The sequence below is a fragment of the Streptomyces flavochromogenes genome, from assembly GCF_000717595.1.
Lineage (GTDB): Bacteria > Actinomycetota > Actinomycetes > Streptomycetales > Streptomycetaceae > Streptomyces > Streptomyces flavochromogenes.
Genome location: NZ_JNZO01000046.1, coordinates 1 through 42295 on the forward strand (window position 1 = coordinate 1; position 42295 = coordinate 42295).

39 protein-coding genes and 5 pseudogenes are annotated in these 42295 nt (G+C 70.7%); 26 read left to right on the forward strand and 18 right to left on the reverse strand.

Annotated elements, in window-relative coordinates; genetic code table 11:
• Window positions 1-717 (forward strand): annotated as a pseudogene (locus IF00_RS44370) (DUF2252 family protein); the annotation flags it as partial.
• Window positions 718-1177: 460 nt separating this feature from the next.
• Here the strand turns inward: IF00_RS44370 and IF00_RS43005 are convergent.
• The gene (locus IF00_RS43005) at window positions 1178-1507 is read right to left on the reverse strand and encodes a hypothetical protein (RefSeq protein WP_051820830.1); all 330 of its coding nucleotides are present in this window, start codon (window positions 1505-1507) and stop codon (window positions 1178-1180) included.
• Between the two features lie 380 nt (window positions 1508-1887).
• On the opposite strand from IF00_RS43005, the gene IF00_RS46560 reads away from it, so the two are divergent.
• On the forward strand, window positions 1888-2484 hold the full coding sequence (locus IF00_RS46560) for a hypothetical protein (protein ID WP_030326178.1): 597 nt from the start codon (window positions 1888-1890) through the stop codon (window positions 2482-2484).
• 33 nt (window positions 2485-2517) lie between these two features.
• Window positions 2518-2895, forward strand: coding sequence for a hypothetical protein (locus IF00_RS46565; RefSeq protein WP_209439840.1), 378 nt, complete (start codon window positions 2518-2520; stop codon window positions 2893-2895).
• A gap of 402 nt (window positions 2896-3297) precedes the next feature.
• Here IF00_RS46565 and gad read toward each other — a convergent pair whose 3' ends face one another.
• Complete coding sequence (gene gad, locus IF00_RS0137750; protein WP_030326180.1) at window positions 3298-4662, reverse strand: glutamate decarboxylase; 1365 nt, start codon at window positions 4660-4662, stop codon at window positions 3298-3300.
• Between the two features lie 1169 nt (window positions 4663-5831).
• Here gad and IF00_RS44380 point away from each other — a divergent pair.
• Window positions 5832-6493: pseudogene (locus tag IF00_RS44380) on the forward strand (hypothetical protein); the annotation flags it as partial.
• A 35-nt stretch (window positions 6494-6528) separates the two neighbouring features.
• Here IF00_RS44380 and IF00_RS44385 read toward each other — a convergent pair.
• Window positions 6529-7275, reverse strand: a complete 747-nt coding sequence (locus IF00_RS44385) for an archease (protein WP_037640091.1) — start codon at window positions 7273-7275, stop codon at window positions 6529-6531.
• A gap of 459 nt (window positions 7276-7734) precedes the next feature.
• On the opposite strand from IF00_RS44385, the gene IF00_RS0137760 reads away from it, so the two are divergent.
• A complete protein-coding gene (locus IF00_RS0137760; protein ID WP_030326184.1) occupies window positions 7735-8133 on the forward strand; it encodes a DUF302 domain-containing protein in 399 nt (132 codons plus the stop codon).
• A 62-nt stretch (window positions 8134-8195) separates the two neighbouring features.
• Here the strand turns inward: IF00_RS0137760 and IF00_RS0137765 are convergent, their stop codons facing one another.
• From IF00_RS0137765 to IF00_RS0137790, 5 genes are all read right to left on the reverse strand, one after another.
• A complete protein-coding gene (locus tag IF00_RS0137765) occupies window positions 8196-8732 on the reverse strand; it encodes a flavodoxin domain-containing protein (protein ID WP_030326186.1) in 537 nt (178 codons plus the stop codon).
• A gap of 144 nt (window positions 8733-8876) precedes the next feature.
• A complete protein-coding gene (locus IF00_RS43020) occupies window positions 8877-9152 on the reverse strand; it encodes an adenine nucleotide alpha hydrolase family protein (RefSeq protein WP_030326188.1) in 276 nt (91 codons plus the stop codon).
• 111 nt (window positions 9153-9263) lie between these two features.
• A complete protein-coding gene (locus IF00_RS0137775) occupies window positions 9264-9959 on the reverse strand; it encodes a helix-turn-helix domain-containing protein (protein ID WP_030326190.1) in 696 nt (231 codons plus the stop codon).
• Complete coding sequence (locus IF00_RS0137780) at window positions 9959-10858, reverse strand: universal stress protein (protein WP_030326192.1); 900 nt, start codon at window positions 10856-10858, stop codon at window positions 9959-9961. Before IF00_RS0137780 ends, IF00_RS0137775 begins: the two co-directional genes overlap by 1 nt.
• Window positions 10859-11393: 535 nt before the next feature.
• Window positions 11394-11684, reverse strand: a complete 291-nt coding sequence (locus IF00_RS0137790) for a DUF1540 domain-containing protein (protein ID WP_030326195.1) — start codon at window positions 11682-11684, stop codon at window positions 11394-11396.
• Window positions 11685-12379: 695 nt separating this feature from the next.
• Between IF00_RS0137790 and IF00_RS0137795 the strand changes: the two genes are divergently transcribed.
• From IF00_RS0137795 to IF00_RS47335, 3 genes and pseudogenes are all read left to right on the forward strand, one after another.
• Window positions 12380-13324 (forward strand): 1-phosphofructokinase family hexose kinase, encoded by a 945-nt coding sequence (locus IF00_RS0137795; RefSeq protein ID WP_051820831.1) that lies wholly within the window; start codon window positions 12380-12382, stop codon window positions 13322-13324.
• A gap of 531 nt (window positions 13325-13855) precedes the next feature.
• Window positions 13856-14315: pseudogene (locus IF00_RS41920) on the forward strand (Crp/Fnr family transcriptional regulator).
• 59 nt (window positions 14316-14374) lie between these two features.
• Window positions 14375-14663 (forward strand): annotated as a pseudogene (locus tag IF00_RS47335) (CBS domain-containing protein); the annotation flags it as partial.
• Window positions 14664-14804: 141 nt separating this feature from the next.
• Here the strand turns inward: IF00_RS47335 and IF00_RS47340 are convergent.
• Both IF00_RS47340 and IF00_RS47345 read right to left on the reverse strand, forming a co-directional pair.
• A complete protein-coding gene (locus tag IF00_RS47340; RefSeq protein WP_245234739.1) occupies window positions 14805-14981 on the reverse strand; it encodes a hypothetical protein in 177 nt (58 codons plus the stop codon).
• Window positions 14982-14996: 15 nt separating this feature from the next.
• A complete protein-coding gene (locus IF00_RS47345) occupies window positions 14997-15284 on the reverse strand; it encodes a flavodoxin domain-containing protein (RefSeq protein WP_342451068.1) in 288 nt (95 codons plus the stop codon).
• A gap of 75 nt (window positions 15285-15359) precedes the next feature.
• Here IF00_RS47345 and IF00_RS0137810 point away from each other — a divergent pair, with 75 nt between their 5' ends.
• The 9 genes from IF00_RS0137810 to IF00_RS0137850 all read left to right on the forward strand — a co-directional run bounded on the left by IF00_RS0137810 (window position 15360) and on the right by IF00_RS0137850 (window position 21938).
• A complete protein-coding gene (locus tag IF00_RS0137810; protein WP_030326200.1) occupies window positions 15360-16004 on the forward strand; it encodes a hypothetical protein in 645 nt (214 codons plus the stop codon).
• A 6-nt stretch (window positions 16005-16010) separates the two neighbouring features.
• Complete coding sequence (locus IF00_RS0137815; RefSeq protein ID WP_030326202.1) at window positions 16011-16556, forward strand: flavodoxin family protein; 546 nt, start codon at window positions 16011-16013, stop codon at window positions 16554-16556.
• 353 nt (window positions 16557-16909) lie between these two features.
• Window positions 16910-17623 (forward strand): adenine nucleotide alpha hydrolase family protein, encoded by a 714-nt coding sequence (locus tag IF00_RS0137820; RefSeq protein WP_051820832.1) that lies wholly within the window; start codon window positions 16910-16912, stop codon window positions 17621-17623.
• A gap of 106 nt (window positions 17624-17729) precedes the next feature.
• The gene (locus IF00_RS0137825; RefSeq protein WP_030326206.1) at window positions 17730-19199 is read left to right on the forward strand and encodes a bifunctional aminoglycoside phosphotransferase/ATP-binding protein; all 1470 of its coding nucleotides are present in this window, start codon (window positions 17730-17732) and stop codon (window positions 19197-19199) included.
• A gap of 103 nt (window positions 19200-19302) precedes the next feature.
• Window positions 19303-19497 carry a hypothetical protein gene (locus tag IF00_RS41930; RefSeq protein ID WP_037640097.1) on the forward strand — a complete coding sequence of 65 codons (195 nt, stop codon included), beginning with the start codon at window positions 19303-19305 and terminating at the stop codon, window positions 19495-19497.
• 10 nt (window positions 19498-19507) lie between these two features.
• Complete coding sequence (locus tag IF00_RS0137835) at window positions 19508-19954, forward strand: CBS domain-containing protein (protein ID WP_030326208.1); 447 nt, start codon at window positions 19508-19510, stop codon at window positions 19952-19954.
• A 122-nt stretch (window positions 19955-20076) separates the two neighbouring features.
• A complete protein-coding gene (locus IF00_RS0137840) occupies window positions 20077-20535 on the forward strand; it encodes a Crp/Fnr family transcriptional regulator (protein WP_030326209.1) in 459 nt (152 codons plus the stop codon).
• A gap of 27 nt (window positions 20536-20562) precedes the next feature.
• A complete protein-coding gene (locus IF00_RS0137845; RefSeq protein ID WP_030326210.1) occupies window positions 20563-21201 on the forward strand; it encodes a CBS domain-containing protein in 639 nt (212 codons plus the stop codon).
• Between the two features lie 50 nt (window positions 21202-21251).
• Entirely contained in the window at window positions 21252-21938 is a 687-nt protein-coding gene (locus IF00_RS0137850; protein ID WP_030326211.1) for a response regulator, read from the forward strand.
• 6 nt (window positions 21939-21944) lie between these two features.
• Here IF00_RS0137850 and IF00_RS0137855 read toward each other — a convergent pair whose 3' ends face one another.
• Genes IF00_RS0137855 through IF00_RS0137870 form a run of 4 tightly spaced genes read right to left on the reverse strand, consistent with a single transcriptional unit; the run spans window position 21945 to window position 28121 of the window.
• A complete protein-coding gene (locus IF00_RS0137855) occupies window positions 21945-23678 on the reverse strand; it encodes a sensor histidine kinase (protein ID WP_030326214.1) in 1734 nt (577 codons plus the stop codon).
• 51 nt (window positions 23679-23729) lie between these two features.
• The gene (locus tag IF00_RS0137860) at window positions 23730-26354 is read right to left on the reverse strand and encodes a cation-translocating P-type ATPase (RefSeq protein WP_051820833.1); all 2625 of its coding nucleotides are present in this window, start codon (window positions 26352-26354) and stop codon (window positions 23730-23732) included.
• A 7-nt stretch (window positions 26355-26361) separates the two neighbouring features.
• Window positions 26362-27222, reverse strand: a complete 861-nt coding sequence (locus IF00_RS0137865) for a universal stress protein (protein ID WP_030326218.1) — start codon at window positions 27220-27222, stop codon at window positions 26362-26364.
• A complete protein-coding gene (locus tag IF00_RS0137870; protein WP_030326220.1) occupies window positions 27219-28121 on the reverse strand; it encodes a universal stress protein in 903 nt (300 codons plus the stop codon). Before IF00_RS0137870 ends, IF00_RS0137865 begins: the two co-directional genes overlap by 4 nt.
• A gap of 246 nt (window positions 28122-28367) precedes the next feature.
• Here IF00_RS0137870 and IF00_RS0137875 point away from each other — a divergent pair, with 246 nt between their 5' ends.
• Both IF00_RS0137875 and IF00_RS0137880 read left to right on the forward strand, forming a co-directional pair.
• Window positions 28368-28991, forward strand: a complete 624-nt coding sequence (locus IF00_RS0137875) for a CBS domain-containing protein (RefSeq protein ID WP_030326222.1) — start codon at window positions 28368-28370, stop codon at window positions 28989-28991.
• 22 nt (window positions 28992-29013) lie between these two features.
• Window positions 29014-30003, forward strand: coding sequence for an Acg family FMN-binding oxidoreductase (locus IF00_RS0137880; protein ID WP_030326225.1), 990 nt, complete (start codon window positions 29014-29016; stop codon window positions 30001-30003).
• Window positions 30004-30011: 8 nt separating this feature from the next.
• Here IF00_RS0137880 and IF00_RS0137885 read toward each other — a convergent pair whose 3' ends face one another.
• Genes IF00_RS0137885 through IF00_RS0137895 form a run of 3 tightly spaced genes read right to left on the reverse strand, consistent with a single transcriptional unit; the run spans window position 30012 to window position 34254 of the window.
• Window positions 30012-32402, reverse strand: coding sequence for a glycoside hydrolase family 65 protein (locus IF00_RS0137885; protein ID WP_030326227.1), 2391 nt, complete (start codon window positions 32400-32402; stop codon window positions 30012-30014).
• On the reverse strand, window positions 32399-33175 hold the full coding sequence (locus tag IF00_RS0137890) for an HAD family hydrolase (RefSeq protein ID WP_051820834.1): 777 nt from the start codon (window positions 33173-33175) through the stop codon (window positions 32399-32401). The genes IF00_RS0137885 and IF00_RS0137890 overlap by 4 nt, the downstream gene beginning before the upstream one ends.
• The gene (locus IF00_RS0137895; RefSeq protein WP_030326231.1) at window positions 33175-34254 is read right to left on the reverse strand and encodes a zinc-dependent alcohol dehydrogenase family protein; all 1080 of its coding nucleotides are present in this window, start codon (window positions 34252-34254) and stop codon (window positions 33175-33177) included. Before IF00_RS0137895 ends, IF00_RS0137890 begins: the two co-directional genes overlap by 1 nt.
• 176 nt (window positions 34255-34430) lie before the next feature.
• On the opposite strand from IF00_RS0137895, the pseudogene IF00_RS47350 reads away from it, so the two are divergent.
• From IF00_RS47350 to IF00_RS0137925, 7 genes and pseudogenes are all read left to right on the forward strand, one after another.
• Window positions 34431-35039: pseudogene (locus tag IF00_RS47350) on the forward strand (MBL fold metallo-hydrolase); the annotation flags it as partial.
• A gap of 265 nt (window positions 35040-35304) precedes the next feature.
• A complete protein-coding gene (locus IF00_RS47355; protein WP_245234740.1) occupies window positions 35305-35862 on the forward strand; it encodes an MBL fold metallo-hydrolase RNA specificity domain-containing protein in 558 nt (185 codons plus the stop codon).
• 73 nt (window positions 35863-35935) lie between these two features.
• Window positions 35936-36589 carry a CBS domain-containing protein gene (locus tag IF00_RS0137905; protein ID WP_030326233.1) on the forward strand — a complete coding sequence of 218 codons (654 nt, stop codon included), beginning with the start codon at window positions 35936-35938 and terminating at the stop codon, window positions 36587-36589.
• A 53-nt stretch (window positions 36590-36642) separates the two neighbouring features.
• On the forward strand, window positions 36643-37977 hold the full coding sequence (locus IF00_RS0137910; protein WP_030326236.1) for a nicotinate phosphoribosyltransferase: 1335 nt from the start codon (window positions 36643-36645) through the stop codon (window positions 37975-37977).
• 113 nt (window positions 37978-38090) lie between these two features.
• The gene (locus tag IF00_RS0137915; RefSeq protein WP_030326237.1) at window positions 38091-39002 is read left to right on the forward strand and encodes a potassium channel family protein; all 912 of its coding nucleotides are present in this window, start codon (window positions 38091-38093) and stop codon (window positions 39000-39002) included.
• A gap of 42 nt (window positions 39003-39044) precedes the next feature.
• Window positions 39045-39650, forward strand: coding sequence for a CBS domain-containing protein (locus IF00_RS0137920; protein ID WP_030326239.1), 606 nt, complete (start codon window positions 39045-39047; stop codon window positions 39648-39650).
• Between the two features lie 5 nt (window positions 39651-39655).
• Window positions 39656-40315, forward strand: a complete 660-nt coding sequence (locus tag IF00_RS0137925; protein ID WP_030326241.1) for a DUF4389 domain-containing protein — start codon at window positions 39656-39658, stop codon at window positions 40313-40315.
• Here the strand turns inward: IF00_RS0137925 and IF00_RS0137930 are convergent.
• Window positions 40285-42295: cation-translocating P-type ATPase (locus IF00_RS0137930; protein WP_037640103.1), on the reverse strand; the 2011-nt coding region annotated here is incomplete at its 5' end. The genes IF00_RS0137925 and IF00_RS0137930 overlap by 31 nt on opposite strands.

A 42295-nucleotide genomic window follows, 5' to 3' on the forward strand; every position in this document is an offset into this window, starting at 1 on the left:
CGGCCTCGCGGGCAGAGAGACCGTCCGGGCCCGTGGCGAGTTCACGACGCAGCCGGGGCAGCGGTTCACTGGGGTCGAAGGGCAGCGCCTGGGGGGAGGCCGCGAGCTGATCGAACGGTACGCGGGCACGCTGCGGCCGGACCACCGGCCGCTGCTCTCGCAGTTCCGCCTGGTCGACATGGCGCGCAAGGTGGTCGGCGTGGGCAGTGTGGGAACTCGCTGCTGGATCGTCCTCATGCTCGGCAGGGACAAGGAGGATCCGCTGCCCGTCCAGGTCAAGGAGGCCGAGCGGTCGGTACTCGCCGAGTACACCGGAGAGAGCGAGTACGACAACCAGGGTCAGCGCGTGGTCGTCGACAGCAGCTGATGCATGCCGCCAGTGAATCGTCCTCGGCTGGGAGCGCGCCGCCGGCATCGACGGCCGCGAGCGGGACTTCTACGTACGGCAGTTGCGGGACTGGAAGGGCAGCGTCGACACCGCCGTGATGCTGCCCGAAGGCGTGCGGATTCTCGGCGAGCTGTGCGGATTCTCGCTGGCCCGGGCACATGCCCGGTCGGGTGACCGGATCGCCATCGCGGCATACCTGGGCGGCGGCGACTCCTTCGACCGGGCGTTGACCGACTTCGCGGAAACCTACGCGGACCAGAACGAGCGCGACCACATGGGCGCTGGTCGAGGCTGTCGACTCCGGTCGGCTTGTCACGGAAGCCCCGTGAAGCAGTTGTGCGTGGCGAAGAGTGTGAACGAGTCCTGCCTGGACAGATCCTGACGGTTGGTCGGGCATATGTGAACCCGGATGCCTTCGGCGGGTGCTGCTCCAGGAGCTCGACGATCGTGCGGTGGAGCCGCTGGCGCCTCACGCGTGAAGATCCCGGCCTGCAGGGATGCCTGTGGCGACCGCACCCCAGTCGAGCCGAACTGGCCCACCGCGATAAGCACCACGACAACGTCGCCACCCAGCCAACAAGCGGAGTTGCCGGAGATACTGCCGTGGTTCAGCGCGCCCCCTGGCGTGGAAGCCGAGTCGTGCGGATCCGCCTGCACGACACCTGCCTGCGGGCGCTGCGCATGCGTGTCACGGCAGAGCGCCGTGGCTGTCCGACCCGTATCCCGGCCACAGACGTCTCCGGCTGCGGAGTCTTTGACGGACACGCCGTCTCAGGCGCCCCAACACGGTCAGGAGTACCAGTCTGCCTCCGCCGGCCGCGCCCGCCGGGGCACCTCCCGGGCGACCATGGGACTGCGTTCGCCACCCGCGAGCAGGGTGCTCGTCGGGTCGCCACCGAGAGCGCCCGGGAGCGTCACCTCGACCGCGATGCCGCGAGGCGGGTCGGTCGGCAGGATCGTGGTCAGCACAGTCGTCTGGGCGTGGTGGCCATGTGCGCGGGCGGCGGCGACCTGCTTCCCGTCCACGAGGAGCTCCAGCTCCCGCCTCCCGCCCATCCGCAAGCCCACGGTGACCGAGCAGCCGGCGTGCTCGCAATGAAAGTGATACTCGCGGCCCATGATCGCCTCCCTGGAGCGCCTGGCAACAAGTCCCTTCCCTCCATCGTGACACCGGACGGCGGCTGCGCCAGCCCTGGACTCGCTCCCGCGGCCCTCACCGCTACGCCCCTCTCCCCACGACCGCACCACGGTCGCCACGCACCGGCGGGCGCTGGCTGTCGTTCCTCCCGGACACCGACAGCCACCGCGACCAGATCGCCGCGCCTCCCTGCTGAGCGCCCCACTCACAAGCTGCTCCCCCTGCACATGGGGATCAAGGGGCCACTCTCGCCGCGCGAGCAGTACGCACCCCGTCGGCGCGATGGGTGGGCACGGTCGACGGCAGCCAGTGACGATGGGGGAGGAAGATCCGCATCGCAGCCCGTGGAAGGTCGATGCGCATGACGCAGAAGTGGGAACCGACCCATGAATGGTCAGGCCGCTACAGCTCCACGGGCGGTGTGCACGGCGCGGGTGGCCAACCTGGCCTCGGACGGCCGCGCCGACACCGCCCATGTACTGAGCCTGCCCATCGCGACCACGACGGATGGCGCGCCGTATGCCCCTGGCCCGGCCCGTCCTTCACCGAGGCGCGCCAGCCGTTCGGCACCCCCATCAGTTCGGAGACCCTCTCCGAACTGGATGCCAACTCCTGGGAGCTGCACCACATCGACGAGGACTTCGCGGAGACCCGCGACCTCGCCGCCGAACACTGCGACAAGGCCATCGAGTTGATCTCCCTGTGGTACGTGGAGGCCGGCAAGTACGGCGTGCTGCCCATCGACGGGAGCGCCCTCGCGCAGATGACCGTCGAACGACCGACGATCGCCACGGCGCGGACCAGCTACACCTTCCGGCCCGGCACCCAGTCCCTGCCGCCGTCCCGTCGCTCCGAGGGTGCTCTCAACCGTCCGCACAGCGTCACCGCCGACGTGGAGATCTCCGCCGACGGCGCCGAGGGTGTCCTGATGAGTCAGGGCTCGATGGCCGGCGGCTGAAGCTTCTACATCAAGGACGGCAGACTGACATACGTGCACAACTACCTGCGGCGAGGCTTCTACACCGTCACCTCGACGGATGCGGTGCCCGCAGGCCGCCACGAGCTGCGTTTCGAATTCGAACCGACGGGCAAGCCCGATCTCTCCGCCGGCAAGGGCGCGCCGGGGCGCGCCCGGCTCTACGTCGACCGCCAACTGGTGGCAGAGGCGGACCTCCCGGTGACCACCCCCGTCATGTTCAACCCCGGCGGCCTGACATGCGGCGCCAATCCCGGCCAGCCGGTCACACCCCGACTATCAGGCACCGTTCCGTTTCAGCGCCACGATCCACACCGTGACCGTCGACCTGTCCGGCGAACTCATCGTCGACGCGGACAGCGAGATGCGCATGCACATGGCCCGGCAGTATAGGATCCGCTCGACACCCAGCAGGCTGCTCGGGCACATGAGAGGCGCCCGACCTGGGCTTTGCCCGCCAGGTGCCTCTCGCTCACTCCACCTGGGAACGGTTCGCGTCTGCGTCGAAACTGTCGGAGTGCAGCAGGACACCAGCCGCACCGGATGCGCCGTCGGAGCCGATCTCGCACGGGGCCTCACCGGAGTTCGCTCTCTCTGGTGAGGCTTCGTCGTCTCACGCGCCACTCTGATTACCAGGCCCGACTCTCCTGGGCCCGAGGGCCTGACCGCGAATGACACACACGTTATGGACCGGCAGGGCGCCTGGGACGGTACTTCCAGCCCGGGCCTGGTGATGCCCGCCGAGACAGCGTGTACGGAGGGCGTGCACAGGCGTGCACCTGGGGGCGGAGCGCATCAGTAGCCGGTGCCGCGCTTGACCTGGGCCCGCTCGGTCCTATGGGTCGCACCCTTTTCGTCCAACGTGCGACACGCGTCATCAATGTCCTGACCCAGGCGATCGATCTGCTCGCGGCTGAGGGTCTCCTTGACCAAAGCACGCATGATCTTCACCCGCTCCGCGTTGGGCGGGAGCGTGTACGCCGGCACCATCCAGCCGCGCTCGGCCGCAAGTTGCCAGGCGACGTCGGACTCGTCGTAGGCGTGCTGGCCGGCGAGGCGGAAGGCGACCAGCGGCAGCTGCTCGAGGTCGCTCCCGATCACCTCGAAGCGGCCGCCGCTGCGCAGGTTGTCCGCCAACGCGTGGGCGTTCTCCTGCATGATCTTCATGACGTAGGTGTAGCCCTGGCGACCGAGCCGAACGAAGTTGTAGTACTGCGCGAGCACCATCGACGCGCCGGTGGAGAAGTTCAGGGTGAACGTCGCGTCGGTCTTGCCCAAGTAGTTTTCCTCGAAAACGAGATCCTTGGCCAGGTCGGACTCCTCGCGGAAGACCAGCCAGCCGATACCGGGATAGACCAGGCCGTACTTGTGCCCCGAGACATTGATGGAGCGGACCTGCTCCAGCCGGAAGTCCCATTTCGAGTCCGGGTAGAGGAAGGGCCACACAAAAGCCCCGCTGGCTCCATCGACGTGGATCGGGATGTCGAGGTCTCGCTCCTTGCGGATGTCCCGCAGGAGCTTGTCGATCCCGACCACGTCGTCCTTGTGGCCGGTGAACGTGGTGCCGAGGACGGCGACGACGCCGATCGTGTTCTCGTCGAGGTGAGGTTCCACGTCCTCCGGGCCGATCGTGTACTTACCCTCGGCGAGCGGCACGATCCGCGGCTCGACGTCGAAGTAGCGGCAGAACTTCTCCCACACGACATGGACGTCCCCGCCGAAGACCAAGTTCGGTTGGTCGACCGACAGTTTGGCCGCCTGGCGGCGCTCCCGCCACTTCCACTTCAGCGACAGCGCACCGAGCATGATCGCCTCGGACGAACCCTGGGTCCGACATCCGGTCGTCCTGCCCGGCGCGTTGAAGAGATCGGCAAGCATGCGCACACAACGCTGCTCGATCTCGGCGGAAATCGGGTACTCCGCGTGGTCGATGAAATTGCGGTGGAGGTTCTCGGCGATCAGCCGTTGCGCCTCCGGCTCCATCCACGTGGTGACAAACGTGGCGAGGTTGCGCTGCGGGTCACCCTCCATGGCGAGATCCACATCCACGAGCCTCATCGCATCCGTCGCGGACATGCCCTCCGCGGGGAAAGCCTCCGAGGGAGCGGGAACGGTCAGGAATCGGTTGCCAAAAAGAGCCATGTCATCACGCTTGGTCATGCGCCGATTCAAACAGCGCCGGACACCGCTTCTACGACGGACACGCCGAGGCGGAACGGCGCAGGGCTCGGCCATGAACGAGCAGTGCCATCGCCGCTGCTTCGAACACAAATTCCAGCGAAAACGGCGACGTGAGGGCAGTAGGAAACGGCAGCTGTAGTGCGATGGCCACAACTTGGGGAGGCACTCCAGTAGTCACGTCGCATGCGCCTCTCCCCGTTCTTGCCTGTCGGCGCCCATGTCCCTCGGCGCTCCCGTCGGGACTCCGGCCAGGGACCGCGCCGGCGGGGCGGTCCCATGGGCGGCGTCGAACAGCCAGCAAGCAGCCCCGAAGTCCTCACCCGGGTCACCGACGTCCCGCCCCGGACGGCCGACGCAGGCACCTTCCCGCAGCAGAACCCTCGTGGAGCTGTGGCAGCCAGCCCCGCCTCCAGGCCACCTGTGGAGGTCCCGACCAAGATCCGGACCACACCCGGACCGTGACGCTGACCGACGGTACGACGGCGATCGCTTCTGCAGGTCAACACCGATGCTGCCGGTGTACCACCAGCAGGCCAAGAATCTTCTCGCGTCTTACTCGCCGAAGAGGCTCGGCTTCTTCTAGGGGCACAGAGAAGGGCGCTTGAACTGGGCTTATACCCAGGCAGGCGCGCCCATCAGTCACGTCAGCCAGCACGAGATGGTTATGCGGTGTGACTCCCATTTTCTCCCACTGCCATCCCACTCCTGACCAGCTCTTCCGGTCTATTTCCGGCCCAATTCCGGTCCGGCTGACGGGGTGGCACCCGACTGACGCGATCCCATTCCTCCATGGACTGCTCGATCAGACGGTTCGCCTGCCGTCGAACGCCGTCCAGGAACTTGGCGTAGAAGCGGAAGAGGACCTCGATGCTCTGACCGGCTCTGCGAGCGCATTCAGCCGGGTCCACACCGGAGTACAGCCAGAAGGAGATGCCGGCATGGCGAAGGTCGTAGGGCCGCTTGGCCAGGCCTGAGGCAAGTTCCATGCGCGTCAAGGCATGCTTCCTAGCCCGCGCCCACGTCAGACCGTAGGCCGATGCCTCCACGTAGTTCCCTTACCGGTTCCGGAACAGGCGACCATCCGGCTCCACGCCGAACCTCTCTGTGTGGGCGACAAGCATGCGGACGAACGGCGGCCGGACGCGTGAGGCGCCGCCCTGCAGTGCTTAACCGGCTCGAAGGCGCATACCATCCACACCCCCACGATCGCCGTCAACTCGGGGCTGAAGCTCTCCGAGTACGGCCTGTTCGAGACGGGGAATGGCAAGCGAATCGCCTCCCGCACCGAGGAGGAGGTGTACGCCCGGCTCGGCCCGCCGTGGATCCCGCCAACGCTGGGCGAGGATTGCGGCGAGATCGAAGCGGCTCTCCGCGGGGGAGCTGCCCGAGGTGGTTACGGAGGGCGACATCAAGGGCGACCTGCACACCCGTCGGCTCGTCCGCGCCTGCGAGGACCCCCAAGTCGACATCATCGACCATCCCACCACCCACCTCATCGGCAAGCGGCCGGGCATCGACGCATACCTCGACGAGGTGTTCGCCGCCTGCGCCCGCACCGGCACCGCCCCGGAGATCGTCGCCCAGCCCGACCGTGTCGACCTGGGCGACGAGGACATCCCCAGCGCAAGAAGTCACGGGGTGAAGTCCGCCATCGACACCGACGCCCACTCCATCCCCCAGCTCGCCTACCTCCGCTACGGCGTCGGCACGGCGCAACGGATGGCTCACCCCCGACGACGTCATCAACACCTGGCCGCTGCGGCGGCTGCGGCGATTCCTGCGCAGAGGCCGAACGGACCGAGTGAGCTGAGTGCGCACTCACACATCGAGCGTCACCGAGCAGGTTCAGCCGTCCGGACCACGGTTCAGCGCCAGTCCGTGCAGCGTGACGGCTTTCGGCGCGGCGCCGGTCACCGGAAGCGACCCGGCGTCGGCCATCTGGAATACGCCCTTCACGCCGCGGTCGACGGGGGCGAGTTCCACGTCGACCGGGACCTCGCCCACCATGTCCAGCCGGTAGACGACCTCGTCCAGGAGCGCGACGAGGACGTCCTCGTCCCGCTCCGCCCGTATTTCCACGTCCCGGCGGCGGACACCCGCCGCCCCCGTCAAGTTTAGGAACGACGCGCAGACGCCTCGTACGGCCTGTGCCAGGCACTCCTCCCGGGTGGGGGCCCATGCCTCCACCCGCAAATCCGCCGTATGCGGCACATCGCGAAACCCACTGCGGCCAGCCGCACGGTCCGGTCCCTTCACGCCCCTGTCCCCCCTCGCGCGTCGCGTCCGGCGGTCAGAGAAAAGCCGTGCCACGGTAGCCCCACCGGGGCGGCAGCCCGGGCAACACCGTGCCGGCCTGGGGACGCCGATCCGCCGGCTCCTCCCGCACCGGATGACCGGCCAGGGAGCAACGATGTCGACCGCCATCAGCACCCCGGCAAGACGCCCGTCCTCGGCAAGCGCCGGAAGGGCATCGGCGCCGGTGTACGTCATCATGTCGACCGCGTGGCGTACGGTCTGCTCCACGTGCACGAGCACCGGCCGATGCCACCAGGCCAGGGAGCTCGGTTCCAGCCACCAGCCCCCACTCGTCATCCAGTCTTCCTTCGATCCACGGGACTCGCAGCGGGCCGAACGGCCCTTCCCGGGGGCTGACAGGTCCGCCTATCGGATCGGCGCGACGACGACGCGCAGCATGAGCAGTCCTGAGAATCATCGTTCCGCGGAGGTGAACCGCGACCCGCACCTCGCTGGTCCGCCGGTGGGAAAGGCGTGCGGCGGCGGTCCGACACATCGGAAGCGGCAGCGCCGGATCACGCCGTACGCCACCGATGAACAGCGCCCCTTTCGAGTCCGCGTACAGGCAGGGGGCGAACAGAAGAGCCGGAGCGAACCGCATTGACACCGCCGGGGTGGTTCGCCTCCGGACGAGTGCGGTCAGGGCATCATGCTGTTGGTCGCGGCCCGGCCCGAACCGCCCGTACAGCAGCACGACGACCGGGGCCGGACACGTGCCGGCGAGGTCGTCATCATCGGATCAGTGAGGTGGAGAGCATGCCGTACGACCGCACCGTCAAGCCGGCGGGGACCTTCGAGGCGACCGTGGAGGCCGTTCGCCGTGCACTGGAGGAGCAGGGCTTCGGCATCCTGACCGAGATCGACGTCCAGGCCACGCTCAAGGCGAAGCTCGGCCACGACATGGAGCCCTATCTGATCCTCGGGGCATGCAATCCCCCGCTCGCCCGGCAGGCGCTGGACGCCGACCGCTCGGTCGGGCTGCTCCTGCCCTGCAATGTCGTGGTCCGCACCGACGGCGACCGGGTGATCGTCCAGGCGATCGACCCCTCGACCATGGTCGCTCTCACCGGCGTCGACGCCATGGCCCCGGTCGCGGAGGAGGCTACTCGCCGCCTCGACGCCGCACTCGCCTCCCTCGCGGAAGGCGGTTCGTGAGCGGGCCAACGCCGTGCCGGCCGACCTGCCCTCCGCGAGGGCCGGTCGGCCGTGGGAGGCCATCAGTCTGCGGGGCCGCGTGCGGGCAGGGCTGTGAGCTGCCTTGCGATGTCGTCCGCCCATGCCTCGACCGCCGCCCAGTCCCGGTGGTCTCCGTAGCGACAGCCGAGCAGACGGAAGAGCACAGCCCCCTTGCGGTCCAGGTGTTCGCGCCGGATCACGCCCGAGAAGCGTCGATGCTCCCGGGGACTGACGACGTCGACGAGCGCGGCGACACGCGGCTGCACGACGCGATCGGCCAGCAGGCGCAAGAGCCTGGGCAGGGCGGCGGACATCCCGACGCTGAACATCCACACCGGCTGCCCACGCAACCCCTCGGCGCCGACCCGGACGGCGGCTTCCGCCGTCGGCAGCCAGGCTCCGTCATGAACCGCGCTCCCCATGACGAACGCGTCAGCCCGCGGGAGCCCGCCGAGGGCCGAGGTCAGCGCCCGCACCTCGACGTGGTGGCCGTGAGTTCTCAGCCGAGTGCCGATCCGTGAGGCGATCTCCTGCGTGGAGTGATGCTCGGAGGCGTACAGGACGCGTACGAATACCATGGTTCTGCCTCCGTATGCGGGGGCCGCCGCGAAGGCGGCGGCACGAAGCGGAAGAAGTATCTCCGGGAAGTGATCGGCGTTGCCTGATGCATCGGCAGGACAGTGCACGCGTTCGCCGGACCTCTGCACGCCGACGTGGGGGCATCATGTACCCCGGCCTCCGCCGCCACCGCGCGGGACGCTCGTCATCAGCCACGTGACCGTACGGCTGACGTCACGCCCCGCCTCCCGTATCGCCCGAAGAGTCTCCGCCCGGACGAACACGGCGCGCCGGTCGGTGTCGGCGGCGTGTACGAGGTACAAGGACCGGCCGCGCCGCGCCGCCTCGGCGGCGACCCACAGGACGGCCGTGGACGGGGAACCGTCGACCCCCACGGCTACGGTGCCGAGCCCCGGGTGGACGGGGAAGTCACTGCTCATCGCTCCTCCTCGGCAGTACGTCTCGGGGCCGGTGATACGCCCGCCCCCAGGTGCGACACCTTCCACGCAGGCACCACTTCGGGATGCCCGGCGCCCCGCCGCGCCGGGCCGCTACGCCGGTCCGTCCGAATGACTCTCGACTCCGGGAGCGCCCTCCACGACGATGCGCCGGCCGGTGACACGACGCGGCGCCAGGGCCATGACCACGTCCCGCCCCTCCCCTGCCCACGGGCCGGTGGACATCGCATTCTGCAGCCGTCGGGTGGCGAACGCTTCGGTGACGCGGCGGACCTGGCCCACGACGAGCACGCTCCAGCCCTGGCTGAAGGCCTCGTCCACGTGGTCGGCCTCGAAGGCGATCTCCGTCCCGGTCGTACGGACCACCGCCGCGCCCGGCGCCGTCATGAAGACGATCTCCCCGTGCTCGATCTGGTAGTTGACGGGGAAGGCCGCTGGACCCTCCTCGGTGGTGAAGACGATCCGCCCGACCCCGTGGGTGCCCAGCAGGCGCCGGGACTCCGGCTCGTCCAGCTCGACGAGCCGCGCATCGCGCCCTGCTCGGCCGACGTCGTCCGGCAGTTCGGCCGTGTACCCGGTCAGGTCCTGGACGGTGCACTCCAGGGCGTTGGCGAGGCGGGCCATGAAGGCGACGCCAGGCGTGGCCCCCCGCTCCTCCACGTACTGGATGTAGCTCGGTGCCGAACCGGCGCGTTCGGCCACCTCCTCCCTGGTCAGGCCGAGAGCCTCACGCCGGGCGACGACCCGGCGTCCGATGTCGCCGCGAGCGTGCGGGGTGGCGCCGGTCATCACCGCTCACCCCGGATCGGAGCGCCGTGGCCCTGCGGGACGACGGCGACCGGGCAGGCGGCGTGGTGGAGGGCCCGATAGGCGACCCGGCCCAGCTCCATGCCGACGTGGACCTCGAGGCGCCGTGCTCCGACGACCAGCAGGTCCGCCGCCACCGACCGCTCGACGAGCGTCTTGTGCGCCGGGCCCTCGACCGTGGTGCGTCGCAGCCGCACCTCTGGATGGGCCCGGACAGCAGCCTCCACGGCCTTGTCGAGGAGCATGGTCGCCTGCTGCTCCTCGTAGTGCGAGGCACCCCCGGGGAGCAAGAGATGATCGACCGGTTCGTGGGCCGGGCGCCGCCAGGCGCGGACGACGTCGAGTTCGACCTGCCGGAAAGCGGCCTCACGGAAGGCGAAGCGGACGGCCGGCGAGTCCACGTCGTGCTCGCCGATACCGAGCAGGACTCTCCGATGGCGCGCTTCCAGGGCATGCCGATCGCCGCGCACGACGATGACAGGACCGTGGGAGCGGGCCGCCACGATGAGTCCGACCGAGCCGAGCAGGAGATCGGCGAGCTCACTGCGGCCCCGGGATCCGACGACGACCGCCGCGGCCGAGCGTCCTTCTTTCACCAGAGCGCTCGCCGCGTCTTCGATGAGGACGTCCGTCGTGACCTTCAGTCCCGGGGCGCGACGCCGGGCGCGTTCGGCCGCGGTGGCGGCGATGTTCTCGGCGAGCACCTGGCCGGAAGGGCGATTCAGACTCCAGGGCGGCACAGAGCCCTCGTACCACTCCCACCGCGAGGCGTTCACGATACGCAGCGGGCCTCTCAGACGGACGGCTTCGTCCGCGGCCCAGTCGGTCGCCGTGAGGCTGGCGTCGGAGCCGTCGGCTCCGACCACGAAGGGCGTCTCCATGGCCCCCACCGCCTTTCGGGATGTGAGATGCCTTGCTGCCACGCTCACACGGGAGAGGGGAGGCGGGGTAGGGCCGGTCGGTCCCGGCCGCGGTCCTCCCCGGACGTCCTTACGCGGGAACGAAGGGAGGAGGGGCCCATCCGCTTCTCGCGGATCCTGAATCATCGCCTTGCGCAGATCGCCGACAGGGCGCACCCTCTCTCGCTCCACCTGCTTGCGGTCGAAGGGATGGGAGCCCGGACCGTGCCGCACTTGTACTCGCCGACGGCGGGAGCCCCGCTCGCGTCGAGCCCGAGCGAGTCGAACCGGCCGGCGTGGACCGGTCCCGTGCTGTACTCGGACGCCGGGAACCGGACCCCCGGCAGCGCCTCCGTGTTCGCCTCGACGCGGCGCTGCACGTCAGTCTCCGCCTTGGCATGCGCGGGATCGAGCGATTGGCATGGCGTCAGGGAGGACACTGCCCGAGGAGAACGCCGGAAAGCTCGGGAGCCGTGCACGCGGGTACGGTGTCTTCCATGCGCCCACGGCCGTCGGCTCAGGCGGGTGCGTAGGTCAGGCAGTCGACATCGGTCTGCTGGTAGCCGACGATGATACCCGGGGCACGGCATTCGAGGTCGGTGTCGTGCCGGCAGTCGGACATCTTGCAGGCGCCGACACGGCCGGTGACGGTCGGGTCTCCGCCCTTGGACGGTGCGGTGAAGAAGGTGTCGCAGTGTGCGTGCCCGGGCCCGGGGTCTCCCAGGGTGATGGCCAGGGCGTGGCAGGCGTGATCCCGGTTGTAGGCGCAGTCCCCGACCGCGCACTCGTTGACGACAGGCATGTCCATGAGGGCGTCCTCCTGGTTCGCGTCTCGTCCCGCTCCTCGGCGGTAAGCTGCAGGTGGGCGGCTTCAACACTCACCTGCCCGTGTCGAGCGTGACCGCACGTGGCGCCGGCGGCGAGCGGGTTTCCACCGGTCGGCGCAATCCGCTGCCAGCCGCCGGGGCCCCGCGGTCGTGGGGAACACTTCGCAGGAAACACGACCTCCCGTTCGGACACCTGTGCGCCGTCCAGCCAAGGGCCATTCGCTCGGATGGGCCCGCGGGGGAGGGAGTGCACGGGCCCACGCGCTGCTCTGATTCCTCATCAACGACCGCATCAGACTGACCGCTACCGCTGCTCCGCCACCACCCCCGCACCAGCCCGGCCGAGGGTCTGAACGGGAACCGTCCGGACGACAGTCCGCTACGGTCCGCCTTCCCGGCGCCGGGGTCGGGGGCTCTCGGCACCGGATACGGGACGGTGCGGGCCGGGCCGGTATGCGGGTGACCTCGCGTTGCCCCAGCATGGGAAGCGAGTGGTCTCCCTGTCCGCGGAGGTGGGCGCGATGACCCAAGACCCTGTCCAGCAGACGGCACACCGAGCCCGGATGGGCGCGACCACCCGGGTGCCGCGATGAGCGCCCCTGCAACACCGACCCCCACCCCAGCCGGGAAGACCGGGAGTGCAAGAGGCTCGCGGAATACGGCCGCCGGGCCGTCCGTGCTCACCCTCACGATCAACCCGACCGTCGATCTCGCCTGGGAGGTCGGGCACCTGACGGGCATCGGCAAGAACCGTGCCCGGGTCAGGTCGGTGGCCGCCGGAGGCGGAGGGATCAACGTCGCACGTGGTGTCGTACGGCTCGGAGGACGGGCCACCGCCGTCCATACCTCCGGAGGCGAGGTCGGCCTGCGCCTGAACCGACTGCTGGACGAAGAGGGCGTCGACCACGTCGCCGTCGACATCGAGGACGAGACCCGCGAAGCACTCGTACTGTTCGACACCGCATCGCGCCACAGCTACCACATCGTGCCGGCCGGCCCAGGACTGCGCGAACACGAGGGACTGCGATGCCTCGACGCCCTGGAGCAGGCCGCCGGCAATCACCCGTACGTCGTGGCCAGCGGCAGCCTGCCCGGCGGCTTGCCCGCCGACTTCTACGCGGTCGTCGCCCGCCGCATCAAGGAAGCCGGCGCCCGGCTGATTCTGGACACCTCCGGGGCGGCCCTCAGCGGAGCACTCGCGGAAGGCGTCTTCCTCCTCAGGTGCAACCGGACAGAGGCCGCGAGCCTGACAGGCCGGGACGTCCTCAGCCTCGACGACGCCCGAGCCGTCAACGAGCACCTGCTGACCACAGGAGCCGCCGAAGTCGCCGTCACCACGGTGGGAGCGCTGGGCGCGGTGTGCTCGACCGGTCACGGCCATACCGAGCTGCACGCGCCACCGCTGCCCGGCGAGCCGTTGAGCGATGCCGGGGCGGGTGACGGCATGGTGGCCGCCATCGCCATACGGCTGACCGCCGGCGACGATCCCGTCAGCGCCAGCGCGCTGGGGGTGGCCGTGGCCGCCGCAGCGATGCTCACCCCCAGCACCGAGCCCTTCGACCCGGAAGTGGCTCGATCACTCCGCCCAGAGGTGAAGACCAAGTTCCAGACCCGTGCGTGAGAGCTGGTCGCGTGCCATGAGTGCCGTACCGGCCCGCAGTCGTCCCCGGCGCCCCGCGCGCCTTCCCGCACATGGGCTGGACAGCCGGCCACCGCCTTCGTCAGCACCCTGACCAGCCTCGCACCAGGGTGACGGGCAGTGCGACCAGCGTGCCCCAGGCGAACTTGTCGCCCTCGGGCCGACGGTACCGGTGCGGTAGTTCAGCGCCGAAGCGGCTGCAGAATGACCGCTCACAGCCGTACGACCTACGACGGCGTCTCGCCCGACTCCGCCCGCGACCGCCGAGCAGCCTCGGGCCACCGCTCCTCTCCGAAGCGACGGGCACCGGCCAGACGCCGCACGGCCAGAAGGTCATGCCGCGCAGTTGTCGGATCTGGCACCGGCTACAGCCGACCGCCACGGCGCGTGGAGGGTGGCGGGCTCGGCCGGCCTCGCACGGGCCGTGCGGTGCCCCAAGGGTCATCCGGCCCTCCTCTCCCCTCACAGAACGAGGCCAGACTGGGAGTGGTGACACCGATGAAAGGGCCCCCGATGAGTACTCCCCCTCACCCACGGCTCACTGCAGCTCTCTCCGCCGACCAGCGTGACCGACTGTTGCAATGCGCCAGCCCGGCCGACTTCCCCGAAGGGACCCGACTGTTCGAGGAGGGTGGATACGCCGATCCGTTCTGGATCATCCGTACCGGGAACCGTCACCCTGGACGTCCGCGTGCCCGGCAAGCGGGCTGCCGTGGTCGACAGCGTCAGCGCGGGCGAACTGCTCGGATGGTCGTGGCTGTTCGAGCCGTATCGCTGGCAGTTCGGGGCCGAGGCCATGACGCGGGTGCGAGCCCACGAGGTCGCCGCGTCTACCGTGCGCATGATGATGGACGCCGATCCGGGCTTCGGCCTCTCCCTGGACCACTTCGTCGGACAGATGCTCGCCCACCGTCTCTACTCCGCCCGTGTACGGCTGCTGGATCTGTACGCCCCGCACGGAAGCGGCCTGTAGATCCTCACCCCTCTGGGAGAACGTGACGCCCGCCTCGCGCTACACCGCCCCGCCACGCCATGACCCACCCCGCCATCGCCGTCGGGCGGACGCGTGCTGCAAGGAGATCGTCGCGCTCATGGAGCAGTGGAAGGTGAGCGCCCTGCCCGTCCTGGACGGAGATTGACGGGTGATCGGGGTCGTGTCGGAAGCCGATCTGCTGCCGAAGGAGGGTTCCGCGCGGACGATCCACGCCCTGACGAGTTCGCCGCGGCATCCAAGGCCGGAGCCCTCAGGACCGGGGGACTCATGTCCAGCCCGGCCGTGACCGTCCACCCGGACGCCACCCTCGCCGAAGCGGCACGGATCACAGGCGGCAAGCACTGAGGCTGTCCGCTTCACAGCTCCGTCGTACGAGGAAGAGGACGCCGACCCATCAGGGCGTGACCCTCCGGCGTCCGCGGAGGACCGTGAACGGTGCAGGACCGCCGGACGTACCAGCGGCACCGCTCATGAGGTGGCGCCGAGTTCGATTCCGATCTGATGCGCCCACGCCAGGATCCGTTCCGGGTTGCGGAAGTCCCCGCCCTTGCCCCGGCTGACCATGTGCCGGACGACCGGATCCGACGTCTCGGCGGTCACGGCGCCACCGAAGGTGACGTGCTCACGGGCACCGAGCTTCTTCATCCGCCGGGCGACTCCTCATACGGGCGGGATGTCGTGCTGCTCCGCGGAACTGTCGACCGGACCACTGCTGAAGAGCCAGACAGGCCGCTGCCTCAGTTCTTCGGCGTTGCGCCGGGCGCACCGTCGTGCCTTGCCGGTCCAGTGCCCGGCGTAGAGGGCTCCGCCGAGGACGACTCCGTCGTAGCCGCTGAGGTCGTGCTTACCGAGCGCTTGTTCGCAGGCGGTGCTCGCCGACCATCTTACGGCCGGGTCAGGCAGGGCCAAGCCGTCGCCGCCGTGGAGGTGGCGACGATCGCGATGCAAGGGGGGACCGTTCGACCCCAGCCAGATACTCGGCCTGTGGATCAGACTGGTGGTGTCGGATTCCGGGAGGTACTCATGAATGCCGACCTGAGCGTCGCCGAGCCCCTCTTGCTCGACGCGGTTCTACCCGATTTCCGGTTCTCCCGCCTGGAGTGCGCGGTGATCGCCGCCGCGCCGGACGTCGTGTACGGCGCAACCCGTGATCTGGACATGCTGTCCATCCACTCGCCGCTGTTCGACGCGGTCATGTGGGCGCGTGGGGTGCCGGACCGGATACGCCGTCGGCCCGTGGTCACACCGCCTTCGATGCGGGTGTCCGATCTGTTCGACACCGCCGCGGGTGGGGATCAGGGGGACCCCGAGGCCCAGCCCTGGGTACCCCTCGGCGAGCGCGCGGGCCGCGAGATCGTCTTCGGGGCGGTCGGCAAGGTGTGGAAGCCCACCATCGAGTGGCGCCGCGTCGAACCCGGCGACTACCCGGGCTTCGACGAGCCCGGCTGGGCGAAGATGGCGGCCGCCTTCGTCGTCCACCCCTACGGGGCTCGGCAGTCCCTCCTGACCTATGAGGCACGCACAGCCTGCACCGACCCGGATTCCACCGCACGGTTCGGCCGCTACTGGACGCTGGTCTCCCCGGGCGTCGGCATCGTGCTGCGCGGGGCACTGCGGACGATCGAGAAGGCCGCCGGGGCCGGAGAAGGAAGCACTCGAAGGAGATGACGCGTGATGCGTGCTGTGATCGTGTACGAGAGCCTGTTCGGCAACACGCGCGAGATCGCTGACGCGATCGGAGAGGGAGTGAAGGAGGCGCACCCGGATGCCGAGGTCGAGTGCGTGGCAGTCGCCGACGCGCTGCCCGAACGCATCGGTCCCACCGACCTCCTGGTCGTCGGCGGACCGACCCATATGCGGGGCATGACCACCGGGATGAGCCGGAAGATGGGGCTGAAGTCCGAGGAGAAGGATGCCGAGAAGGAGGAGCGTGCATTCGTCCCCGAGGAGGGCGCCGAGGGCCCTGGCGTCCGCGACTGGTTCCACGACACGCTCCCGAAGGCCCACACCGGTACCCATGCTGCCGCGGCCTTCGACACCCGGGCGGACATGCGTCTGGCCGGCGCCGCCGCCGGCGGCATAGCGCGCCGGCTGCGCGGCCATGGCTATGAACTCGTCGCGGAACCTGAAGGGTTCATCATCGAGGACACCGAAGGGCCGCTGCGCGAGGGCGAAAGGGATCGCGCGAGGGCGTGGGGAGCGGCCCTCCAGGTCGCCTGACCGGTCCCCCCTCAGGGACGCCACCGACCTTCGTGATCACACATCGACCAGACACCTTTGGCCCGTGCCGGAGTCCTCCGTCCCGTGGAGGGTGCCCGGGCGTCAGCGACGCTGCCGGCGAGGGTGATGCCAGGGCTGCTGGGCCAAAAGCAGTGCGTACCGCCGTGACCTGGCCGTCAGTACACGATCGGGATGGCGTGCCGGCCGAAATCCGTGCCTCGCAGAGGCAAGCGGGAAAGGTCGCCGAACACGGGCGGCGCACGGGACCGGGCCCACCCCGGTTCCGAGGCGGTCACCACGCCGCCCGCGTGCGCCGCACGATGATCTGCGGTACTCCTCGGAGGAGAGGAACGGTGAGCTTCGGCCGTCAGCTGCCGACGTCCGCCCGTCCGTCCTACCCGGAGTCGTACGAGACGGAGACAATCGCCATGGAGCCAGTCTTCACGGTCGGCCTCGACGGCTGGGCGAAACGCCTCGTGCTCCAAGAGCAGACGATGCTCGGTACGCTCGGCCGGGCTCCCGCCGTGACCTTCCTGGGCTCCGTGAGTTCCTTCCTGGGCTCCGTGAGCCCGGCCGTCGTGGCACGTGCCGCACGGCCCGCGGTGCCGGGCGGCCGCGAGGCCCGCGAAGCCGCGCCGTCGTCCGCTCGGGCCGGCCTCGTGGTCGCGTTGCAACGGTACGGCTCGTGCGACGACCTGCTCGCCATCGTCGCCGCCTCGGCACACGGCATTCCCTTCCAGGCCGTCCACGGCCGGAGCCGGCCGATTCGTGCGCACACGCCGTCGGGCCCGGGCCACGACATCACCGACGACGTCACGGATGACGCGCAGAGGCAGCCGGGGCAGGGCCTTCGTCCCTGGCACGAGAGGTTCCCGAACGCGGAGCCGACCGATGCCGTGCGGCTGAAAGGCCCGGCCGAGGCTGTCGTGAGTGCCGCAGAGGGAGCCGAGCCACAGGTCGTCGGCCGACGCGAGCGCCGTCCCGCCCTCGCGACGCCCCTCGGCTCGGTGCCCCAGGCGTCCCCTCACCACGCCGGCCGCCCTGTCGCCGTCGTTCACCATGACTGAGTCCAACCGCCTCGGGGAGGCGATCTCGTCAGTGCGCCAAGACGACGCGTCCGTGCTCCGGACCGCCGCCTCCGGCACCGGCGCCGGCTCTCTCCCGCGGGCGGAGGTGTACGAGACCCACACCGCGGTGGTGTTCTTCGTCGGCGAGCGGGCCTACAAGCTCAAGAAGCCGGTGGACCTGACGTTCCTGGATTACACCACCGTCGAGGCGCGGCGAGCGGCATGCGAGCGGGAGGTCGCCCTCAACTGTCGCTTCGCCCCCGACGTCTACATCGGCGTGGGCGAGTTGAGCGTCCCGCACTCGTCACCCGAACCTCTCGTCGTGATGCGTCGTATGCCGGCGGAGCGCCGCCTGTCCCGGCTCGTACGGGAGGGCGCGGTCGTCGACGACGATCTGCGGGCCGTCGCCCGACTGCTCGCCACACACCACGCCAAGGCGGTCCGCACGCCGGACGTGGACGCGCAGGGCACGCGGGACGCGCTGTCATCCCGTTGGGAGGCGAGCTTCGCGCAGGTTCGTGCGCTCGATGCCGACGGCCAGGCGCCCGAGGGCGTGGAGGAGATCGAGGAGCTGGTCCGCCGGTACCTCGCCGGCCGCGAGGCGTTGTTCGACATGCGCATCGACGAGGGCCGTGTCGCCGACGGACACGGCGACCTGCTCGCCGAGGACATCTTCTGCCTCGACGACGGCCCTCGGGTGCTGGACTGCCTGGAGTTCGACGACCACCTCCGCTACGTCGACGCCCTCGACGACGCCGCCTTCCTCGCCATGGACCTCGAACAGCTCGACGCACCGGAAGCCGCGGCATTCTTCCTCGCCCGCTACATCGAGTACTCCGGCGACCCCTCACCCCCCTCACTGCGCCATCACTACGTCGCCTACCGCGCCTTCGTCCGCGCCAAGGTGGCCTTGATCCAAGCACGCCAGGGCGCGCCCGGCGCCGCCCCCGCCGCACGGCACCTCATCACGACGACTCTGCGTCACCTACGCTCCTCCGTCATCGGCCTCACGCTCGTGGGAGGACTCCCCGGCAGCGGGAAATCCACGCTCTCCGGCGCGCTGGCCGACCGCTTGGGTGTCACCCTGCTCAGCAGCGACCGTCTCCGCAAGGAACTCGCGGGCTTCCCTGCCGACCACCCCGCTCCCGCCCCCTTCGGCGAGGGCCTCTACACACCCGAACGGAGCGAGAACACGTACACGGCCCTGCTCGAGCGCGCGTCCGCCCTGCTCGCCCGTGGCGAATCCGTCGTCCTCGATGCCAGCTGGTCGGACGGGAGGCAGCGCGAAGCCGCCCGGCTCGTGGCCGAGCGAACGAGCGCCGACCTCGTGGCCCTGCACTGCCAGGTCCCGTACGACATGACGGCGGCCCGCCTCGGCACCCGGGCCGCCGGACCGTCCGACGCCGATCTCGGCGTAGCCACCGCCATGGCCGAGCAGGAGCCGCCCTGGGCAGAGGCTGTCGCGGTCGACACCAGCGGCCCCTTGGAGGCCGCTGTCGCCCAAGCGCTGTCGGCGGTACGCCCGTACGGCTCCAGCCCCCTGGTCTTCCGGCGGCCTTACATGACGGCGGACTAGCGGACGACGCGGATGCGGCCATCCACTACCAGGCCCGCGCCACCACTCACCCCGTCGTCCTCCGCTCCTCTCATCCCCCACCCTCGTAGGGAGTCGAACCGTGATGACCGAGAACATCGTCCCGAACGATCACGAGAAGCTGCGCACCCTGGAGGCCCAGGTGCAGGTCCTGGCGCAGGCTGTCAGAGCTCTGGCCGAAGGGCTTGAGGACATCCCCTCCCAGGACTCCGACAGGGAGAAGCAGGCGGCTCGCGGAGCCCGGCTGGCGCACGAACTCCTGCTGTCCGAGGGATTGTAGGAGGCGGCCGATGACCGTGTCCGAGGCGATGAGCCATCCGGCGGTGTCCGTATCGACAGGAACACCGCTGCGCCAGGTCGCCCGTGAGATGGCCGAGTACGGAGTCGGCTCCGTACTGGTGACCGAGGGCGGGACGCTCCGCGGCATCGTCACCGACCGCGACCTCGCGCTCGGTGCCCTCGCCGGGGGCCTCGACGCGAACGACGCGGTGGATTCGGTGATGACCTCGCCCGTCGTCACCGTGAGCGTCACGGACGACATCCACACCGCCTACCGGACCTTCCGTGGATCCGGGTTCCGGCGCCTGCCCGTACTCGACGGTCACCGGGTCGTGGGCGTGCTGACCGTGGACGACATGCTCATCGACGTCTTCCAGCGGCTGGCCGATCTGTTGGGCCCGGTCGCCTGGAGCGTCCTTGAGGAATCCCCCGGACCACCCTCCGCGGAAACCCGTTGACGTGAACGGCCGGTCGATAGGGGGAGAGGCGACCGAGAGGTACGAAGAGGGGCCATCCGGCCCTCCCTCTCCCCGTGACGCGGAGCAGAGACTGGAGGCGGACACCGACGAGGAGGTCCCCGATGAGCTCTCTCTCTTCCCCTCGGCTCACGACAGCTCTGTCCGCCGACCAGCATGACCGGCTGATGGCGTGCGCCCGCCCGGTGGACCTCCCCGAAGGCACCCGGCTGTTCGAGGAGGGCGATCCCGCCCAGCGCTTCTGGATCCTCCGGACGGGCACGGTCACCTTGGACTTCGCCGTGCCCGGCGCACAGCCGGCAGTGATCGGCACCGTGAATGCGGGTGAGCTGCTCGGATGGTCTTGGCTGTTCGCTCCGTATCGCTGGCACCTCGGTGCGGAGGCCATGACGCGTGTGCGGGCATACGAGTTCGACGCACTGACCGTGCGCATGATGATGGACGCCGATCCTGCCCTCGGCTCCGCCCTCGGGCATTTCGTCGGCCAGACACTCGCTCGTCGCCTGGTCTCCGCCCGAGTACGACTGCTCGATCTGTACGCCCCGCACGGCAGCGGCCTGTAGACCCTCGTCCACCTCCCGGAGAACGTCATGCCTGCCTCGCACTACGTCGTCAGCGACGTCATGACCCACACCGCCATCGCTATCGGCCGTGACGCGCCCTACAAGGAGATCGTCGCCCTCATGGACCAGTGGAGAGTGAGCGCCGTCCCCGTCCTGGAGGGGGAGGGCCGTGTCGTCGGAGTCGTGTCGGAGGCGGATCTCCTGCCGAAGGAGGAGTTCCGGCTCGACGAGCCCCGTCCGGACGAGTTCGCCGAGGCGGCCAAGGCCGGAGCCCTGCGGGCCGGGGAACTCATGTCGAGTCCGGCCATCACCGTCCACCCGGACGCCACGCTCGCCGAGGCGGCACGCATCATGGCCACCCGGAAGGTGAAGCGGCTGCCGGTGGTGAACGGGATCGGGATGCTGGAGGGGGTCGTCAGCCGGAGCGACCTGCTCAAGGTGTTCCTCCGTACGGACGGCGAGATCGAGGCGGAGATCCGCCGCTCCGTCCTCGGCGAGTCGGTTGCCCCGGCAGGGCTTGAGGTGTCCGTAGTGGAGGGTGTGGCCACCCTGCACGGTGCGCTCGCCGAACGGTCGCTGGTTCCGCTGCTCGCCCGCGCTGTCCGGGCGGTGGAGGGCGTCGTCGACGTGCGGATGGATCTCGGTGCCCACGAAGACGCCGCATGACGGACAATCCTTGTGGGGGCGGAACGAACCCACCGACCGCAGGGGTCGCCATGTCAGATCTGCCGACAGCCGCCACACCCACGCGGGTGTTCCTCGTCGACGACCACGAGGTCGTCCGCCGGGGCCTTCGTGACCTGATCGACGACGAACCCGACATGGAAGTGGTCGGCGAGGCGGCGAGTGCGGAGCAGGCACTGACCAGGGGCCCCGCTCTACGCCCGGACGTGGCGGTCCTCGACGTGCGACTGCCCGACGGGGACGGCATCTCCGTGTGCCGGGAGCTGCGGTCCCGGATGCCTGACGTGGCGTGCCTGATGCTGACGTCGTTCGACGACGAGGACGCTCTCCTCGACGCGATCATGGCTGGGGCGGCCGGGTACGTCCTGAAGCAGATCAAGGGGTCGGATCTGGTGGCGGCGGTACGGACCGTGGCCACCGGGCAGTCGATGCTCGACCCGGCCACCACCGCCCGGCTGATGCACTCGCTGCGCGACCCCGAGGGGGCGAAGCCGCCGGAGGACGAGCGGCTCGCGGTGCTGTCCGACAGGGAGCGGTCGGTGCTCGAACTCATCGGCGAGGGTCTCACCAACCGGCAGATCGCCAAGCGGCTCTATCTGTCGGAGAAGACCGTCAAGAACCACATCTCCCGGCTGCTCGCCAAACTCGGCGTGGAACGCCGCGTACAAGCGGCCGTCATCGCCGCGCAGGTCCACGAGCACGACGCCGAGGGGACGTAGGAGCCCTCATTCCCGCTCGGTCGGGAGTGGGATCCTCCAGTCGAGGACCGTGCCGCTGCCCGGGGCCGCTCGCGCATGGACCGATAGCGTGCCGCCCAGCCGCTCGGCCCGCTCGGACAGGTTCCTCAGTCCGCTGCGGCTTCCGCCGTGCGGTATGCCGACGCCGTCGTCACTCACCGTCACCGCCAGCACGCCGTCGTCGACCACGACCGACACCTCCGCCTTTCGGGCCCGGGCGTGCCGTGCCACATTGGTGAAGGCCTCCCCTAGGACGGCGAGCACTTCCTCGGCCGCTTCCGTCGGTACGTCGGTGTCGATCAGGCCCTCCATACGCAGCGCCGGAGTGAATCCGAGCGTCGTCGCCGCCGAATCCACGGCCTTGACCAGGCGCTTTCGCAGTTTCGGGGCGGTTCCCGGGGTGTCGTGGTCCCGGAGGCCGAAGATGGTCGATCGGATGATCTTGATGGTGGCGTCGAGGTCGTCGATGGCCCGGGTCAATCGGTCCACGGCCTCCGGGTGCTCGACGAAGCGCCGGGCGCTCTGCAGCGTCATCCCCGTGGCGAACAAGCGCTGGATCGCCAGATCGTGGAGGTCTCGGGCGATCCGGTCGCGGTCCTCCAGAAGGCTCACCTGCTCGGCGTCACGACGGCGGTCGGCCAGTTCGAGGGCCAGTGCCGCCTGGCCCGCGAATCCGGGAAGCGCGGTGACCTCGGCCGTCGTGAAGGCCGGCCGCCCGTGACACCGCGCGAGGATCAGCACCCCTCTGAGTTGCTCCTTGGTGCCGACCGCGACGGCCACCGCCGGTCCGTACCCCTTCCACCGTTCGGTCTGCATCGCGATGGTCGGTTCGTTCTCGACATCGGCGACCGTGACCAGACCGTCCTGCGCGAGGGCGGCCTCGATCAGGGTCCCTTCGGTGTTCGGGAGGACGACGCCCCGGTGCGTTTCTGCGCCCTCGCCGCTGGCCAGCGAGCCCCGCAGCTCGCCGCCCGGTCCGACCAGGTAGAAGACCCCCATGTCGGCCCCTGCTATGTCCACCGCCTGCTCCAGCATCCCGCCGAGGACCTCGGTCTCCTCCGCACCGGACAGGAGGGCACTGGTGAAGTCGGAGCTGGCGGCCAGCCAACGCTGGCGCAGGCGGCCCTCCTCGTAGAGGCGGGCGTTCTCGATCGCGATGCCGGCCGCGATGGCCAGGGTCGTGACGACGGCCTCGTCCTCGGCGTCGAAGTCGGCTCCTCCGCGCTTCTCCGTGAGGTAGAGGTTGCCGAACACTTCGTCGCGGACCCGGATGGGGACGCCCAGGAACGTGTGCATCGGCGGATGATGGGCCGGGAAGCCGTATGAGGCCGGATGCTCGGACAGCTCGGCGAGGCGCAGCGCCTTCGGGTTGCGGATCAGCTCGCCGAGGATGCCGTGTCCGGACGGTAGCGCGCCGATCCGCTCACGGAGTTCGTCGTCGATGCCGATGGGGAGGAACGCGGAGAGCCTCCGGTCGTCACCGATGACGCCCAGGGCTCCGTACTCGGCGTCCACCAGAGTCACGGCGGACTCCACGATGCCGCGCAGCACCTGCGGCAGCTCCAGTTCACGGCCCACGGACATGACAGCCTCAAGGAGCCCGTTGAGCCGGTCCCTGGTGCCACGCACCTCGTCGATGCGCACCTGGACCTCGTCGAGCAGCTCGTCCAGTCGCAGCCGTGGCAGCCGTGTACCTGCGGGCTTGGTGTCCTCCCGGCCCATCGAGACCTCCGGCTGCGTCGAGCGCACGGGCGACACCCGAAGCGCGCACTCTCACCGTAGTCCGGAGGAGCCACCCGTTCCTGTCGGGCCCCCCGGGTGGAAGGCGGTCCGTACGACGCGGGCCGCGACGAATCCGGCGGGCGCGCACGCGAGAGCGATCCCGGCGCCCGCCCAGCCGAGTGGCTCGGTCTCCAGGATCGAGTTCAGGAAGGGCACGTACAGCGCCGCCGCCGCCAGAAGGGCGGAGGCGAGGACGGACAGAGGCAGGAACGGGTTCTCCTTGGTCAGAAGTCGGGTGCGCAGTCCCAGGGCGACGCCGAGCTGCGCGGCGAGCAGGGCGAGGAAGAGCACGCTCTGCCAGGCCAGGTCCAGTCCCTGGGCGGCGAGGCCTGCGCCGAGGGAGGCCGCCGTGACGACCGCCGCGAGAAGGAGCAGCCTCTGCCAGGCGCCACCGCCGAGAATGTGCTGGTCGGGTGGGCGCGGCGGGCGGTGCATCGCTCCCGGGGACGCGGGTTCGGCGCCCATGGCGACGCCCGTGAGGCCATGTGTGAGCAGGTTGATCCACAGGATCTGGCCGGCGCGAAGGGGCAGCGGCAGCCCGAGCAGCGGGCCGATGAGCATCACGAGGATCTCTGCCGCGCCGCCGGCCATCCCGTAGACGAGGAAACGGCGGATGTTGTCGTAAACACGCCTTCCCTCCTCGACGGCCGCCACGACCGTCGAGAGCTCGTCGTCGGTGAGGACGAGGTCGGCGGCCTGCCGGGCGACCTCCGTACCCCGTGCGCCCATGGCGACGCCGATGTCGGCGCGGTGCAGGGCGGGACCGTCGTTGACCCCGTCGCCGGTCATCGCTGTCACCGCTCCCCCGGCACGCCATGCCTCCACGATGTCGAGCTTCTGCTGGGGGTCCGTCCGGGCGAAGACCCGCACGGAAGTGAGGTCGGCGACTCGGCCTGCGGCCACCTCCGCCCCGGTGACGACGTGGCCTTCCGTCTCGACGCCGTCACCCAGGAGTGCGACGTGGGACGCCACCGCCCGGGCCGTCGCCGGATGGTCCCCGGTGATGAGGACGGGAGTGATGCCGGCCGCCCGACAGGAGGCGAGGGTCGCCGCGGCGTGCGGTTTGGGCGGGTCGCTGAGCGCGACGAGGCCGAGGAGCGCGAGCCCCGACTCCGCCTCGGTGAGCGGGCTCGGGAGGTCGTTCCGCACGCCCGAGGCCACCGCGAGCACGCGGTGTCCGCGGGCGGCCAGGCGTGCGGCCTCCTGGCGAGCCGCCGCGAGTGACTCCGGGGGATCGAGCAGGACGGCCGGATCGAGCACGGCCTCGGGTGCGCCCTTCATGCAGACGAGCACCTCGTCTCCGCCGGTCTCGTGGAGCGTTGTCATGCGTCTGCGGAGGCTGTCGAACGGCACTTCTCCGATCCGGGGGCGGGTCACCGACAGTTCCGCCGGCTCCGGGCAGCCCGTCTTGGCAGCGGCCGCCAGCAGGGCGGCCTCCATGGGGTCGCCCAAGGCCGTCCAGCGGCCGTCGGGCCTCCGGTCGTCCGCCGGGCGCAGCATGGCGTCATTGCACAGGGCGGACACGGTCAGGAGCTCCGTCAGCGGTTCGAGCTCGTCCGCTTCCGCCGGTCTCCCGGCGACGAGGACCTCACCCTCGGGTTCGTACCCCACGCCCGTGAGCTCGGCGCTCACCCGCGGTGACCAGACGTGCTGGACGACCATACGGCCCTCGGTCAGGGTGCCGGTCTTGTCGGTGGCGAGGACGGACACCGAGCCGAGCGTCTCCACCGCGGGCAGCCGCCGCACCAGAGCGTGCCGGGCGGCCATGCGCCGGGCTCCGAGCGCCAGGGCCAGGGTGACGACGGCGGGAAGGGATTCGGGGACCGCCGCCACGGCCAGGCTGATGGCGGTGACGGCCATCGTGCCCAGCGGGAGCCCCCGGACCAGGCCGAGGGCGAAGACCAGGACGCACAGGGCGAGCGTCACGGCCGCGAGGACGCGCCCGAGGGCGGCGAGTCGGCGCTGCAGCGGGGTCGGCTCGCGGCGTTCGTCGAGAAGAGCCGCGATGCGGCCGAGCGCGCTCGATGGCCCGGTCGCCTCGACCACGGCCACGCCCCGGCCGCGGACGACGACCGTGCCCGCGCTCAGGGCAGCACCGGGGTCCTTGTCCACGGACACGGACTCCCCCGTGAGCATGGACTCGTCCACCAGGACGGCGGAGGCCTCGGCGAGCTCGGCGTCGGCGGCGACGATGTCGCCCTCACCGACCAGGAGGACGTCGCCTGGGACGATCGCCGCCGCCGGAAGGTCGCGGACCACGCCGTCGCGCCGCACGCGCGCGTGCGGGGCGGTGAGGGCCGAGAGCGCGGCGACGGCGTTGTCCGCCCGGATCTCCTGCACCACACCGACGGTCGTGTTCACGAGGACGACCAGTCCGATGACGATCGCGTCGGGATGGTCACCGATCGCGAGGGTCAGTACGACGGCCCCGAGCAGCACCATGATCAGCGGGTCGGTCAGTTGGGCCAGGACCCTGCTGTGGAGCCGTACGGCGGGCCTTCTCGCGGTGACCTCGTTGGGGCCGGTGTCGGCCAGCCGACGGGCGGCCTCCTCCTCGGTGAGCCCCGTGGCGTCCCGAAGCGAGGCGAGTGCCCGGTCCGCTGCCGACGCGGTCATGGTCCGATCACCCCACGGGGATGGTGATCACCGGGCAGTGGGCGCGGTGGAGCAGCCCGTGGACGACGGAGCCGACGCGCATCCCGGAGTACCCGCCCCGGCCCCGGCGGCCGACGACGACGGCCAGGGCGTGTTCGGCGGCGTCCGCGAGCGTCTCGACGGGCGAACCGATGCGCACCTCGTGGGTGAGCCGGACGTCGGGGTACTTCTCCGTCCAGCCGGCGGTGGTCTCCGAGAGCAGGCGGCGTTCGGCGGAGAACAGCGTGTCACCTCTGTGCAGGGTGAAGACGGGGGGCTGCCAGACGGCGACGGCCCGCAGGGCGCAGCGCCGGAGGTCCGCCTCCTCGAAGGACCAGGCAAGGGCGGCCCGTGAGGACTCGCTGCCGTCGACGCCGACCACGAGGTAGCGCGTCTCCTGCGTGACGTGCTCCGCGTCGCCCACGACGACCACCGGGCAGTGCGCCTTCGCGGTGACCGGGACGACCAGGGAGCCGGCGCTCAGGAACTCCTCGGGGCGGCTGAGGTGCCGTGATCCGAGCACGATCAGGCCGGCCCGGTTCGACAGAGCGGCCAGGGATGCCGCCGGAAACCCGTCGAGAAGGGAGGAGGTGGTTCCGACGTCCGGCTGCCGGGCGTGCGCCCAGGCGAGTCCCGTACGCAGAGCCTCCTCGCCGGCCTGCCGCTGGGCCAGGTGACGAGGGGTGTCGTCGACGTGTTGGGTGTCGTGCTGCGGGGGCACCGCGACCACCAGGCGCAGTCCCGCGCCTCGCAGGTGAGCCTCGTCCGCGGCCCAGGCGAGGGCCATGTGCCAGTTCTTGACCGGGTCGATGCCGACGACGATGTCACGGCGATCCGTGGTGCTGGTCATGACGTGCTCCCGTGTCCGGGCCCTTGCCGGGGGATGAGCTCCACAGGGCAGTGGGCGTGCTGCAGCAGGCTGAGCGTGGTCCGGCCCAGGGTGGGTCCGAGGTATCCGGGCGAACGCCGGCCACCGACGACCAGAAGGTCTGCGTGGTGCGACGCGTCCACGAGGGCCCCGGGCACACTGCGGCCCTTCTGTCCGTCGGCGTGCACGGTGAGTCCCGGGAACTCCTCCCGAACCCGTTCCGAGAGCGAGGACAGTACGCGTACGTGATCGCGGGCGATCTCGTCGTCACCATGGGGCAGCGCGGCCCGTGAGCGGGCGGACAGCCCGGCACTCCGGATGTGCAGGAGTCGCAGGGGCACCTTGCGCAGCAGGGCTTCGCGTGCCCCCACGCGGGCACATCCCACGTCGGCCTCGTCCCGCACCGCCGCGACAACCACGCCGGCCTCGACGGGCTCCGCGGTACCGCGCACCACGACCACGGGCGTGGTGGCGCCGGCCGCGACCTGAAGGCCGACGGATCCGAGCAACAACGAGGGGAACCCGCCGAGGCCCCGGTGTCCGACGACGATCGTGCCGGTCAGGGCGGCGGCGCCGCGCAGCCCCTCGGCGGCCCCGCCGTCGGTGAGTTCCGTGACGACCGTCAGCTCGGGGTGGCGCGCCGTGATCGCCTCGGCGGTCCGGTCGAGCAGTTCCCTTCCCTCCTGTCGGCTCCTGACGACCTCCGCACGGGACAGGAACGGGGCCCGTGTGTCCGTGTCCGCTCCATGGACGAGGAAGAGAGTGCTGCCCCGCAGGGCCGCCTCCGCTGCCGCCCACATCACCGCCGTGCGTGCGGACGGAGATCCGTCGACGCCGACGACGACCCTGCTGGGGCCGGGACGGGCTGGGGTTCCGTCCATTGCTCCTCCTCACGCGGTCCGGGGGACTCCTTCCACCCTGACAGCCGGCCCCGAGCGGCCGCAGGGCCGCTGGGGCCAAGGACGGGACCAAAGGTCCTACAGGCCGGGGCATGGCGCGGGCCGGCGGTTACGAGCCCGTTCGGGCCTGAGGGTGGACCGTTCGGCCCTCGCCGCCCCCGGGCGTGCGATGGAGGGTGGTGTCACGGGACAGCACACCGGCCGAACCCTCGAACAGGAGGCGCGGTGATGAAGCACATGAAGGTCGGGGGTCTGATGACCGACGAGGTGGTCTCCGCCGTCCCTGCGGCGTCGTTCAGGGAGGTGGCGAAGATGCTCGCCGAGCACGACATCAGCGGGGTTCCCGTCGTGGACGAGGACGACCATGTCGTCGGAGTCGTCTCCGAGAGCGATCTCCTGGCCCGCCACGAACTGACCGCGCGGGAGCTCATGAACACCCCGGCCGTCACGATCCACGCCGAGGAGACGGTGGCGGACGCGGCCCGGCTGATGGTGCGCCGCGGAGTCGAGCGCCTGCCCGTGGTCGACGAAGAGGAACGGCTGGTCGGCATCGTGACCCGCCGCGATCTTCTCTGTGTCTACCTCCGCCCGGACGCGGAGATCCGGCGCCGCATCCGTGAGGACGTCCTCACGGATGCCATGGATCTTCCCGCGGACGCCGTGGATGTGCACGTCCTGGACGGCGTGGTGACGCTGGGAGGCGGCGTCCGGCGGCGGAGTCAGGCCCTGATGCTCGTCGGACTCGCCGAACGGGTCGACGGCGTCGTCGCCGTCGTGGACCGCCTGTCCTTCCATGAAGACGACACCCGCCTCGCGTCCTTGACCCGGACTCCGCACGACATCTCTTGGTGACTCACCGCAGACAGGAGGAACCGTGTCTACCACCGCTCTGACCCGATCACTCGTGACGTCGCTGATCGAAGACGCCGTCACGGCTCCCTCGATGCACAACGCACAGCCGTGGAAGTTCGTCTGCAAGACGGGTACCGGCGTCATCGAGCTGCACGGAGATCCGTTGCGCGGCATGCCGGTGGAGGACCCGGACCACCGTGCCCTCCACCTCGGCTGCGGCGCCGCCCTGTTCGGTCTGCGGGTCGCCGCCGCGTACAGAGGCCCTCATGCCGCGGTCCGGCTGCTGCCCCGCTCCGAGGACCGCTGGCACTTCGCCGACGTGGAACTCCATGGCGCGGACGACGTCGACCATGGTCTCGTCGCGCTCCACGCCGCCCTGTCGCGGCGCCACACCAGCCGCTTCCCCTTCACCGAGGAGCGAATCCCCTCCGAGGTGATCGACGGTCTGCGGGCCTCGGCCCTCCTGGAGGGCTGCCAGCTGGTCGTGCCGGGCGACTGGCACACCGACGCCGTCCTCGAGATCGTCCACGACTCCGAAAGGTTCGAGGCCGCGGACGCGGCGGTTCGCGCGGAGATCGCCGCATGGACGCGCACGGGTGCGTCCGGCGAGGGCTCCGAGACCGAAGGCATCCCTTCGTACGCCTTCGGCCCTCGGCAGTACGACGTCACCTCTCCGGTCCGGGACTTCGACTCACCCCGGCACGTCCCGGACCGCGCTTCGGCACGCTTCGAAAAGCGGCCGCAGATAGCCCTCCTCGGCACGGTCGAGGACAGTCCGCGGCAGTGGCTGATGGCAGGCCAGGCGCTGCACCGGGTCCTGCTCCGCGCCACCCTTGACGGTCTGTCCACCTCCCTCATGTCGCAACCCCTCGAGTGGTCCGAACTCCGCTCCGTCATACGCGATCCGGCTTCGACAACGGCCTTCGTCCACATGGTGCTCCGCCTGGGCTACGGCCCCCAGGGGCGGGCCACGCCGCGTCGGCCCGTCGCCGAGGTGCTCACCTTCGACTGAGCCGCCCCTCACAGACGGAACCAGCACTCCTGCCCGGGTGTCACGGTCACCCGCCGTCCGCCGGGGAGCGCGACGGCGAGCGGGCCCTCGGGCGAGGCGGGAACACGGATGGCCAACCGTCCGGGGAGGATCCGCAGGCGCACCCCTCGATGGCGGCCGCAGCACAGAGTGAAGGTGAACCGGGGGATCTCCGCGAGCGTCACCGGAGCCACTCGAAGTCCTTCCGGTCCCGTTTCCAGGCCGGTGATCCCCCGTTCGACGAGGTCGATCGTGCCGGCCATCGCGCCGAGATGAATACCCTCGCCGGTCGTTCCGCCCTGGACGTCGGCCACATCGGCGAGCAGGGCCTCCTCGCAGTACCGCCACGCGTCGGCGCCCTTCTGCCGGGTCAGCACCCACCCATGGACGAGACTGCTCAGCGTCGAGCCGTGGCTGGTGCGCCGCAGGTGGTACGCGACGGTCGCACGCCACATCTCGTCGTCCAGCGCGTAGCCGAGCCGGCCGAACAGGCCGTACAGCTCCTCGGGCCGGAAGAGGTAGCCGAGCATGAGGGTGTCGGCCTGCTTCGACGCCTGGTAGCGGTTGACCGTGTCGCCCTCGGCCTCCAGGATCCGGTCGAGCCTGCGGATGTCGCCGTAACGGGCCCGGTACGCCTGCCAGTCGAGTTCCGCCAGGTCTCCGTACCCCTCGAACTGGCTGACCACGCCCTGATGGAAGGGCACGTACAGACGGCGGGAGACGTCCTCCCAGCGGGCGAGTTCATCGTCGTCCAGCGACAGTTGCTCCGAGAGTTCCGCGCCTCGGGCCTCGGGCAGTTCGCCGAGCAGGTCGAGGCCGCGGGCGAGCACCCAGGCGGCGGTTGCGTTGGTGTAGGCGTTGTCGTCGATCCCCGGCGCCGCGGCATCGGGATAGGCGTCGTGGTACTCGTCCGGTCCCACGACCCCACGGATGCGGTAGCGGCCGAGCGCCGGGTCGAACGTGGCGGCCCCGGCCCAGAAGCGGGCCACCTCGAGGAGGATCTCCGCGCCGGCGGAATGGAGGAATCCTCGGTCGCCGGTGGCCTGCGCGTACTTCCAGACGTTGAAGGCGACAGCGGAGCCCACGTGGCGCTGAAGCCGGGAACGATCCTCCAGCCATCGTCCTGAGCGCGGGTTGAGGTGCAGGACCTGGGTCTCCTCGCGGCCCGAACTCGCGCTCTGCCAGGGAAACATGGCCCCTCGTTGACCGACGAGACGTGCGGCCTCACGGGCGGCCGGCAGCCGCCTGTGCCGGTACATGAGCAGGGCACGGGCCACCTCGGGGAAGTGAAGGTCGAGATAGGGCAGGACGAAGAGCTCGTCCCAGAAGACGTGTCCTCGATAGGCCTCACCGTGCAGTCCGCGCGCGGGCACGCCCACGTCGAGTTCCGCCGTGTGCGGGGACAGTGTCTGCAGCAGGTGGAACACGTGCAGCCGCAGGATGCGGCCGGCCTCACCGGGCACATGCAGCTCCCCCGCCTCCCAGACTCGCTGCCAGGCCGCCCTGTGGGCGGAGAGCAGCCGGGGGAAGGACGGAGTGCGAGCGATCACGTCAGTGGCTGCCGTGAGCGGGTCGGCAGCGGGCCCGTCCATCGACGTGTGCAGCGCCAGGGTCTTCACGACCATCGCCGAGCGGCGGGGAACGACCGGCAGGCGGTATGTCTGTTCGGTGCCGGTCGAGCCGGCGACCTCCCGCGCTGACAGCGCGGGGTGGGTGACCGTGCGCACGGCCATGGCGATCCGGATGCCCGGGGCGAACGTACGGCAAGAGATCCAGGCGACGCCGTCGTCCTCGAATCCGGTCCGGTGTTCGGTGAGATGGCGCCCGTCGAGATGCCGGTAGCGCTCGACTCCGGCGTTGGTGACGGCGCCGTCGAGCAGGGACCGCACCTCGACGGCGCCGCTCCAGCCGTAGGCACGGAAGAGGGTGCACTGGGCCGCCAGTCCGGGTTCTCCCATGTGAACGAGGCGGATGTGGCTGACGCGCAGGCCCCGCCCGTGAGAGTCCTCGAAGAACAGACGTCGCGTGAGAACCCCCGCACGCAGGTCGAGGTGCACGTCGTAGTGGCGCAGTTCGCCGGCGTCGGGGGTGAGCCACACGCCCGGCGGACCGTCGTCCGGGAGACAGCGGTAGCGCAGCAGCGTCCAGTTCGGAAGGTTGACGAGGTCCTCGTTCTCGACCTGCTGCCCTGCGACCGTCGAGGTGAGCCGGTCGTAGCCGCCGGCCAGATACGTGCCCGGATAGTGCGCGCCCCCAGCGGTGCACTCGGGAGCGCAGCCGCGGGTGGCGAACCGGCCGTTGCCCAGGGTGCAGAGCGCCTCGACCAGCGGCTCGCGTCCCGGGTCGTAACGGTCGTACTTCCACGTCCAGGCCGTGGTCATCCGCGCTCACCCCACACGCTCCGGACCAGCGCGGCCAGATCGGGAACGACCAGGTCGGCGCCCTGCTCCCGCAGGAGGGCAGTGGTGCTCCGCAGCGGCGTGCGGTCGACTCCGACGACGAGACCGAAGCCGCCGCGACGCGCCGCCTCGACCCCGGCGAGTGCGTCCTCGGCGACTGCGCTCTCCTGGGCGCGACTGCCCAGGAGAGCGGCCGCCCGCAGGAACAGTGCGGGATCCGGCTTGCCGGCGAGGCCGAGCCCGGCGGCGTCCTCGCCGTCCACGATCACCGTGAGGAGACCGGCGAGCCCGGCGGCACGGATCAGTGTCCGGGCGTGCCGGGAGGCGGAGACGGCTGCGCAGGGCACGCCCGCCGTGCGCAGAGCCATGAGGGCGGGCCCTGCGTCGGCGAAGGCCGTGACGCCTTTCGTACGAAGCAGATCGACGAACGCCCGTTCCTTGTGTGCCGCGACGGCCCAGACCGTGCCGAGGCCGGGGGCGTCGTGGGGATCTCCCGGTGGGAGGCGAAGGCCGCGGGCGGTGAGGAAGGCCACGGCGCCGTCGTACCGGGACCTTCCGTCGACGAGTCGGCGGTACTCGACGTCCGCGTCGAAGGGTGGCTGCGTCCCGATGTCGGGCGCGAGTCGGTCGAGGCAGGCGTCGAAGGCGATCTTCCACGCCGCCGCGTGCACGACGGCGGAGTCGAGCAGTACACCGTCGGTGTCGAGGACGATGCTCTCCGGAGGCCGAGAGTCCAGGCCGCCTCGGCCGGTCATCAGGCCGCCGACGTGTCGGGGAGGCTCACGGCCGTGTGCCGCGGGCCGCCCAGCGCGACTTTGATGGCGCCGGTCTGGGCCGCGCGGCCGAAGACGTCGTACGCCTCCTCCATCTCCCTCAGTTCGAAGCGGTGGGTGAGCAGTGCCGCCGACGGCAGCCGCCCCGCGGCCATCATGCGCAGCAGCATGGGTGTGGAGGAGGTGTCCACCAGCCCGGTGGTGATCGTGACGTCCTTGATCCACAGGTCTTCTAGGTGAAGGGTCGCGGGCTTGCCGTGGACTCCGATGTTGGCCACCCTGCCGCCTGGTCGGACCATGCGCGTGCACATCTCGAACGCCTCAGGGACACCGACGGCCTCCATGACGACGTCGGCGCCGAGGCCGTCGGTCAGATCCGCGACGAGCTGCTCGGGGCCTTCCCCGGCGTTCACGGTGGCGTTCGCGCCGAGGGCGCGGGCGGCGCTCAGCCGGGACTCGGCGAGGTCGACGACGACGATACGGCCGGGACTGTAGAGGCCCGCCGTGATGACGGCGGCGAGGCCGATGGGGCCCGCGCCGACCACGACCACCGTGTCGGAGGGGTGCACCGCGCCGTTCAGGACCCCTACCTCGTAGGCGGTGGGGAAGATGTCGGCAAGCAGGACGGCGTCGAAGTCGTCGATCGCCTCCGGTAGCGGGTGGACCGACAGGTCGGCGAAGGGCACCCGGACGTACTCGGCCTGGGTGCCGTCGACGGTGTGGCCGAGGATCCAGCCGCCTCCGCCCCGGCACTGTCCGTAACTGCTCTCACGGCAGAAGCGGCACCTTCCGCAGGCCGTGATGCAGGAGACCAGGACGCGGTCGCCGGGTCGTACCGTGCGGACGTCGCCCCCGGTCTCCACCACCGTGCCGACCGCTTCGTGTCCGAGGACCCGGCCGGGCGTCACCTCCGGGACGTCTCCCTTCAGGATGTGCAGGTCCGTGCCGCAGATGGTGACGGCGTCGACCCGGACGATCGCGTCGGCGGGATCCTCGACGACCGGGTCGGGCATGTCCTGCCAGGCGATACGCCCCGGCTCATGGAAGACGAGTGCCTTCATGGCGCCCACCCACTTCCTGTCGCACGTCGCTGCGGTCCTCGTCCACCAGGCTGCGTCCGGTACCCGGGCGACGCATGGGCCGGTCGGCCCCCCGATGTGCCCGTCCGGACTCTCGGGGCGTGCCGGGTCAGGATGCGAGGGTGGAGACCGGTACACGTTCCGAAGGAGGGACGGCCATGTCCGAGGCAGCCCCGAATCCCGCTCCCACGCCCCCGCGGCCGGCCCTGCCGAGTTTCCCGGGTGGCGTGGGGACGGTCACCGGCAGCAGGTTCCTGGTCGAGAGCGACCATGCGCGGATCCTCCTCGACTGCGGTCTCTTCCAGGGTTTCGCGAAGCTGCGGCACCGCAACCGGGAGCGGTTCGCCCGCGACGCCGCGGACGTGGACGCCGTGGTCGTCACCCATGCCCACCTGGACCACTGCGGCTATCTGCCCCGCCTGGTGCGGCAGGGATTCCGGGGACCGGTCCTGACCAGCGCCCACACCGCCCGGCTCGCCGGGGTCGTGCTGCGCGACAGCGCGCGGCTCCAGATGGAGGCCGCCCGGCACGCCGACGCACACGGCTGGTCCAAGCACCGCCCGGCCAAACCGCTCTACGACGACTCGGACGTCGAGAAGACCCTGGCGTTCTTCGACCCCGTGGCCGGCGAGGACGTGGAGATCATGGCCGGCACCCGGCTCACGCTCCACCACGGCGGACACATCCTCGGCTCGGCATGGGCCGGGGCCCACCTGACGCTGGAGGACGGCCCCACCCTGGCCACCTCCGGTGACCTGGGCCGCCCGGGGCACCCGCTGCTGCTGCCGCCGGAGCCGTTCACGGGTGCCGACGTGCTCCTCATGGAGTCCGCCTACGGCGACCGGCACCACAACCAGGAGTCCGCCCGGTCGGAGTTCGCCTCCATCGTCACCCTCACCCTCGCGCGGAACGGCACCGTCGTCATCCCGGCCTTCGCGATCGACCGGACCGAGGTCGTCCTGCACGAACTGGGCCGCCTGCGCGACACGGGCGTCCTGCCCAGCTCGGCCCCCGTGTACGTGGACAGCCCCCATGGCCCTCGCCGCGCTGGACGTCTACCGGGACGCCGTACGCGAGCACTCCGTCGAGCTGCGGCCCGAGATCCTCGCACGGGGCGAGGGCGCGCTGAGCCCGGAACCGTTCCTCGCGGCGCGCACCGTGCAGGAGTCCATCGACATCAGCAGCACGCACGGGCCGGCCGTGATCGTCTCCTCGGCCGGCATGGCCACCGGCGGCCGGGTCCTGCACCACCTCCACCGCCTTCTCCCCGATCCGCGCAACGCCGTGGTCGTGGTCGGCTTCGCCGCTGCAGGCACCCGGGCACGGGACCTGGTGGACGGAGCCCGGACGCTCAAGATGTTCGGCGAGTACGTGCCCGTACGGGCCGAGATCGCCGACGTACCCCACTTCTCGGCCCATGCCGACGCCGGACAGATCATCGACTGGCTCCGCGGCGCTCCTCCCCCGCACACCACCTACCTCGTCCACGGCGAACCGGCCGCGTCCGAGGCGCTGCGCGATCGCATCGACCGCGAACTGGGCTGGACGGCCGTCGTACCCCGCTCCGGGGAGGCCGTCCTGGTCCGCTGACCCGGTCCCACGGGTCCCCGGCTGTGCCCTGCGGCAGCACTGGTGCGCCGATCCCTCAGGTAAGGAAAGAGCGATGACACCTCAGCCGTTCACCGTCGCCGATGTGATGACCAAGAAGGTCGTCGCCGTCCAGCCCGGCGCGGAGTTCAAGGAGATCGCCGCCGCCATGGAGCGGTGGAAGGTGACGGCCGTACCGGTCGTCGAGGGCGAGGGCCGCGTCGTCGGGGTGGTCTCCGAGGCCGATCTGCTCCTCAAGGAGGAGTTCCACGACCACCGACTCGGTCTCGTCGAACAGATGCGACGACTGGACGCCACGGCCAAGGCCGGTTCTCGCCGGGCCGAGGACCTGATGACCTCGCCCGCCGTCAGCGTCGCTCCCGAGGCGTCCCTGCCCCAGGCCGCCCGCCTCATGGCCTCCCACCACGTCAAACGGCTCCCGGTCGTCGGCACGAACGGAACGATCCAGGGAATCGTGAGCCGGTCCGACCTCCTCAAGGTCTTCCTCCGCCCGGACGGGGATCTCGCCGCCGAAGTGCGCCGCGACGTGGTCGAGCACCTTTTCCCGCTCTCTCAGGGCCGGGTCGACGTGCGTGTCGACGCCGGCGTGGTGACGCTGTCGGGCGAGGTCCGCGACAGCGCGCTCATCCCGCTCGCGGCTCGCCTGACCCGCACTGTCGAAGGCGTGGTGGACGTACAGTGCGAGCTCACCGCCCAGGGTCGGACGTAACCATGTGCGGCCGTTCCGGTGCGGGTCACGAGGCCACCCGACATGCTCGAAGCATGTCCCAGGTGACCAGCACCGACCTGTACGAGGTCACGATGGTGCTCTCGTACCTGCGGGAGGACATGCGGGCCCCTGCCACCTTCAGCCTCTTCGTCCGTGGTCTCCCCCCGGGCCGCGGATTCCTCGTCGCGGCGGGACTTGAGCCGGCCCTCGACTACCTTTCCCGGTTCCGGGTGGGCCGCTCCGACGTCCTGGAGTTCGCCGAGGCGCTGCGCCGGCCGGCCGAGGACCTGGAACCGCTGCACGGCCTGTCGTTCGACGGCCAGGTTCGCGCCGTGCCCGAAGGGCGGCTCGTCCTCGCAGGTGAGCCGCTCCTGGAAGTCACCGCGCCCTTGCCACAGGCCCAGCTCGTGGAGACCTACCTGCTGTCCCTCGTCTGCCACCAGACGGCGGTCGCCTCCAAGGCGGCGCGGTGTGTGCTCGCCGCCGCCGGGCGGCCCCTGGTGGACTTCTCCCTGCGCCGGAACCACGGACCCGAGGCCGGCATGCAGGCGGCGCGACTCTGCGCCCTGGTCGGGTTCGCGGGCACCAGCAACGTCGCCGCGGCGACCAGGTACGGCATTCCCGCCTCCGGCACCATGGCCCACTCCTACATCGAGGCCTTCGCCTCGGAGGAGGACGCCTTCCGCGCCTTCGCCCGCACCCATCCGGGTCCCGTGACCTTCCTGGTCGACACGTTTGACACCGATCGCGGGGTCGCGACGGCCGCGCGCGTCCTCGGCGACCTGGGGCTCGGCCCGGGGTGCGGGATCCGCCTCGACAGCGGCGACCTCGGCACGCTCGCCCGACGTGCCCGTTCCGCACTCGACGCGGCGGGGCTGAGAGACGTGCAGATCATCGCGAGCGGCGGCCTCGACGAGTACGCCGTCGCCACGCTCGTACGGGACGGGGCACCCATCGACGTCTTCGCCGTGGGGACGAAGGTCGGCACGGCCGCCGACGCACCGTATCTGGATGCTGCGTACAAGCTGGTCGAGTACGACGGCCGCCCCGTCATGAAGCTGTCGTCGGCGAAGGCGACGGCTCCGGCCCCGAAGCAGGTGTTCCGCGGCCCCGGCCTCCGCGACGTCATCGGCCTGGCGAACGAGGAGCCGCCCGAGGGCACGGAGCCACTGCTGCGAACCGTGATGCGCGGTGGGCTCCGCACGCAACCGCCCGACACCCTGGCCGCCGCCCGCGCCCGGTTCGATTCGGACCTCGCCGCACTGCCGGAGGCCGCGCGCCGCATCGAGGACCCTGTGCCACCGGTACCGGTCGTGTCGACCCGGCTGTCGGCTCTGACGACCGTCGTACGGCACCGGATCGAGGAGCGGACGCGAGCCGGACGGTAGCACCGGGGCACGCAGCGGAGGCTGCACCCGAAGGGGCGAGCGGGCGCCGCCAGGGGACTGAGATCGACGCCGGAGGGCGGGACGCCGTCACTGCTCGTGGGAAAGCTGCCGGGATGACCTGGCTTGCGACGCCCGCGGGCGCTGTCCTGGTGCTGTTCATCCTCCGGGACGTGTTCCACACCCTGTGGCACCCGACCCGCCACGGAGGTCTGAGCCGGCTCGTGATGGTGTCGCTGTGGTGGCTGTCCCCGCGCCTCGGCAAACGCCGGAGGCCCGCCGGTCTCGCGGGCCCGCTCGGCATGGTGACGGTCGTCGCCGCGTGGGCGCTGACCGTGGCCGTGGGCTGGGGTCTCATCTACTGGCCCCACATGCCGGAGGACTTCTCGTACGCGGCGGGACTCGTCCCGTCCGAACACGCGGGCCCGCTCGACGCCCTCTACGTCTCACTGGTCACCCTGGCCACACTCGGCCTCGGCGACATCGCGCCGGCCTCCGGATGGCTGCGCGTACTCGCCCCGATGGAGGCCCTCGTGGGCTTCGTCCTGCTGTCGGCGACCGTCGCGTGGATCCTCGGCATCTACCCCGCGCTGGCCCGGCGCCGAGCGCTGGCCCTGCGGCTGTCGCACGTGCGCCGCAGCCGGGCCACCGCCCAGGCCTTCGACTCCGACGGCGGCGCCGCCCTCCTGGACGGACTCGCCTCGGCCCTCTCCACGATCACGGTCGACTTCCTCCAGTACGCCGAGTCGTACTACTTCCACGACGGGGACGAGAACACGTCCCTGCCCGGGCAGCTCCGCTACTCCCTCGGCGTCACGGACCAGGCCGAGCGGGCGCACCACCCGGACGTCAGGCTCTCCGCGTCGGTACTGCGCAGGGCACTGGAGGACCTGGCCGTCGTGCTCGACGAGCGCTTCCTGCGCACGGGCGAGGGGCCCGAGGGGGTCTTCGCGGCCTACGCCGACGACCACGGGCAACCCCAGGGGCCGGACGGCCCTCCCCAAGACGGCGGCGGGGGGCGATCCTGAACGTGGGGGCCGCCGGTCGAACGCACGAGAAGGTGACGAGCGATGAGGCACCGCAGCGTCGCGGATCTGATGACACCCACGGCGGTCAGCGTCGCTCCGGGCACGACGTTCAAGGAGATCGCACGGCTCCTGGACGAGTTCGACATCACTGCGGTGTGCGTGGTGGACGAGTCGAACCGCCCGCTGGGCGTGGTCTCGGAGGCGGACCTGGTACGTCGCCGTTCCGCCAGGGCCGTACTCGACAGCGCGGGTGCACTCATGTCGAGCCCCGCCGTCGTCGCCCGACCCGAGTGGAGCGTGGTGCGGGCCGCCCGTGTGATGGACCGGGCCGGGGTCAAGCGTCTGCCCGTGGTCGACGACGGCGGGCGCCTCGTGGGTGTGCTCAGCCGCAGCGACCTCGTTCAGCTCTTCCTGCGCCGGGACCGGGCGATCCAGGAGGAGATCGTCGAGGACGTCGTCACCCACACCCTGGGGCTGAGCCCGTCGGCCCTCTCGGTCGAGGTCGAGGACGGCCTGGTCACCCTCAGTGGCACGGTACGCCGTCGCAGCCTCGTGCCGGTGCTCCTCAGGCTCTGCAACAGCGTCGACGGTGTCGTGGGGGTCGTCGACCGGCTCAGGTACGAAGACGACGACCTGTCGAGGAAGTGACGATCATGGACATCCCTGGCGTCCCGTACGGTCCCGTGGCGGTATCCGCCGAACTCGACAGCCGGCTGTCCCGCTGGCTGTGGCTGGTCAAGTGGATCCTGGTGATCCCGCACTGGATCGTGCTGTTCTTCCTCTGGATCGCCTTCTTCGTGGTGACGGTGATCGCGTTCTTCGCCATCCTCTTCACCGAGCGCTTCCCCAAGGGCCTGTTCGACTTCAACCTCGGCGTGCTCCGCTGGTCCTGGCGCGTCTCGTACTACTCGTACGGGGCTCTCGGCACCGACCGCTACCCGCCCTTCAGCCTGGGCCCCGAGCCGGACTATCCGGCCCGGCTGGACATCGCCTACCCGGAGCGGCTCTCGCGCTCGATGGTCCTGGTCAAGTGGTGGCTGCTCGCCATCCCCCAATACCTCGTGATCGCCTTCTTCACCAGTGGCGTGCACGCGGGATGGTGGAGCAGCGGCCTCATCACCCTGCTGTCGCTCATCGCGGGCTTCGCCGTGGCCTTCACCGACCGGTATCCGCGTGACCTGTTCGCCCTGATCGTCGGCCTGAACCGCTGGGTCCTGCGGGTCGCCGCCTACGCGAGCCTCATGACGGACGCCTACCCGCCCTTCCGTCTCGACCAGGGCGGTCACGAACCGGGGACGGCCGACGTCCGCTGACGGCGCCGCCGGCCGCGCCGCAGCTCGTCCGTGCCCCACACCAGCACCGGGAACGTCGCGACGAGCAGGACGACGTCCAGAGGAAGGGCGGCCGTGCCGAAGAGATGCTGGAGCGGGGGCGCGTAGACGAGAGCGGCCGTGAACACGAGCTCGAAGGCGATACCGGCGAGCAGCAGCCGATTCGAGAACACCCCGATGTCGCGCAGCGCCGCGTGGTCGGTGCGGGCCGCGAACGCCGTGCCGACCTGGCAGGTGACGATGCCGGCGAACGTGGCCGTGGTGGCCGTCACGTAGGCGTGGTGCAACGGGCTGCCGGGCCCCGTGGGGTCGCCCGGCTGCCAGCCCGCGCGCCACAGCACGTAGAAGTAGCCCGCCATGACGAGGACCGCCGACGTGAGGCCCAGGTATCCCCAGCTCCGTATGAGCATGTCGCGGGAGATCACGCCCTGGTGCCGCGGCCGCGGAGGCCGCTGCATGATGCCGGGCTCGGAGCGTTCCCGGCCGAGGGCGAGGGCGGGCAGGGTCTCGGTGCCGAGGTCGATGGCGAGGATCTGCAGCACGGTCAGGGGGAGCGGTATCGCGCCGGCGGAGAGCGCGAAGACGAGGAAGGGCACGATCTCCGGGGTCGCGTGAGCGAAGATGTAGACGATGAACTTGCGGACGTTGTCGTAGACGCGGCGCCCGGCTTCGACCGCGGTCACGATGGTGGCGAAGTCGTCGTCGGTGAGCACCATGGTGGCGGCCTCGCGTGCCACGTCGGTGCCCGAGCGCCCCATGGCCACCCCGATGTGCGCGCGGTGCAGAGCAGGGGCGTCGTTGACACCGTCGCCGGTCATGGCGACGATCCGGCCGTGCTCCCGCAGGGTGTCGGCCACCTTGAGCTTCGTCTCGGGCGAGGAGCGGGCGAAGACGATCTCGTCGTCGCCTTCCACGAGGAGCCGGTCCAGCTCGTCGTCGCCCAGCGACTCCGAAGCCGCGACCACGTGCAGACGGGGAACTCCGATGCCGACCTCCCGGGCGACGGCCGCGGCGGTGGCGCCGTTGTCGCCCGTGACGACGTGCACCCGGATCCCGGCCTCGTGGCAGCGGCGTACGGCCTCCGCCACCTCGAGGCGCGGCGGGTCGTACAGCCCGACGAGTCCGAGCAGGGTCAACCCCGACTCCGCGTCCTGACGGCGTGACGGCAGCTCCGCGCCACTCGGCACGTCGCGTACGGCGACGGCCAGGACCCGCATGCCGTCCCGGGCCAGTTCCTCGGCCGCGGCGCGGGCCGAGTCCGCCGCGGTTCCGGGCAGGAGGCGGTCCAGCACCGCCTCGGGGGCACCCTTGACCAAGACCCGCATGGGGCCCCGCATCTTCCCGCCCCGCGCCTCCCTGCCCTGCGTCTCACCGCCCCGCGTCTCCCCGCCCCGCGCCTGACCGCCCTGCGTCTCGCCTCCCTGCACGACCGACATCAGGCGCAGCCGCGGATCGAAGCGGAACAGCGCCCGCCGTCCCGCGTCGCGCCGACCGAGGTCCAGCGGAGCCCCGTGGGCGGCGGCCCCGGCGACGAGGGCGGCCTCGGTGGGGTCGCCGTGCAGTTCGCCGTCGGCTTCTCGCGTGACCGTGGTGCACAGGGCTCCTGCCCTCGCCAGATCGTCCGCCCAGGGGCCCGGCTCCGACCCGTGGTCGACCGTCCACAGCGCCCTGAGACGCATCCTGTTGCGGGTGAGTGTGCCGGTCTTGTCCGTGCAGATGACACTCGTGGAACCGAGGGTCTCCACGGCGCTGAGCCGTTTGACCAGGGCACCCCGGCGGGCGAGGGCTCGGACGCCGACGGCCAGGGCCAGCGTGATCGTCGGGAGGAGCCCCTCCGGGACGTTGGCGACGAGCAGCCCGATGGCGAACGTCAGGGAGTCGGTGACCGGAAGCCCGACCGCCACCCCGAGGACGAGAAACACGACGCCCATGCCGGTCGCGACGCCGGCGATGAGCCACGCG

Excerpts from the sequence above, each read along its gene's own strand:
- IF00_RS0137860 (WP_051820833.1), bottom strand. The coding sequence starts at position 26,354 with ATGACCGCGTCGGCAGCGGACCGGGCACTCGCCTCGCTTCGGGACGCC.
- IF00_RS0137760 (WP_030326184.1), top strand. The coding sequence starts at position 7,735 with ATGCCGTACGACCGCACCGTCAAGCCGGCGGGGACCTTCGAGGCGACC.
- IF00_RS47355 (WP_245234740.1), top strand. The coding sequence starts at position 35,305 with ATGGCCCTCGCCGCGCTGGACGTCTACCGGGACGCCGTACGCGAGCAC.
- IF00_RS0137870 (WP_030326220.1), bottom strand. The coding sequence starts at position 28,121 with ATGGACGGAACCCCAGCCCGTCCCGGCCCCAGCAGGGTCGTCGTCGGC.
- IF00_RS0137920 (WP_030326239.1), top strand. The coding sequence starts at position 39,045 with ATGAGGCACCGCAGCGTCGCGGATCTGATGACACCCACGGCGGTCAGC.
- IF00_RS0137775 (WP_030326190.1), bottom strand. The coding sequence starts at position 9,959 with ATGACCGGCGCCACCCCGCACGCTCGCGGCGACATCGGACGCCGGGTC.
- IF00_RS0137810 (WP_030326200.1), top strand. The coding sequence starts at position 15,360 with ATGAATGCCGACCTGAGCGTCGCCGAGCCCCTCTTGCTCGACGCGGTT.
- IF00_RS46560 (WP_030326178.1), top strand. The coding sequence starts at position 1,888 with ATGACGCAGAAGTGGGAACCGACCCATGAATGGTCAGGCCGCTACAGC.
- IF00_RS0137890 (WP_051820834.1), bottom strand. The coding sequence starts at position 33,175 with ATGACCGGCCGAGGCGGCCTGGACTCTCGGCCTCCGGAGAGCATCGTC.
- IF00_RS0137865 (WP_030326218.1), bottom strand. The coding sequence starts at position 27,222 with ATGACCAGCACCACGGATCGCCGTGACATCGTCGTCGGCATCGACCCG.
- IF00_RS0137855 (WP_030326214.1), bottom strand. The coding sequence starts at position 23,678 with ATGGGCCGGGAGGACACCAAGCCCGCAGGTACACGGCTGCCACGGCTG.
- IF00_RS47340 (WP_245234739.1), bottom strand. The coding sequence starts at position 14,981 with ATGAAGAAGCTCGGTGCCCGTGAGCACGTCACCTTCGGTGGCGCCGTG.
- IF00_RS0137815 (WP_030326202.1), top strand. The coding sequence starts at position 16,011 with ATGCGTGCTGTGATCGTGTACGAGAGCCTGTTCGGCAACACGCGCGAG.
- IF00_RS0137765 (WP_030326186.1), bottom strand. The coding sequence starts at position 8,732 with ATGGTATTCGTACGCGTCCTGTACGCCTCCGAGCATCACTCCACGCAG.
- IF00_RS0137780 (WP_030326192.1), bottom strand. The coding sequence starts at position 10,858 with ATGGAGACGCCCTTCGTGGTCGGAGCCGACGGCTCCGACGCCAGCCTC.
- IF00_RS0137910 (WP_030326236.1), top strand. The coding sequence starts at position 36,643 with ATGTCCCAGGTGACCAGCACCGACCTGTACGAGGTCACGATGGTGCTC.
- IF00_RS44385 (WP_037640091.1), bottom strand. The coding sequence starts at position 7,275 with ATGACGAGTGGGGGCTGGTGGCTGGAACCGAGCTCCCTGGCCTGGTGG.
- IF00_RS43020 (WP_030326188.1), bottom strand. The coding sequence starts at position 9,152 with ATGAGCAGTGACTTCCCCGTCCACCCGGGGCTCGGCACCGTAGCCGTG.
- IF00_RS0137875 (WP_030326222.1), top strand. The coding sequence starts at position 28,368 with ATGAAGCACATGAAGGTCGGGGGTCTGATGACCGACGAGGTGGTCTCC.
- IF00_RS41930 (WP_037640097.1), top strand. The coding sequence starts at position 19,303 with ATGACCGAGAACATCGTCCCGAACGATCACGAGAAGCTGCGCACCCTG.
- IF00_RS0137885 (WP_030326227.1), bottom strand. The coding sequence starts at position 32,402 with ATGACCACGGCCTGGACGTGGAAGTACGACCGTTACGACCCGGGACGC.
- gad (WP_030326180.1), bottom strand. The coding sequence starts at position 4,662 with ATGACCAAGCGTGATGACATGGCTCTTTTTGGCAACCGATTCCTGACC.
- IF00_RS0137850 (WP_030326211.1), top strand. The coding sequence starts at position 21,252 with ATGTCAGATCTGCCGACAGCCGCCACACCCACGCGGGTGTTCCTCGTC.
- IF00_RS0137925 (WP_030326241.1), top strand. The coding sequence starts at position 39,656 with ATGGACATCCCTGGCGTCCCGTACGGTCCCGTGGCGGTATCCGCCGAA.
- IF00_RS0137905 (WP_030326233.1), top strand. The coding sequence starts at position 35,936 with ATGACACCTCAGCCGTTCACCGTCGCCGATGTGATGACCAAGAAGGTC.
- IF00_RS0137915 (WP_030326237.1), top strand. The coding sequence starts at position 38,091 with ATGACCTGGCTTGCGACGCCCGCGGGCGCTGTCCTGGTGCTGTTCATC.
- IF00_RS0137845 (WP_030326210.1), top strand. The coding sequence starts at position 20,563 with ATGCCTGCCTCGCACTACGTCGTCAGCGACGTCATGACCCACACCGCC.
- IF00_RS43005 (WP_051820830.1), bottom strand. The coding sequence starts at position 1,507 with ATGGGCCGCGAGTATCACTTTCATTGCGAGCACGCCGGCTGCTCGGTC.
- IF00_RS0137895 (WP_030326231.1), bottom strand. The coding sequence starts at position 34,254 with ATGAAGGCACTCGTCTTCCATGAGCCGGGGCGTATCGCCTGGCAGGAC.
- IF00_RS0137835 (WP_030326208.1), top strand. The coding sequence starts at position 19,508 with ATGACCGTGTCCGAGGCGATGAGCCATCCGGCGGTGTCCGTATCGACA.
- IF00_RS0137790 (WP_030326195.1), bottom strand. The coding sequence starts at position 11,684 with ATGGACATGCCTGTCGTCAACGAGTGCGCGGTCGGGGACTGCGCCTAC.
- IF00_RS0137840 (WP_030326209.1), top strand. The coding sequence starts at position 20,077 with ATGAGCTCTCTCTCTTCCCCTCGGCTCACGACAGCTCTGTCCGCCGAC.